This is a genomic window from Rhodococcus sp. NPDC059969 (assembly GCF_042738325.1).
Lineage (GTDB): Bacteria > Actinomycetota > Actinomycetes > Mycobacteriales > Mycobacteriaceae > Rhodococcus_F.
Genome location: NZ_JBHWUF010000008.1, coordinates 113162 through 170832 on the forward strand (window position 1 = coordinate 113162; position 57671 = coordinate 170832).

Below are 57671 nucleotides of genomic sequence, written 5' to 3' on the forward strand. Positions count from 1 at the left end.
GCCAGTTCACTTGCTGCACGCCGAAATCGGCAATGGACCATGGACAGGTTGCATCCGCCGATCGAGGTCTAGGTCTAGGTCTAGGTCGAGCTCTCGGGCCAAGGCTCCACGGTCAACGCAGGCCATTCCCCGCGCCACCGTGCCGCCTTGGCCTCGTACACCTCTCTCGGCGCCAGCACCGGGTTGGGGCGGACGATCATGTCGAAGAGATCTTCGTATCCATGCGGGGCATAGACGTCCACAGTGCCGCCCGCGGCCTTGGTGATCCCGAAACAGCAAGTTGTGGAAGCGAAGTGGTCGATAGCGTCGCGGCAACTGGTGAATGGAACGCCGGGAATCCCGAAATGCTGCTCGTACCACAGGTGCACGCGGGCTTCATTGCGCACTTCGACGTCGGCATCCACATCGGCGAACAGTTCTGCGGCCGAACGAATCACGCGATCTTCCGCGTCGTAGCTCAGATCGTCGGCATCGAAATAGAAGAGGTCGTAGTCCTTGATTCCGGCGCCGAGGTCACGGCCGTCGATGTGATTCCAGACGGTTTGGAAAAGCCCACCTGCGGTCAGGTACCACTCAGCCAACTCCAATTGCGGTGCCCGATCCACGATCGTAGCGACCACCGGATTTGCCAGGGCGATCTCGAGAAATCGTTCACGCATGCCGTCAGCTTTCCATATGACAAGCAAACTTGACATCATGTGACAAGTATTCTTTACTTCTCCCATGACTGGAAAGGTTGGCGACAACAACGTGCGGGAACACCGACGCCTCGCCGGCCTCACCCAGGCACAACTGGCCACGGCAGGCCAGGTGAGCAGACAGAGCATCGTCTCCGTCGAACGCGGCGACTACGCACCGAGCGTCTACCTGGCACTTCGCCTGGCATTGGCACTGGGGACCACCGTCGAAACGCTCTTTCCCCTACCCGAATCGGCACTCACCGCAGAAATTCCAGAGGAGACGGCATGAGCACCATGATGAAGGCAATGCGGTTCGTCGGAGATCTGGACGACGACTTCTACAAGGACGAGCGTCAGCGCGACGTCTGGAACGAAGCCTCGGCGGTGGGACTCCAGAGTGTCTTCTGGGCAATATTCGTCAGCTCGGCGATTCTGCCCTGGGTCGCCGGCCGAACAGGGGCGTGGATCTCGCTCGCGCTGCTGATCGTCGCACTGTTCGGCTCAGTGATCACGATTATCTATGCACTTCGGTGCGACGTCGATGTCTACGTGTTGTCCAACTACAACCGCCCCCGGGTCGTGATCAGCATCGCGCTGTACCTCGTCGCCGCAGTCGGCATCATGGCCCGTCTCGAATTCGATTCCTACGAAGAATCGTCTACCTGGGTCGGCGCTCTCGTCGGCGGAATTGTCGGTGGCGGCATCGCAATCGCGGCAGTCAAGCTTCACCAGCAGCGAGCCAAGCGACGCGAAGCGGCCGAAGAACTTCTCTGAATTCCGGAAGTCTGCCCAGCACAACAGAATCCATAGAGTTGGTAAAATCGTGCCAGGTCAACCGATCGCGAGTAACGTCGAATCGGTGAGCACTCGCCTCGGATACCAGATGCCCAACTTCAGCTACGGCGGTCCGGTCAAGGACCTCTTCCCCACCGTCATAGCGCAGGCCCGCGAAGCCGAAGCCGCAGGCTTCGACACTGCATTCGTGATGGATCACTTCTACCAACTCCCCGGAATCGGAGCGCCGGACGCCCCGATGCTCGAGGCCTACTCGGCGCTCTCCGCGCTGGCGACGGCCACCGAGACCATCCAGTTGTCTGCACTGGTCACGGGAAACACCTACCGCAATCCACCCATGCTCGCCAAGACCGTCACCACCCTCGACGTGGTGAGCGGCGGTCGGGCCATCCTGGGCATCGGCGCCGGTTGGTTCGAACTCGAACACAATTCGTTCGGATACGAGTTCGGAACTTTCACCGAACGGTTCCAGAAACTCGACGAAGCACTGCAGATCATCGCGCCGATGCTCCGCGGTGAGCGTCCCACCTTCGACGGAAAGTGGTACCACGTCAAGGACGCCATCAACGAGCCCCGCGTCCGCGACGACCTGCCGATCCTGCTCGGCGGCGGCGGCGAGAAGAAGACGTTCGGACTCGCCGCTCGCTTCGCGGATCACCTCAACATCATCTGTGACCCGTCCGAACTGCCGCGCAAGATGGAAGCACTTGCTGCACGCTGCGACGAAGCCGACCGCGACCCCGCTACCCTCGAGACCAGCTTCCTGACGTTCATGATGATCGACGAGGACGGCGACAAGGCTCGCGCGCATCAGCGAACGTTCCTCGCAGAGCGTGGTCTCGACATCACCACGGCGCCGGAAGACGTGGTCGCCAAGGCCACCGAACGTCATTTCGTCGGCAGCCCGGACGACGTCGCCGAGCAGGTTCAGACGCGCATCCTCGACCACGGCATCGACGGCGTCGTGATCAACCTGATCACCAACGGCGAAGAGCCAGGCATCGTCGACCTCGCGGGCCGCACTCTCGGCCCACTCGTCGGCAAGTAGTCCCCTACTCGCACTTCACGATCGGCACCGGGTCGTACTTGACGGTCCGGGTGTTCGAGGAAATCTCGGCGCCACTCGCGTGGTCGGTGATCACGCGAGTGTCGCTGACCGTGAATCCGGGCGCACCGCTCGAAGCCACACAACCAGGCCCCTCCGGCAACGTCACGGTGTTCGGTGACGTCGGCGACGTACGCGGGCCGGTCGTCGAAGCGACATCGACGGTTTTTGTTCCCCAGATCCGAACGGTGATGTTCGACGACGTCGCAATCGTCTCGATCATCACGCCGGTCTTCGCCGGATTACGGAACTGCAAGTCGATCGCTCCATCGAAGATGGTCGCCTCACGCGCCTCGGGGTACCGCGAGATGTAGTAACTGTGCTCGGTGTGCGCGACGTCGTCCATGCCGGCGAAGTACGTCGCGTTGTAAAGCGTCGTCGCAAGCTGACTGATACCGCCGCCGACAGCCTTGTCCGGGCGACCGTTGTTGATGATCCCCGACTCGACGTATCCCTGAGCGGCACCACGCGGACCGGTGTATTCGTTGAGCGAGAACGTATCTCCGGGCTTGATGACCGCACCGTCGATCTCCGACGCCGCCAGGCCGATGTTGACGCCAGACGCGTATTCGAAACCACCGGTGGTGAATTCGCCGATCACCTCGTTGATGCCGAGTGCGTTCGCGGCTTCGGTGGTCAGCGCCGGCGGAACCGGTCCGTACACGGCAGGGGTTGCCCGAGAAGCCGTGCTGCCCAGCAGAACCGGGAGTTCCTTGACCGTGTCCGGCCAGTTGATCAGATCTCCGACAACACCAGGCACAACCGTCGGCTTGCCACCGGCGAAGGTGAACGACGCGTCCTTGGGTTGGACTTCCGTCGACACCAACTGCGGAGTCAGAATCTTGATCGCGGCATCCGTGTTGTACTGCGGAGTCAGCCCACCCGAGCCGTCGGGTGTGAAAGTCAGCACCTCGCCGATCTGATCGACGCCGAGCGTCGCGACCTTGCCGTCACGGCCGTTGACCACGACGTCACCCGAGACAGCTGGAATGGCGATCTCCTGCAGTGCGCGATCGACACCAGCCTGAGTGACCGTCACCGGAACCTCGTCGACAGGAAGATCGACGACGCCACCATCGGACCATTCGGCGGCGAAGGTGGCGCCCGCCTGCTGCGTTTCGAGGGCCTGGCCGGCGGCGGGTGAAACACCCGTCGCCTTCCCCCTCTCGAACACAACTGCGCCTTCGACGGGCGCACGATCACTGTTTGCCGCAAGCTGCGACATCGAGGCGTCCAACGCCCCCTGGTCGACGGTCGACACGACGGGAACCTCGCGGGATCCGAAGAACGACGTGATGCGGGTGATCGGGTTGATGGGCTGAGCGTTAACACCGGACAACGTGGCCGACCAGTCGACGTCTACACCCGCAGATGCGGGAACGATCTCGGAGTCGACGCCGCCGGCATGTACGGCTACGGGTTCGACAAGCCTGGGGCCGAGTTCGGAGCGCAGCGTGGCCTCCGCGTCGGCGGGCGTGAGATCACCGATGTCCACCCCGGCGACCTGCGTGCCTCGGGGTGTTTTCCCGGACGAGGTGAAGATGTCCACTCCGTAGGCAATCACTGCGACGGCAAAGATGGCGCCGACTGCTATCGCCGGTTTGACCCACTTGCGGGAAGACGCCGGAGCGGGCGCCACTGGTTGCTGCGGTGGCGGGGGTGCAATTACCTCTGGTTCGCGAACAACAGGCTCGTACTGCTGCTGGATGGGTTCGAATTGCTGCGTGTCGTACTGCTGCACGAACTCGGGGCGCGGCGGCTTCGGGGGAACCACCACTGCTGGAGGCTCGAACTGCTGTGTCTGCTCGTCGATGGCTTCTGTCGCCGGAGCCGAGTCGACTACTTCCGTCGGCGGTGCGTCCTCCGCTGGGACGACAGGGATGACGGTGGTGACCTCGTTTGCCGATTCGTCGACTGTCGGTTCCGTGGAATCGATTGCGTCTTCGTCGACAGGGTTTGGCGCTTCGACTGCTTCAGGCTCTACTGCTTCAGGCTCTCCTGCTTCAGCCTCGGAGACTGGCTCGGTGTCCTCTGAGGTATCGGGTTCCTCGACCGACTCGGTCTCTTCGACCGCCTGAGGTTCCTCGACCGACTCGAGTTCCTGCTCTGGGAGGGACGAGTCCTCGCTGTTCGTCTTCTCGACGGACGGACCCTCTTCGTCACTCACCTGTTGGCTCCTCGCTGCATCAACCGTCGCTGCGGCGCTCACCGACAACTCAACACAGGATATCCGGACATACGAGAGCCCCGCGCTGCTGCCAGGTCGGGGGTCAGGCAGCAACACGGGGCTGTCATGAATATCGGTAGCTATTCTGCAGCGTTACACGCCTTCGCGAAAAAGTTTGCAAAGAGTTCGGGGATCCGGCCACCCCTCGTGGCCGGATCCCCGATTACGCATCCCCTCGCGCCGATCACTGCAGGTGAGCGCAGTTTTCACTCGCGTGGGGAGATTGTGGAGCGGTTACCGCTCGATAATCGCCGTGACGCCCTGGCCGCCGGCGGCACAGATCGAGATCAGGCCGCGGCCCGAACCCTTTTCGGCGAGCATCTTGGCGAGGGAAGCGACGATACGTCCACCGGTTGCCGCGAACGGGTGACCTGCAGCCAAGGACGATCCGTTGACATTGAGCTTGCTTCGGTCGATCGACCCCAGTGCGCCGTCGAGGCCGAGGCGTTCCTTGCAGTACTCGTCGGATTCGAAAGCCTGCAGGGTTGCGAGAACCACTGAAGCGAAGGCTTCGTGGATCTCGTAGTAATCGAAGTCCTGCAAGGTGAGGCCGTTGCGGGCCAGCAAACGCGGGATCGCGTACGTGGGAGCCATGAGCAGCCCGTCCTTGCCGTGGACGTAGTCGACGGCAGCGGTTTCGGAATCGACGAGGTGCGCCAGAACCGGAAGATTGCGCTCGGCTGCCCACTCGTCGGTGGAGAGGAGCACTGCCGAAGCACCGTCGGTGAGCGGCGTCGAGTTGCCTGCCGTCATCGTCGCGTCGCCGAGCTTGGTACCGAATACGGGCTTGAGCGTGGACAGCTTCTCGACGGTCGAACCGGGACGGAGGTTGTCGTCGCGGGTCAGGCCGAGGAACGGGGTGACGAGGTCGTCGAAGAAGCCGCGGTCGTAGGCCGCTGCCATGTTCTTGTGGCTGGCCGCTGCAAGTTCGTCCTGGTCCTCGCGCTTCACGCCGAATTCCTTGGCGGTGATCGCGGCGTGGTCACCCATCGACTTGCCGGTGCGAGGCTCGCCGTTGCGCGGAATTTCGAGGCCGAGCATGCCCGCCCGCACGTTGCCGAGCAGCTTGATGCGGTCGCCCGTGGACTTCGCGCGGTTGAGGGAGAGCAGGAACTCGCGTGCCTGATCGTTGACGCCGATCGGAGCATCGGACGTGGTGTCCGTGCCGCCACCGATGCCGGAATCGATGCGGCCGGCCGAAATGGCGTCGCCGACGGCGATGATCGACTGCAGTCCGGTGCCACACGCTTGCTGAAGGTCGTACGCCGACGTGTACGGGCTCAGCGCGCTGCCGAGAACGGACTCGCGAATGAGATTGAAATCACGACTGTGCTTGAGTACGGCGCCGCCGACGACCATGCCGAGCGTCTCGCCCTGCAGATTGAACCGACTCACGAGACCGTCGAGCGTCGCAGTGAACATGTCCTGGTTGGACGCCTGTGCGTACGCCTTGTCCGAGCGTGCGAACGGAATGCGATTTCCGCCGACGATCGCAACCGGACGGCGCTGACCTGCGGACTTCGCAGCGGCTGCGGCCGGTGCAGTGTGCGGTGCGGCGGGCTTTGCATTTGAACGGGCTTTGCTTGTCACTTGCGTCTCCAAGGATGGTGCGATTACCTGTTGAAGACTATTCTTACTCAGTAGTAAGTTACTTGTCTATCGCCGCATTCTTCAGATTGCCCGGTGAGAGACAACCCGAAACACAACAGAAGGTAGGACCGTGGCAGCCAGCAAGGGAGCTCCCGACCTCTATTCACAGTTCCTCTCGTCCGCCCCCGGCGCATTCATCGCGTCGAAGGCCGGCCTGCCCAGGCCCGAGAACCTGCGTCGCTACAAAGCAGGGGAACCCGCACTCGCCGGACCTGTCCTCATCGGCGGCAAGGGCCGGCTCGCGGAACCACTGCGCGTACTGCTTTCCGATTACCCGGCAGCTCAGGCGCACGACAGCAGCTTCGGCGGACTCGTGTTCGACGCAACCGGAATCACTCAGGTCAGCGAGCTCGAGCAGCTGTTCGAGTTCTTCCAGCCCGTGATCCGAAACCTCGCACCGTCGGCTCGCGTCGTCGTTCTCGGCACGACGCCGGAAGAAACGTCCAGCGTCGACGAGCATGTCGCTCAGCGCGCCCTCGAAGGCTTCACCCGTAGCGTCGGCAAGGAGATCAAGCGCGGCTCCACCGCTCAGCTGGTCTACGTCTCCCCCAAGGCGTCCACCGGACTCTCCGGCGTGGAATCGACTCTGCGTTTTCTTCTTTCGGCCAAGTCCGCCTTCGTCGACGGCCAGGTCATCGTCGTCGGTGCTGAAGATTCCGTCGCACCCGCAAGCTGGGACAAGCCGCTCGAAGGCAAGGTTGCCGTCGTTACCGGTGCAGCCCGCGGCATCGGTGCCACCATCGCTGAGGTGCTTGCCCGCGACGGCGCGCACGTTGTCTGCGCTGACATCCCGGCCGCCGGCGAAGCGCTGTCCGAGACCGCGAACAAGGTCGGCGGCACGTCCCTCGCTCTCGACGTCACGGCAGCCGACGCAGCCGAGGTCCTCGCAGCTCATCTCCTCGAGCGTCACGGCGGCGCGGACATAATCGTCCACAACGCCGGCATCACCCGCGACAAGACCCTCGCCAACATGGACGAGGGCCGCTGGAACATGGTCATGAACGTCAATCTTCTTGCACCACAGAAGATCACCGAGCACCTCGTCGAGAAGGGCGCCCTCAAGGAAGGCGGCCGCGTCGTCGACGTCTCCTCCATCGCCGGCATCGCGGGCAACCGCGGCCAGACCAACTACGGCACCTCCAAGGCCGGCGTCATCGGCCTCGTTCACGCCGAAGCTCCCGTCCTGGCCAAGAAGAACATCACCATCAACGCCGTCGCACCGGGCTTCATCGAGACTGCCATGACCGCAGCCATCCCCTTCGCCACCCGCGAAGCCGGCCGCCGCATGAGCTCCCTCCTGCAGGGCGGCGAGACCGTCGACGTCGCCGAGACCGTCGCATACTTCGCGAGCCCGGCCTCCAATGCCGTTACGGGACAGGTCGTTCGCGTCTGCGGCCAGAGCCTTCTGGGCGCATGATGGCAGCAAAGACCGTCGCGCTCACCGAGCAGCCGAAGACCCTCGACATCTACTCCCGCGCGGTACTGGGATTGTTGCCGTGGAACAAGTCCAACTCGCGCTCGGTGCCACAGCAGACTTTCACCCTCACCGGATTGAAGGTCGACACCGACAATCTGGCGGCGTACTGCCGTGTGACGGGACTGCGGTTCGGCGACACTCTGCCGATCACCTATCCCTTCACCTTGGCTTTCCCGACCGTGATGAAGCTGATGGTGTCGAAGGACTTCCCCTTCGCCGCCGTCGGTTCCGTTCACGCCGAGAACGTCATCGAATCGCTGCGGCCCATCTCCGTCAGCGAACCGCTGGACCTCTCGGTACACGCCGAGAACTTGCGTGAGCACCGCAAGGGTCTGCTGATCGACGTGGTCACCGAAATTCGGGTGGGACGGGAACTGGTCTGGCGACAGACCTCGAGCTTCCTGAACCAGCAGAAGACCTCGCTGTCCGGCCAGCCCGGACCGGAGCCAAAGGCCGACGAGGTTCCGCCGATGCCGATGAGCACCATCCGCGTCGACCAGACCACGATCAGCAAGTACGCCGCAGTCTCCGGCGACCGCAATCCGATCCACGTCTCCTCCCTGGGCGCCAAGGCTTTCGGTTTTCCGAAGACCATTGCTCACGGAATGTGGAGTGCCGCGGCAGTTCTGCGGACCGTCGAGGGGTCCGTCGCGGACAAGGTCACCTACAGCGTGCGTTTCGGCAAGCCGATCCTGCTACCGGCGTCGCTGAATGCCTACGCTGATCGCACCGATGACGGCTGGGATCTGTCACTGCGTCACCCGAAGAAGGGTTACCCGCACGTCACGGCGACGCTGCGCTGACCCAGGACTGAACTGGTTGGGCTGGTGCGTTTCCGACCCCGCCCCGACAGTGTGAACGTATCGCTCCCCTTGTTCAACAAGGGGAGCGATACGTTCACGCGATGTGGTTTGGTTTGAGAGCTACTCGGACTTCTTCTTGCCCGACAGACCGCGCCACGCGAGGGATTCGAGTAGGTCCGCTGCGGCATCCACTTCGATTTCCCCACCCGCGACCCGGTCGGCTACCGCCTCACCGGCGCCGACGAGCGCGATGGCGATGATCCCGTAATCGTGCGCGGCATCCGGATCCTTGGTGCTGGACTCGAGCAGATGCGCGGTCAACTCGATCAATCGATCGCGACTGGACTGCACGGTTCCCGCAAAAGCCTGCTGCCCGACGGCCTGACGGTAGAGCACCATCCACGACTTGCGGTTTGCGCCCACGAACCCGAGGAACCCCTCGAGAGCGGCGCGCAATTGTTCACGCGGAGTCAGGTTGGGCGCGCCGGCCGGGGCGAGGGCCTCGAGGAAGCGAAGTCCTTCACGATGAATGCACGCCGCGAACAGCTCTTCCTTCGAGCCGTAGTACAGGTACAGCATCGGCTTCGAGATCTCGGCTTTTGCCGCGATGGTGTCCATCGAAGTTTCGTGAAACCCCCTGTCGGAGAACACGTCCACAGCTGCGTCGAGCATCTGCTGCTCACGCACTGCGCGTGGCAGTCGCTTGGTACCGCCGGCCATGCTTCCTCCAACCACAGGGTAAATGTCGATCTTACTCTACGGTAAGATTGTGCGTCGAATCGCAACTTCGACTCAGCAGGTCACGGCACCTTTGGCCGCGGCAACCGTGACGACGGCCTGATCGACTCGGGCCTGCGGAAGCGCACCCGACGCGACGGCCCGCTCGAGATGGTCGAGAACCCGCGGTACGTCATCGGTGGTCAGCCACAATGCCTGATCGACTCCTGCCGCGAGTGCAGCCTGAACTGCGTCGGCAATATCGTATCGGTCGGTGATCGCCTGCATACCGCTGAGGTCGTCGGTGAATACCGGACCGGTGAACGGCGCTGCGCCGTAACCCACTCCGTCGCGAAGCAAGGCAACGGCGGCGGGGCTGATGCTGGCAGGGGTACCGGGCTCGGTCAGACCGGGAACCTCGAGGTGACCCATCATGACGCCGACTCCGGTTCCCGACAGTTCGCGGAAGGGAATCAGGTCCGACGCGATCAGATCCTGCAGCGGCGGCGTGGTCACCTCACCGCGGTGCGAGTCACCCGACGCGCTGCCATGACCGGGAAAGTGCTTGATCACCGGGAAGATTCCGGCGTCGCGCATACCCTGCGCGTACGCACCGGCGTAGGCAACCACGGTCTGGGGGTCGTCGGAGTACGAGCGGTCCCCGATCACGGAGTCGTCGGGTTGGCTGCTGACGTCGACGTCGGGGGCATAGTTGACGGTGATCCCGAGATCCTTCAACCCACGTCCACGCTCGAGTGCCATCTGGTACGTCTGTTCCACTGTCATGGTCTGCGCCGTTTCCCTGGCCGACGGATCGGGTCCGAGGATGTCCGCGACGCGGGAGACCCGTCCACCTTCCTCGTCGATCGTCACCATCAGGGGCAACTTCGACGCCGAAGCAACCTGCGGCACTTCGCGATTGGTGAGCATCGACTGATCGGTCCAACTTCCGACGAAGATGCCGCCGATCTCCTCGTTCTGCACTATCGACAACGCGTCGTCGGTCCCGGTGACGCCGACGTTGAGCAGCTGGGCAAGTTTCTGACGCAGGGAGAGCGAAGCCAGAAGGTCGCTACCGCACGACGCGGCGACGGGTGCGGAGCTCGATGCCGCAGGCGTCGACGTGATCTCGGTACTGGTGCTGGTCGGGGCGCTCGAAACAGGATCAGCGGTCCCGTTTTCGCCTGAGCATCCCGCAACCAACCCTCCGCACAAAGCAATGGTCGTCGCAGCCTTCAGAAACTTGATCCGCATACCTCGACCGTAACGGACCCAGTACCCATACACTCCCTCACGGGCACATCGGGACGGTAGCCTGGAAGAGAACCGATTCCCCCCGCTGACGAGGAGGTCGTGATGCCACAAGGTCTGATGCTCATCGCGTACGACGGTTCCGACAACGCCAAGCGCGCCGTCAACTATGCGGGGCGTTTCCTCTCCGCCAATCGTGCTGTTCTCGTCACCGCCTGGGAGCCGATGGTCCGCCAAGCCGCTCGCATGTCCGGCCTGTCCGGGGTGATGCAACCGGAGTGGGTTCCCGACGACGACGTCGAGGACATCGCGTACACCGACGCCAAAGTCACCCTCGCCGAGGGCGTCGCGCTGGCTGAAGCCGCGGGCCTGACCGTCGAAGGTAGAAGCGCCGAGTGCCGCTCCGCGATCTGGTCTGCAATCGTCGAAACCGCAGACGAATTGGACGTCGACATCATCGTGACCGGCACCCGCGGTACGACGGGTTTGCGGTCGCTACTGCAGAGCAGCGTCGCGGATCATGTTCTGCGTCACAGTCATCGGCCGGTGTTGATCGTCCCTCCAGGTAAGTGACCTTCGCGCATTCCTGATCCGCGGCCGACTAGTGTCGAATGCACCATGGACGGTTTTGTTCTCTCGCGCCCCGATCACAGCGTTGTCACCCGCGGCGTACGACGCAGCTTCGACAGCTCCGACGCGGCCGCCAACGCTCTGTCGGCAGGTTCGGCGAAGCTGATCGTCGGTGCTCTCCCTTTCGACCCGGCTGCCGCAACGGCGTTGTACGAGCCTGCCGAGGCAACGATCACGCCCAGGCAATGGCAACCGGTTGATCCCCAGCCGCTGCCCACGACCCGGGTGGGCCGAGAGATCCCGTCGTCGTCGGAGCATCTTCGTCGGGTGGAAAAGTTGATCGGACGCCTCCGCAGTGGAGAGGTCGACAAAGTTGTCGCGGCTCGCACTGTGGAGCTTCGGACGCAGACCCCGATCTCCCCGGCTGCGCTCGCCGCACGCATGGCGGCGCTCAATCCCGTCGCCAACACCTTTGCCGTCGATCTCTCTGCGGCGGGAGCCGAATTCGAGGGCCACAGCCTGGTCGGCGCAACGCCCGAGGTGTTGGTCAGTCGACGCGGGCGCGTCGTGACGTGTCGCCCGTTGGCCGGGACCGCAAAGCGGTCCACCGACGCCGATCGAGACCGCGAGGCAGGCGAGAGCCTTCTGCATTCGACGAAGAACCTGGCCGAGCACGCCTTCGTGACCTCATGGATCCGCGAGATCCTGCAACCGATGTGCAGTGATTTGTCGGTACCGGCGATACCCGAGCTGACCAATACCCACGAGGTCTGGCACTTGGCCAGCCCGATCCGCGGCACGCTGCGAAACGACACAACTGCGCTCGATCTCGCCATCGCCCTGCATCCGACGCCGGCACTGTGCGGAACACCCACTGACGCGGCACTGAAAGTCATCCGCGAGACCGAGGAGCCACGCCGTTTCTACGGCGGCGCCGTCGGCTGGTGCGACGATGCCGGCGACGGAGATTGGGTGGTTGCCATCCGCTGCGCCGAGATCGGTGCAGACGGCCTCAGTGCCTGGGCCAGCGCGGGTGGCGGAATTGTCGCCGAATCGGACCCGCAGGACGAACTCGACGAGACATCCACGAAACTGCGCACTCTGTTGACCGCGCTTGGCGCCGAAACCCTCGACTGACCAGCACTTCACGAGGGTAATCGTCCGGATTCTCGAGTGCGGGTGATACCTTGACCCGAGCAGTTCGTACGGGCCGGTAAGTCCGTCCGACCGCGAACGACCGACTAACGACCAATTGGGAGATCCGCGATGACGAAGTTCCTTGTCCCCGGTGTGGCCAGCGCTGTCATCGGTGCCGTTCTGGGTGCCGGCGTCATCTTCGGTGTCACGGCCGCCGCGTCGGACAACACTCGTCCCGAGATCGACCGCAGCGGAAACGCAGATTCTTCCGTGCTGAACCAGGTTGAGTACGGCAGCCGCTGAGAGCGCAGGCCTCGCGAGTTCCCGTTCTTCCGCCGACGCAGCGGTGTCTTCGGTAGACACCGCCCCGTCGGCAGAGCCCCTGTCGAAGCGGTGGCTGTTCGGCGCCTCCGTCGTAGCGTTTCTTCTCACTTTTCTGCAATCGCCGGGTCTGATCACCGCTGACACCAAGTACGACCTGACGCAGAATCCGTTCGGTTTCCTCGAACGCGCGTCGCATCAATGGAGTAGTCAGGCCCCGCTCGGCCAGGTTCAGAACCAGGCCTACGGATATTTCTTTCCGCACGGGCCGTTCTTCGCGCTCGGCGAGTTGGCGAACGTTCCGCCGTGGATCACCCAGCGCATCTGGTGGGCTCTGCTCCTGATCGCGGGTTTCTGGGGCATCATCCGAGTTGCCGAGGCTCTCGGAATCGGCAGCCGTAGTTCGCGCGTCATCGCAGCGGTTGCCTTCGTTCTATCTCCCCGCGTACTGACCACGCTCGGCTCGATTTCCTCGGAAACCCTGCCGATGATGTTGGCGCCCTGGGTGTTGTTGCCGGTGGTTTTGGCCTTCGGCCCTGTGCGTGGAAAAGGAGTCCCTGGACTCCCTGACCGCTCACGGGGGTTGAGGCGGTTGGCCGCACAATCCGCCCTCGCCGTCGCGCTCATGGGTTCGATCAATGCCGTCGCCACCGCCGCGGCCTGCCTTGTCGCGATCATCTGGTGGCTCTCGCACAAACCCAACCGAACATGGCTGACGTTCACCGCCTGGTGGGCCCTGTTCGTCGCTCTCGGCACCCTGTGGTGGATCGTTCCGCTCCTGCTGCTCGGCAAGATCAGCCCACCGTTTCTCGACTACATCGAGTCCGCCGGTGTCACCACTCAGTGGGCATCGCTCGCCGAGATACTTCGCGGCACGGACAGTTGGACCCCGTTCGTCTCCCCCGAACGCATTGCCGGCGCCGTACTGGTCACCCAGCCCGCAGCAGTCGTCGCCACCGGTCTGGTTGCCGCCGCCGGTCTCGCCGGGCTCTGCATGCGGTCCATGCCTGCTCGCGGCAGGCTGACGCTCATCCTGTTCGTCGGTATCACCGGCCTGGCCGCGGGATACGTGGGTGAACTCAGCTCGCCGGTGTCGGAGTCCGTGCGCCTGTTCCTCGACTCGGCGGGCGCTCCGCTGCGCAACGTCCACAAGCTCGAGCCGTTGGTCCGTCTGCCGCTGGTGCTCGGACTCGCACATCTACTCGCCAAAGTGCCGCTGCCGGGATCGGTTCCGCTCACCCGATGGCGACGCGCGTTCGCCCATCCCGAGCGCGAACCGATGGTCGCACTGACCAGCCTGATCCTTGTCGCCCTCACCCTCTCCACCGCCTTGGCCTGGACTGGAAAGCTCGCTCCCCGCGGTGCGTATCCTGACGTCCCCTCGTACTGGAACGAAGCAGCGCAGTGGCTCGAGGACAACACCTCACCCGGATCGGAAGCAGAACGTGCCCTGGTCGTCCCCGGAGCGCCATTCGGCAGCCAGGTCTGGGGTCTGACGCGTGACGAGCCGCTTCAGGCATTGGCGAGTACGCCGTGGGCAGTGCGTGATTCGGTCCCGCTGACCCCGCCCGGCGCCATTCGCGCGCTCGATTCGGTGCAACGTCTGATCGCCGACGGACGCCCGTCGGACGGACTCGCGCAGACCTTGCTCGGGCAGGGCATCCACTACCTGGTCATGCGCAACGACCTCGACGGCGAAACGTCGCGCTCAGCCAGGCCGATTCTCGTGCATCAAGCGGTCGAAGGCTCTCCTGGAATCGAACGAGTCGCGCACTTCGGTGAGGACAACAGCCCCGAACCGATCGAAGGTCTGGTCGCGGACAGCGATCTGCGCCCCGGTTACCCGGCCATCGAGATCTTCGAGGTCACCCTGCCGGACGGCACCGCGGCGGTCAGTGGACCGTACTCCGTAGCCCTGAACCAGGTTCCGCGCGTACAAGGCGGGCCGGAATCGACTGTGCGCCTTCACGAAAGCGGACTGGTTCCGGGGACCGGGCCGATGATCCTGGCGGCCGACGCCGAAGCTGCGGGACTGCCGGTCGATTCGGTCACCGTCACAGACACCCCACGCGATCGAGAAACCGATTTCGGTCAGGTCGACAACCACAGTTCCGCGCTACGTACCCCCGACGACGCTCGTCGCACCTACAACTTGGTTCCCGACTATCCGGTTGCGAACACGCCTCTCGTGGAAGGCCGTTGGAGCGGCGCTTCGATCACCGTCTCCAGCGCCGCCTCCGACGCCACCCAGTTGGGAGGCACCTCGCCGTCGAGTAGCCCCGCATCGACGGTCGACGGCGATCCGGCCACCGGTTGGTTCAGCAACGGCATCGAACGAGCACTGGGTCAGTGGTTGCAGATCGACTTCGACGCACCGATTTCCAGTGGCCTGCTCCACCTGACCACCAGTGCCGCGGCAATCGGCGCCCCTGTCAAATGGCTCGAGGTCTCCACACCGAACGGCAGCACGGCGGTGAAGGTGGAGCGTCCGGGCGAGCCCATCACCGTCTCGATTCCGGGCGGAAATACGCCGTGGGTGCGCGTCACGGCGACTCACACCGAAAACGGTTCACCCGGAACACAGTTCGGCATCAGTGAACTCTCCGTCGAGGATTTCTCCGACCGCAATGCGCCGAAGACCGTACCGATCCGTTTCGACACGGTCCTGCCGAGTACGCCGTCAGGCACATCCGTGAACGCCTGGAATTTGAGCCAGGAGTTCCCCGGCCGCAATGCGTGCGCGGACTCGACGGACCGCGTGCGATGCAGCAATGCGTTCATGGCGATACCCGAAGAGCCCAGCCGTTTCCAGCGCACGCTCTCGGTTCCCGAAAACACCGTGGTTACACCGGAACTGACTGTCCGAGCGCGTCAAGGAAACGCCCTCGAGGACCTCCTTTCCGTCCCCGGCCGAATCACGGCTTCGGGTTCGAGCGACATCGGCGACACCCGCGGATCTGCCTTCGCTGCCACGGACGGCGACGCACGCACCACGTGGTCGGCGCCGCAGCGCACCACCGAACCCGGCGGCCCGAAACCGACTCTGACACTTACTCTCCCCGAGCCGACACTGGTCACCGGTCTGGACATCACGCGAGGGCTCGGCACCCTCCCGTCGCTGCCGACCAGCGTCGCAGTGAACCTCGGCAACGGCCCGCAGGTCCGAGACCTCGAAACACCTCAGACCAGTCGAGTTCTCCTCTCCCCCTACGTCACCGACAAGATCGTCCTGAGTGTCACCGATTGGGAACCCGTCCTCGATCAAACGGCACTCGGCTTCGCCCAGGCGCAGCCCACCGGCCTCGCCGAGGTCGGTGTCATCGGCGCCGACGGAACCCCGATCGCCGATTCCGGAGTGCAGGACACGGACGCACTCGACAACCGCACCGTCACCGTCCCGTGTGGCGACGGCCCGACCATTTCGGTTGCCGGACAGCAGTTCCCCACCTCGATTACCGCGACGGCGGCGCAGCTACGCACCGGCGCACCGATCGAGGCGCTCGCGTGCGGCCCGAACGCGTCGGCGCCCCTGCCCGCGGGACAGCCCGAGGTGGTCGTCGAACCCGGCGCGGCGTTCTCGGTCGACAACCTCGATCTGACGACTGTCGATCCATCACCCGCACAACGGAATACACCGCTCGAATCGACCGCGTGGACGGCGAATCACCGGGAACTCACCGTCACGAACTCGTCCACCGATCAGCTGATCGTCAATCCCGAGAGCACCAGCATCGGCTGGATCGCCGCGGCGCCGGACGGTTCCGAACTGACGCCGGTGGTCGTGAACGGATGGCAGCAGGGCTGGATCGTGCCGGCAGGCACCGCGGGAACCGTCACCATCGACTTCCCCAGTGACCGTTGGTACCGCCTCGGCATCTTCGGCGGACTCGTGTTGCTGATCCCGCTGCTGTTCGCAGCTTTTGTCCCCGCTCGCCGAGAGTCCAAGCCCCTCACACCGCCCCGACCGTGGCGCAGCGTCGCGGCGGGATGGGTGGGCGTGCTCGCGGCGGCCACCGTCATCGGCGGCGGAGTGGGAGCGGCGATCGCGGTTGTCTGCTCGATCCTCGGGCTCGCCGCGCTGCGATTCTTCGGCCCGGCTCGAACCGCACGAATCCTGGTCGGCAATGCCGGCGTGGCGGCGATGATCGGCATCACGCTGCTCTCGACGGGACCGTGGCGGGCACCGGGCGGCTACGTGGGTGACTCGTTCGCGATTCAGTTCTCGATGTTGGTCGCCTTGGTCGTGACCGGGTTGGCCGCGCTGCCCTTTGCCGGTTCACCGATGTGGCGACGCTTCTCCCACCGCGTCACCGCAACGCGCGCCGGTTCCTCCACCAACGCGTAACTGGCCGAGGCCACAGCGACGCTCAGGACGACCGTAAGGGCCAGGACGTAGAAGAAGCTGCCCGAGAACGGAACTATGCCGAACACGGGGAACACAGCGTTCAGTACGGCCAGGTGCCAGATGAACAGGCCGTAGGACCAACGTCCAATTGCCAGCGCCAGCGGGCTCGCCAGGAATCGATGCTGCGATTGATCGCGCAACACCAATGGCGCGATCAACGAAAAACTGATGATCGCGCCGAGAGCAATCTTGATCGCGTACTGCCACGGCTCCGGCCGCACCAGACCTTCGGGCCCGGCCAGATCGGTGCACGAGAGAACGAAGGCGACCAAGGCAAAAAAGGTCAGGAGTACCCGACGGTGCGCGAGGCGATGCACCCACGTCGACGGGCCAACTGCCAGCTCGGCCAGGATCATGCCGGCGCCGAACCACGGCAGGTAGCCGGGCAGCCAGTTGTCGTGGTGGATGGCGTCCGGCGTCGGAATCGGAATGAATGCCCACGTCAAGGCCAAGACAGACACCCCGAGCAGAAGCGGCAGCCGGAACCGGGCCGAGTCGCCACGGAGTCGCACCATCAGGAAGGCGAACAACGGCAGCAGGAGGTAGAACGCCACCTCGACCGACAGGCTCCACATCTGTGTGAGCCCCTCGGTGAGTGTCAACGGCACGAATACCTGCGCCAACCCGAGATTCGCCAGCCACACTTGGTAGCCCCCGCCCGCGCCGGGCAGGAACAGCAGGATCAGGACCACTGCCACCCAGTACGCCGGCAGAATGCGCGTCGCGCGGGAGATCCAGTACCGGACGGTCGACTGTGGCTGCCCGATTCCGCGAGCCTTTGCCGCGTGGGGGCGCCACAGCAGAAATCCGGACAAAGCAAAGAACACCGCTACGGCGAGATCGAGTCGGCCGAACGCGCGCCCGATCGCACCCGACTGAGCTTCACCCGTCTGGAACGCGACATGGGTGACGAGGACGCCGAGCGCGGCCAATCCACGCATACCGTCCAAAGCTGGAACGAAGCCCCGAGCCTGTGGCGGGACCGTCTGAGAGGAATTCGTGGAACTGATCATCACGGATAAGTGTGCACCCCAGGCCGATTGAGGGAAACCACCAGGGACTCGCAACAAAATGCCTGGCCAATTCATGCCCTCATGCGACAAACCGGGCCGGTGGACTGTTAGTGTTCTGCCACACATGGTGTCCATCGGGGGCCCCATGCGATCTGCGCAGCTCATATTGTGCCGGTTGGGGAACCTCGAAAGACTTAACGGGTTAGGAGTCACAGCATGGCGGAACGCTCAGGGCCGAGCCGGATACTTCCTTGCATTCTGGTGGGCCTCGGTGCCTTCCTTTTGGCCATCGCCATCCTCATTCCTACCTACACGGTAGGCAAGCTGGAGAAGACGCCACTCGACCTCGAGGTGACCACCGTCGCCACGGGCACCGGTAGCGTCCTCAACTCGGCGGCCCTCCTCGGCGGTAAGGCACAGGTCGACACCAACGTGCCGATCGTCGCTCAGCGCTACGTCACCACGCAGGACCCGTCCGACGCCGACATCATCACCGTCGAAGCCGGCCAGACGGTCCGTCGTACCGACAAGCAGGGCGACACCGGGCTGCTGACCGCAACCCTGGACCGCGTCACGCTCGATCGCGTCAGCTCGATGCCGACCAACGATCCGGTCGGAACCGTCCAGACCTCCAGCGACCAGCCCGCCGAAGAAGTTTCCCGCGACGGTCTGCAGTACAAGTTCCCGTTCAACACGGAACAGAAGAGCTACCCCTACTTCGACCTGAACGCTCGCGCCACGAAGGACATCGACTTCGTCGAAGAGACCGAGATCAACGGTCTGAAGGTGTACCACTTCCAGCAGACGATCGATCCCGTCGACCTGTCGAAGGTCGTCAACTCCCCCACCAACAAGCTGAGCCTGCCCGCCGACACCTGGGGCGTTCCCGGTGGCGCTACTCCGATCACGATGACGCGTTGGTACACCAACGTCCGTGACCTGTGGGTCGAGCCCAAGACCGGCGTTGTCGTCAAGGGCCAGGAGCAGTTGCACCAGTACTACGGACGCAACAAGGATGCCGTCGACGTCGAGGTTCTCAAGGTCACCCTGCCCTTCGACGAAGCGACCATCGAGTACCAGGTCCAGCAGGCACGTGACGGCATGGACAAGCTCTCGCTCTTCGGCCGCACCGTCCCGATCGTGGCAGGTGTCCTCGGCGTCATCGCACTGATCGCCGGTATCTTCCTCGGCCTCCGCGGCGGCAAGGGCGGAACTCCGGCCCGCGCTGCACACGGCGGAACGAACCAGAATCCCAGCGGCCAGGGTTCGCCAGAGCCGGCTCCGGGTGAGCACGACTGGACCTCGGACGACACTCAGGTGATCCCGCGTCCGGATCTGCGCAAGGACTGATTCAGACAGTAAGTAGAGCGCCCCTTCCACACGGAAGGGGCGCTCTACTGCGTTTCGGGATGTTGTTGCCGGATCGGCGTACGGATTGGCGCGACGGATGGTTCCCTCCGCACGGTCACGGGCTTAGCGTTTTCTGGAAGTCCGGATCACCCCGAGCACGAGGAGCCACATGCCCGCATCAACAGTTCTGGGGTCACACATCTGTGTCAGCGATCTGACGCGGCGGAGATTCGTGGTCGGCACGGCAGCATTCTCCGGGCTGTTCGCCGCCGGTTGCGCAAGGTCCGCCGGGACCGAGAGCGATGCGTCCGGGATGCGCACGGTCACGACCTCTCTCGGAACCTACGACATTCCGCTCACCCCGAAGCGCGTCGTCGCCATCGACTCCCGACTCGACCTCGAACCGGCCGTCGCGATGGGCCTACCGGTCATCGCCTACAGCTTCGACGCCGCCGAGCCGTGGGTTCCTGCTGATCCCACGGCGCAGGTGTTCGAGGCACCGGTCAACGTCGAGGCAATTCTCGCGCTGGAACCAGACCTGATCATCTGCACCGACATCGGTGAGGCCTCCGACATGTGGCCGCTGCAGCAGTTGAGCCAGACAGCGCCGGTGCTTCCGATGGACTTCACGCGCCCTTGGCGCGAGAACATCGATCAGTTGGCGAGTTGGCTGGGGCGCACCGAGAACCCCGACGTCCGTCAGGTCATCGGAGCGTACGAGGACAAAGCAGCCGGATTGAAGGAACGCCATGCCCAGAGCTTGGCGAGCAAGCAGATCGTGCTGCTGAACTACGTGAACCAGAAGGTCAACGGCGTCAACCGCAAGGGCATCTCCACGCAGGTTGCCGAAGACCTCGGCGTGCAACTCCAGTGGCCGGTCGAGGGACAGAAGGAGATCTCCACCGAAAATCTGGTGACTGCTCTCGACTCGGCCGACGGAATGATCGTCACCACCGCGCCCGGCGTGGATCCCGTCAGCGACGACCGCGCGATGTGGAACCGTATCCGCGCAGTTCAAGGCGACAACGTCGTCTACACGGGTGGGAACATCAACTACGGATCCGTCTACACCGCGATGCGCACGCTCGACTACTTCGACGATCTGTTCACGCGTCTGGAGAACTGACGCCGCTGCGAGGGGCCGGCCCGGCGCGGTCGGCACTTCGCACCGCGGCGACGGACACCGCCAACGCCGTCGTCGACGCAACCACGACGGCGACACCGATCAACTCTCCCGGCGTCTTCGCCCACACCAGCATGACCGTCGCCTCCACAGCCAGCCCTGCCCATGCCAGAAGGGCCACTCGTGTGCGTTCTGACGCGATTGCGGACAGCAAAGCGCCCTGGAGTACCGCCAGCGCTGCACCGTGCAGAGCGAAGGCCCACAGCATCGGAGCGACGGCGGCGTACGCGTCGCCCACGAGCATCGGCACCAGCGGGCCGGCAACCGCCGCCCCCAGAACCAAGACGGCGCCGATACCGACCAGCACCGCCAGAGCCGAGCGAACCGCCTGCGCCGAGTGCGCCGGGTTCGCCATCTTCGGGTACAGCACGACGCCCACTGCCTGCGGCAGCCAGAACGCGACCTTCGTCGCGACGGCGCCCAGTGCGTAGACACCGGCGTCGTATTCACTGAGGACGACGCGGACGATCAGCAGGTCCAGCGAGGACAACGCGATAAGCGCGAGCTGAACCTGCGACGCCGCGAGCACGGAGACGACGCCGATACGCACCGGCCGGTCCTCGCTCACCGAGACGGTTCGGTCGACCACGCGCACTATCGCCACCAGCACCGCGGTTCCGGCCGCGCCCGCGACCAATGCCGCACCTGCTCCGCCGCCGAATGCCAGAACGATCACTGCCGGAAGGACTTTCATCACCCCGGCGCCGGCGAGTACCGCACTGAGAGTGCCGAATCGACCGTGCCCCTGCAACAACCCCTGCTCCGTGGCCAACAGAACCAACATGGGCGCGGTCACCAACGCCGAGAACGCCGCCACGATTCCGGTGTCGAGCAGCCACGCCATCGCCGGAGCCAGCGCCACCGCGAGGACGGCGACGATCGCCGTGCATCGATACCCCAACGACCGCAACGCATCTGTACTCTTGCCACGCACCGCCTCGCGGGCCACCACCGTCTGCAACGCCAACGCCGGAACCGCAAGTACCAACTGGGCGGCAAGCAGACTCGCGAACTCGCCGTAGCCGACCGGCCCCAACCATCTACTGGCCAACCACGCCAACAGGTACGACGCGACATTGGCCGTCATCGATCCCACCAAAACCATGCCGACCCCGGCCGCGGCGGCGCGATCGAGTGGTTGGCGAGGCATGGCAGTAATGATGCACCACGTATCGTGCGCGTCATGACAGTGCAAGCCGGATACCGCCGTTACCTGCCTGCGGCGTACAGCCTGGCGCTGGCACTGTTGATCCTCGGACCGCTGCTCGGCCCCGGCTACCTCCTGCTGCGCGACGCCGTCAGCACGCCGCGCTCGTACCTGACCGACTCGGCCCTCGGACTCACCGACGCCGCAGCCCGCGCTGTTCCCCAGGACGCGCTGATCGCAGCATTGAGCACCGTGATCGACGGCGGACTGGTGGTCAAGTTCATCCTGCTCGCGGCGCTCTGGCTCGCCGGTTGGGGTGCGGCGCGCATGGTCGCCGTTCTGCTGCCGACTGCCGGTCTCGGTCCACAACTCGTCGCGTCGACGGTGATGCTCTGGAACCCGTATGTGGCCGAGCGCCTGCTGCAAGGACATTGGAGTCTGCTGACCGGATATGCCGCACTGCCGTGGATCGTGTGTGCCGGAATCGGAGTTCGCCGAGCAACGCCCGGATCGTGGTGGGCGTTGGCCGCGTCACTGGCATTCGCGGGCCTGACACCTACCGGCGCTCTGCTCGCTCTGGCGGCTGCCTTGGTGGTGGTTGCCTCCCCAGGAGGGCGCACCTCCGCTCCGAGGCGTATCTGCGGCACTGTCGGGCTCTTCCTCGTCACGGCCTCGCCGTGGTTGGTCGCCACCTTCGTATCCGGAGCAGCAGGCGACGGTTCCGATCCAGCAGGAGTCGCGGCCTTTGCCGCCCGAGCGGAACCCGGACTCGCGACGCTCGGCAGCCTCGCCGGTCTCGGCGGTATCTGGAACTCGGCAGCGATACCGTCTACGCGCACAACACTCTTCGCATTGATCGGAACACTTCTTCTGCTAGTCGTGGTGTTCGCCGGTGTGCCCGCTCTGTGGCGACGACGCCGAAACCCTGTCGTCTCCGGACTCGGCGCGCTGGCACTGTTTGCGGTGCTGGCTCCGACCCTGGGCGCCACCCCGTGGGGACTCGACGTCGGCCGATGGTCGGTCGAGGTGTTCACCGGCGCCGGTCTGCTGCGTGACGCGCAGAAGTGGGTCGCGCTGGCCGTACCGTTCTACGCACTCGCTGCCGCCGCCGCGGTGATGTGGGCAGGCAATCGGTTCACCGTTCCCCGCCCGACATTCTCGATCGTCGCCGTCGTGGTGACGATCGTGGCACTGCCGGATCTCGTGTGGGGCGTCGGCGGCGCGTTGAAACCCGTGCACTATCCCGGGTCCTGGACCGTGGTGGTCGAGCAACTGCAAGACGAAACCGGTGACGTTGCAGTGCTTCCCGCCGGAATGTTCCGTGCCTTCCCCTACAGCGGCGATGCGCCGGTGCTCGATCCCGCACCACGCTTCCTGCCTCTCGACGTTCTGCAGACCGGCCAACTGGTGGTTGCCGGTGGTGCGGTCGGCGGCGAGGGAACCCGAGCCACCCAGGTCGAGGACCTACTGCTGGCCGGCGGAAGTCCTACGCAGTTGGCCGCTCTCGGAGTCGGATGGGTGCTGATCGAGCGCGGGACACCGGGTCAACTCGGCAACTCGGCAACTGCGCTCGACGGATTGGAGCAGGTCTTCGCCGACGACGATCTCGAGCTCTACCGAGTACGGGGAGACGTTGCCACACAGGAAGCCTCGACCGGCGCCCGAACTGCCGTCATAGTCGCGCATCTCGCGTGGATACTGATGGGCGTGATCGCGCTGATCTCAGTCGGACTGAACCAGAACCGAATTCGACTCGCGCGGCGCGGCCAGTCCTGAGACCCACCGGCCGTCCTTGTGTGCAGACAGCACCTCCAGGACTCCGGTGCCGGTCTGTTCCCAGGAGAACTCGCCGGACCACACGCGAGCTTTCTCACCGAGCACCGTGCGGAGTTCGTGGTCGCGGAGCAGGGTGCCGGCAGCCTGCGTCAGATCAGCGATGTCACCGTCGCCGGCATGCTCGCCACCGACCAGAAGCCCGGTCACTCCGTCGACGATCGAATCGGTCAGGCCTTTGGAACTGCGGTAGCCGATCGTCGGAACACCGTGCTGCGCAGCCTCGATGACTGCAAGACCCCATCCTTCTTTTCGCGAAGGCATGAGATGAATCCACGACTGCGCCAGTAGTTCATGTTTACGAGCCTCGTCGACGTGACCGTAGAACGAGACGGCGTCACCGATCCCCAACTCGGCGGCACGATCACGCAGGTTCTGCTCCCACCAACCACCACCGATGACGTCGAGATGGATGCTTGGAAGCGTCGGCCGCAGCGCCGCGACAGCTTCGAGTGCGTCCTCGATCTGCTTGTGCGGCACCAGCCGTGAGAGAACCGAAATGGTGGGACGCTCGGCCCTGGTGATCGAACCACCCGCGTCGACGCCGACGGGAAGCCGATCGGCACCGTTGCGCACCACGGCAATTCGTTCGCGCTCGACACCGAGGTCTACCAATTCTTCCGCCGAGGGAAGCGACACCGTCAGATACTGACTACGTCGATGGGTGCGCGGTGACAATCGCGATTCGACCCACCAGCCGATCCGACCGACGAGCTTGCCTGCCACCGGCCACTGTTCACGATGGCAGTGATGGACCAGAAGCGTGACCGGCGCACCCGCCACGGTCTTGGAGAAGAAGGGGATGCCGTTCTGGGTGTCGATCACCGCGTCGGGGCGAATGCCCTTCAGCGATCCGAAACCCAGACGCCCAGCGGCAATGGCAGCCAGAGCGCGGGGATACACACTGAAACGTCCACCCGCTCGGCTGATGGTGATGCCGTCACGAACCTCCGACGCGGGCGCTCCGGGATACGACGCCGTCCGCAGCGTCACCTTGATGCCGCGCTCGGCCAACTGGGATCCGACCTGCTCGAGGTAACGCTCGCTTCCACCGCCCTGGGGATGCCCGGTATCGCGCCAGCAGAGCAACAGAACCTCGCGCACGTGCGTTACTCCCTGAGTTGGTCGGTGGCCACCACGATTCGGGCGATCCTGCGGGATGCCCCGCCTGACCGGCCGGTAACCCTGCCGAACACCCTAACTGTTCGAGCGTCCGTATTGCCGCGCTCCTGACGGTGTTCGTGGACCGGGCGCCCCAGTGGCTAAAGTTGCTACCCGTGACCAAGCCCGCAGTGACCCGCATTTTCGGCCGACGGGCAACCCTGAAACGCTCGTTCGGCCTGCTCAGCGACTTCCGCCACGAGCAGACCGCACCCGACATCTTCTACGGTGCGCTCGCACGCGACTCCGTCGAATTGATCTCGGACCTGCACGAAGGTCACACCGGGCGATCCCTCGACGGCCTCACCGTCCTCGACGTGGGCGGCGGGCCGGGCTATTTCGCGGAGGTCTTTCAGGCCGCCGGTGCCCGCTACATTCCCGTCGAACCCGATCCCTCGGAGATGCATGCGGCAGGTCTGACGGTAGGAGGGGCGGTGCGTGGATCCGGTTTGGCGCTGCCGTTCCTGGACTCGTCGGTGGACATCTGCTTCTCCTCCAACGTGGCCGAACACGTCAGTGAGCCGTGGCTGATGGCGGAGGAAATGCTGCGCGTGACCAAGCCCGGCGGCTTGATGGTTCTCTCGTACACCTTGTGGTGGGGTCCGTTCGGCGGCCACGAAACCGGGCCGTGGCATGCGCTGGGCGGCGAGTACGCGGCCAAGCGGTACCTCCGCAAGACCGGACGCGAACCGAAGAACAGATTCGGGGTGTCGTTGTTCAAAGTCGGCGCCACCGACGGCCTACGCTGGGCCCGTGGAACCAGCCAGGGAACATTGCTCGCCGCGATCCCGCGCTACCACCCGTCGTGGGCGTGGTGGATGGTCCGAGTCCCCGGCCTGCGGGAGTTCCTGGTGAGCAACCTCGTCGTGGTTCTCGAAAAGCGATAGCGGCATGCGCCTCGCACTCGACATCGGTGGCACCAAGATGGCTGCCGGCGTCGTGTCCGAGGATGGCCGTGTTCCCGTGTTCGACAGCGTGCCGACGCCGCAGACCGACCCGTGGGGAGCGTGCGCAGCGCTACTCGAGCGAGTCGCCGACGGCCGAGGCGTCGACGGTGTGGGCATCGCCTGCGCCGGGCCGGTGGACACCGTCTCCGGCGTCGTCGCTCCCATCAACATCACCGAGTGGGCACAGGGATTCGAGCTGGTCGCGGGCGTCCGTAACCTCTTTCCCGACGCCGGAACCGCCCTCGCCATGGACGGGGCGGCAGCGGCGCTGGCGGAGTTCCACCACGGCGCCGGACGCGGAAACCCGAACCTCCTGAGCCTGGTCGTCTCTACGGGAATCGGCGGCGGAATTGTTCTCGGCGGAGAGATCACGCAAGGTCGAACCGGCAACGCGGGCCACATCGGTCACCTCGTCGTTCCAGGCTCTGCCGAACCGTGCAGCTGTGGGGGCGTCGGCTGCCTCGAGACGGTGGCCAGTGGACCGTCCGCGGTGCGATGGGCTCGTAGCCAGGGCTGGTCGGGGAACACCGGCCGTGAACTAGCCGAGGGTGCACGCAGCGGCGACGCGATCGCCGTGGACGCGCTTCACCGCGCAGGCACGGCGCTCGGTGGTGCCATCGCCTCTGCGGCTGCCCTCCTGGACGTGGACCTCGCGGTGATCGGTGGCGGTTTCGCACAGTCGGGTGCACCGCTGTGGGAACCGATGCTCGACGCGGCTGCCCGACATGCCCGTTTGTCGTTCATCGCCGGGCTCCGGATCGTTCCCGCCGAGCTGGGCGGCGCCGGAACTCTGACCGGTGCGGGCTTGCTCGCGCTCACCGCCGTTATCTGACACGCGTTCTTCCCCGATAAATCCGCAGGGAGTCCCACTAAACGGGTGCCACCTGTTCCCAATTTCTGTAACGTGTTTTAGTGTTCTGACTCACACCGTTACGGGCATTGCACGTGACGCCTACGGGAAGGAGGTGACCGTGAGCCCAGACGCTTCCTCATCTGACGTTGCCTCGACTGCTTCTTCGACCGATGAAACCGAGCATCACGCCCAGGTCGCCCGACCGAGCGATTCCCTCCGCGACACCGAAGATCTCCGTGAGCGCCTGGAACGGTGGATGGCCGGCAAGGTGCCGAGCGAATCCACTGTGACCGTCGCCGACGTCACCTTGCCCGCAGCCAACGGCATGTCCAGCGAAACCATCCTCTTCGACGCCACCTGGGACGGCGAACATCATCCCTTGGTCGCTCGGGTGGCACCGACGGAATCGACCATGCCGGTCTTTCCTGCCTACGACCTCGAATCCCAGTTCCGCACCATGGCTCAGGTGCGCGAGCACTCGGCGGTGCCCGTACCTGCCGTGTACTGGTCCGAATCCGACCCGGACGCGTTGGGTGCGCCGTTCTTCGTGATGGAACGCATCTCCGGCGACGTGCCACCTGACGTCATGCCGTACAACTTCGGATCGTGGGTCACCGAAGCGTCCCCCGAGCAGCGAAAGACCCTCCAGCGCAGCTCGGTCGACGTCCTGGCTCAGTTGCATGACATCGACAAGCCGTGTGAGCGTTTCGACTTCCTCCGGCTCCCCAATTCGGGAACGACTGCACGAGAGGCATTCACGGCACACATCGCCGAGCAGCGCGCGTACTACGAGTGGGTGGTCTCCGACGGGATCAGATCACCGCTCATCGAACGTGCCCTCGACTGGATCGAGGAGAACAATCCCGCGGACGATTCGCCGGCCGTGCTCTGTTGGGGCGACTCGCGCATCGGCAACGTCATGTACCAGGACTTCGCGCCGGTAGCCGTACTCGACTGGGAAATGGCAACTCTCGGCCCGCGAGAGATGGATCTGGGCTGGATGGCATTCCTGCACAGGTTCTTCGAGGACATCGCCGGCCTGGCGAACCTACCCGGCCTTCCCGACTTCCTGAGACTGCCGGATCTCGCGCAGACCTACGCCGAGATCACCGGCCACGCCCCACACGATCTGGAGTTCTACGTTACCTATGCCGCACTGCGTCAGGCGGTCATCATGTGGCGAATCCAGGCCCGCGCCATAGCTTTCGGCCAGTCACAGCGACCCGAAGACCCCGACGACATGATCATGCACCGCGCTTCGCTCGCCGCGATGCTCGACGGTACCTACTGGGAGAGGTTGGCCTGACATGCTCTCACCGATGGACGACTATCCCGTTCACCAGATCGCCGAACCGATCCGTCACGTAGCCACCTCGGATCGAAACTTCTACGACCGCTACTACTTCAACTGCTACCCCACCGAATCCCCCGACGTGTTCCTCATCGTCGGACTCGGCCAGTACCCCAACCTCGGCGTCATGGACGCCTTCGCGGTACTGCGCCGCGGTGACGACCACATCGTTGCGCGTATGTCGAAGGCTCTGAGCGCCGACCGTACCGACACCACCGTCGGACCTTTGCGCATCGAAGTGCTGGAAGGACTGCAGAAGCTCCGCGTCGTACTCGAGCCGGGCAGCGAATACGATCTCTCCTTCGACATCACCTTCGACGCCACCATCCCGGCGGCGCTCGAGCCCAAGCACTTTCGTCGCCAACTCGAACGGGTCACGTTCGATACCTCGCGCTTCCTGCAAACCGGAACCTGGACCGGATCGCTCACCGTCGACGGGGAGGAGTTCGCGATCGACCCGAAGACGTGGCGGGGAAACCGCGACCGCTCGTGGGGTGTGCGTCCGGTCGGAGAAGCCGAACCGCAAGGCAGACGCGCCGTCGACGGAATCCAGAACTTCTTCTGGATCTACGCGGTCATGCAGTTCGACGAGTTCACCATCTCGGTGATCATGCAGGAAGACGAACAGGGCAGGCGCATAGTCGAAGAGGCCATGCGGGTGTGGCCGGACGAAACCAGGGACAACGAATGGCTCGGCCGGCCCGAACACGAACTGACGTTCTGCCCCGACACCCGCGACGTCACCGGAGCCACCATCACCTTCCACCGGCCAGGCGGTGAAGTCCTCACCGTCACCTGCGAACTGTTGCTGGCCAACTACATCGGAATCGGCACCGGCTACGGACTCGAACAGGACTGGCGTCACGGAATGTGGCAAGGCGAACTCGTCGTACAGGGACTGCGCCACAAGGTCCACGAGATCGAACCGTTCCAACGCATGTTCTCCCCCGTCGACAATCTTGCGTCCTTCACGCTCACGGAAGGCGCGAACACCCACACCGGCACCGGCCTTTTCGAGGTAGCCGCCATCGGACCGCACGAGAAATACGGATTCACCAGTTTCACCGACACCGCACAGGCAGACGACGCGTATGCCCTCGCGGCGACCGACAACACCGAGGAATGAATTGATGACTGACTACGACAAGCTCTACATCGGTGGAGCATGGGTGGCCCCGGCCACCGACCAGGTACTCGAAGTGTTCTCTCCCGCAACGGAGGAGCGCGTCGGCAGCTGTCCCATCGCAGCACCGGCAGACATCGACGCGGCCGTGTCCGCAGCCCGCGCGGCGTTCGAGGGACCGTGGTCACGCACCACCCCCGCCGAGCGCGGCGCGATCCTCGCCAAGGCCGCCAAGCTGATCGAAGAGCGCAGCGCGGAAATCAACCAGCTCATCTCCAACGAGATGGGCCAGCCGCCCGCCATGGTCGGCATGATGCAGCAGACCCCGTCGATGGCGACGCTGGGCTACTACGCCGAACTGGCCGACAAGTTCGCGTGGGAAGAGAAGCGCACCGGCGCATTCGGGCAGACCAAGGTGACCCGTGAGCCCGTCGGCGTCGTCGCCGCCGTGCTGGCCTGGAACGTCCCGCTGTTCCTGGCGATCAACAAGCTGGCACCCGCCCTGCTCGCCGGCTGCACGGTTCTGCTCAAGCCCGCACCCGAATCCCCACTGTCCGTCCACGTGATTGCCGAGATCTTTACCGAGGCGGGCGTTCCCGAAGGCGTCATCTCCGTGCTCCCCGGCGGAGCCGAGACCGGCGAATACCTGGTCTCGCACGCGGGCATCGACAAGATCACCTTCACCGGATCCAGTGCCGTCGGCCGCAAGATCGGTGCCATCGCCGCGCAGAACCTCAAGCGCTGCTCCCTCGAACTGGGTGGCAAGTCCGCCGCGATCATCCTCGAGGACGCCGACATCGCCGCCGGAATGCCGATGCTCGTCATGTCCGGCCTGATGAACACCGGCCAGGCCTGCGTCGCTCAGACCCGAATCCTCGCCCCCCGTTCGCGTTACGACGAGGTCATCGAGGGAATGAAGACCGCCGCAGGCTTCATGACCGTCGGCGATCCGTCCGATCCTGCAGCACAACTCGGCCCCCTGATCTCCGAGAAGCAGCGCGAGCGCGTCGAGGGATACATCGCCAAGGGCAAGGAAGAAGGCGCACGCGTCGTACTCGGTGGTGGACGCCCCGCCGGTCTGGACAAGGGCTGGTACGTCGAGCCGACGATCTTCGCCGACGTCGACAACTCGATGACCATCGCACGTGAGGAGATCTTCGGACCCGTTCTCTCGGTGATTCCGTACGACTCCGAGGACGAGGCCATCAAGATCGCCAACGATTCGGATTACGGCCTCGCCGGATCAGTCTGGACCACCGACATCGACCACGGCCTCGAAGTTGCCGCGCAGATTCGCACAGGTACCTACGCGATCAACTGGTACGCCTTCGATCCCGGATCACCGTTCGGCGGGTACAAGAACTCCGGTATCGGCCGCGAGAACGGACCCGAGGGCCTCGAAGCCTTCTGCGAGACCAAGTCCGTACTCATGCCGCCCGGCTACGTGGGCTGACCCACCCGGGAGTTGGCACCCTTTGCTGACAGTTGGCACCCGTTCCGACCTGCCGGAACGGGTGCCAGCCCCGTGAAAAGGGTGTCAACTCCCAGCGAATCCACAGATCCACCCGGTACCGTCGAAAACGAATCAGTCATCTCACAAAGGACATTCATATGCTCACCAACGCCATCAACGCTTTCCTCGCACTCTGGGGCAGCGCCTCCGTCGGCAGCAGTGGATACCAGATCCCGCCGGGAACCCTTCCCTTCGGTTCCTGAGACAGGACAACAGAACCCGCTGAGCGCACTTCGCGCCCAGCGGGTTCTCTGCTTTTACCGACCCGGCATCTACCGGTCCAGAATGTGATCCACCAATTGATCCTCGAGACCGGACACCAACGCGTCGGCGTCTCCGGCGTCCACGTGACCGAACCAGGTACCGCCGGGGTTCGCGATCACCAACGGCCCCAGGTTGCACGGGCTCAGGCAACCGGTCCCCGTCACCTTTGCCGAAGTGCCTTTGGCCGCCGCGCTCATCGCCCGGTGGAGAGGTCCTGCTCCGTACGCCATACAGCGGGGCCCCTTGCACACCAACAGATGCCTCTCGTGCTGCTCGATCACCGACCACGCCGGACTGCGGTACGACGCCGGACTCGCTGTAATCGGCTTTCCCGCCGAGTCGAGTTCGTCGATCACCTGCCCGGCCACCGCACCTTCGAGCGATTCCGATTCGTGGAGCGTCACTTCCAGTTCGGCGTCGATTCGGGTTTCGCGCCAGTTCGCAACCGCCTTGCTTGTCCACGTGAGCAGGTACCGATCCCTCGGCACCGCAACTGGAATCAACACGACGTTGCCCACGCCATCGGCATGGGCTCGATCGAGTTCCTCGTGAAGGCTCGGCGAAGCGACATCGAGATACGCAACGCGAACGTCGACGTCGGTGCCCGCTTGAACAGCGTCAAGCAGCCGGCGTGCAGCCGCCTCGTCGAGGCCGCTCACCGTCGGCCGCACTACAACGATCACCCGACGCGAACCACTGTCGACACTCATGCCGACGGCGCGGTTGTCCAGTCGATGCTGCTCGACGGAGCCAGCCCGAACTCTTCGATCTTCGCGCGCAACTGTTCCGCGCCGTAGATGTTGGGGAATCCGCTGGTGAACATGGCGAGAGGAAGTACGACGAAGCGGTTCTGCTTGACTGCGTCGAGGTCACGTAGGCCTTCTCGGCTCTTGATCGCGTCGATCTTGCCCTGTACTTCGTCGGCACTCTTCTTGTAGTCCATGATCACGATGACGTCGGGTTCGGACTTCGCGACGGTCTCCCAGCTCGCCTTGAACCAGGTGTTGTCGACGTCGGCGAACACATTGGTTCCCCCGGCCGCATCGATGATTCCGTTGGGGGCTCCATTACCTCCGCTGGTGTACAGATCTTCTTCACCGCTGTCGTAGATCAGCACCTTCGGCTTGTCGCCCGCATCCGGTGCCGACTCCAGACGTGCCAAACGCGAATCCAATTCGGTCTGCGCCTTTGCGGCAGTGTCCTCGGTTCCGAACAGCTTTCCGTAATTCGTCACGTCTGCACGGAGGGCATCCCACGGACCCATCGTTCCGAGCGCGGAATCCGCGGCGGCACTCTGCCGACAGCTGTCGGAGATCACATATGAGTCGATATTGTTGCCCTGCAGCGATTCCGGCGTCACACCGGAGGCTCCCTTGAACAAGCCGCTGTACGAGCCGACCACCAGGTCCGCCTGCTTACCCAGAATCGTCTCCATCGTGATCGTTCCGTCCAGGTGTGGAACGTCGGCGATTCCAGGACCGAACATCGAATCCATGACCGCGTCGTTGTTGGTGTTCAACACGACTGCAGCGAGACGATCCAGTCCGCCGACTCGGAGAATGGTGCCGATATTGGCCGCATTGCTTGTGGCAACAACTTTTTCGATCGGAAGTTGGAAAGTGCTTTCCGTTCCGCAGTTCTCCAGCGTGACCGAAGTCTTGTCTGCGGCTTCGTCGAGGGGTGCGGTCGCTGTGCAGCCGGAAACGGCCAACAACGCTGTCGCGGCTGCGACCGCACCGAACGACGCGCGGGTCTTGACGTGTATCAAAGTGCACTCTCCGAAAATGTGTGTTGTGGTTGAGAATTTCGTGATTCGAATACGAGGTGTGAACGGCCTGTCGCAGGGTTCACGAGCTCGAAAGTCTCGACGCCGAAAACAGTTGCGACCACCGAGGTGGTGAGTACGTCGGAGGGATGACCGAAGGCTTTGGCAACTCCGTCCGCGAGCACGAGTACCCGATCGCACACTGCTGCAGCCAAATCGAGGTCGTGCAGTGCCATGATCACCGTCCGGTCCAACGACCGGACCAGATCGAGCAGTTCGAGTTGATGCCGGATGTCGAGATGATTGGTCGGCTCGTCGAGGATGAGTACGCCGGCGTCCTGCGCGAGTCCCCGGGCAAGAAATACCCGCCGACGCTCTCCACCGGAAAGCGTGTCCATCGAAGAGAATCGGTGCTCGATCATTCCGACCTCGCCCAGAGCACGATCGACGACGGCATTCTCGTGCTTTCCGCCGACGCTCCAGGGCTTTGCGTGTGGGGTGCGCCCCAAAGTCACGTATTCGTGAACCAACAGGTCGGCGGGACTTTGCTCTTCCTGCGCCACAAAAGAAATGGCTTTGGCCCGCGAACGCGCCGACATCGCGTGCACGGACTCGCCGCCGACGCGAACGTCACCGCCGGCGATCGGTCCGAGACCGGCGAGAGCACGCAAGAAAGTCGACTTGCCTGAACCGTTCGGACCGACCACACCCACCACTGCACCGGCGTCAGCGACGATGTCGACGCCCTTGACGATGGTTCGACGGTCGATGCGAACAACTACTCCGGACGCAGTCAGAGGCAGTGCACGGGCGCTCACGAACTACCACCGAAACGGTAGCGCCGACGGCCGAGAAGCAGGAGAAACAGCGGGGCACCGATCACCCCGGTCACCACGCTCAGCGGGATCTCTGTCGGCCGCAACGACGTCCGCGCCACGACGTCGACCCACACCAGGAACGACGCCCCGATCAGCGCTGCCGCCGGCAACACCACTCGATGTCTGGCTCCGACGATCATGCGTGTCACGTGCGGTATGACCAAGCCTACGAAGGCGATCGCACCGGACACCGCAACCATCGTGCCGACCAACGCCGCCAGCACTCCGAACAACACGTTTCGAAGGGTTCGGATGGGAATACCCAGGGAAGCCGCGACGTCCGGCCCAGCCGCCAGTGCGTCCAACCAACCGTGCAGCGCGAACACCGCTGCCGTCAGCAGGACCACAACGATGACCGGCGCCCACAACTTGTCCCAGGAGGCACCGGCCAAACTTCCCAGGAGCCAGAACAATACGGACTGCGCAGCCTGGGAGTCGTTGGTGCGCAGGACCAAAAAGCTCGCGATCGCCGACAGCGCGGACGCGGTAACAGTCCCGGTCAGAACCAATCGCAGTGGAGTGATGCCGCCTTGCAGCGTCGCGATGGTGAAGACGAGAATCGCAGCTCCCAGAGCTCCGATCATCGCACCGAGGCTGAGCGCCCATACTCCGGCACCGGCGAACAGTCCGGTGGTGATAACGGCGGTGGCACCGACACTCGCGCCGGACGACACTCCGAGCAGGTGGGGATCGGCGAGAGCGTTACGGACGAGGGTTTGCACCACCGTACCGGCGACGGCAAGACCAGCGCCGACTGCCAGACCGAGCAGCACCCGAGGTGCCCTGATCCCCCACACGATCGCAAGATCCGAGCGTGTGACGGCCGGGCCTCCGAAGCGCGAGTGCACCACGTCCACCACGGTGGACACGGGGAGCATCTCGGATCCGAAGGCCAACGCGCACACAGCCGAGACCGCGGTGACGACCAGCAGAATGGGCAGCACGATACCCGGACTGAGTCGTCCTCGAGGTGCACCAGCCTTCGGCGAAGGCAGGTGGGTAGGTGGAGACAGAGCTCCGCCAACAGCATTCATGGTGTGACCGATCCATCCTCGTGGCATGACACAACGTCAACGAGGGTGGTATCTGGCTACGGTCGACGCGTGGACGACCTCACAGTGGCGGGACCGCGCCGGAATTGCACCGACTTCCCATTACCTCGATGATGACGTCAGAACCATAACGGACTGTGGTCACCATTCCGCACACCGGATCAGGATTCCGACGCGATCATCGATCTCGCCTGCCGCACGACGGCTTCCGTTCGCACTCGAAGTTCTTCGGGTGAATCCGATTCCAGCACAACCCGATGCACCTGGCTGTCCACGGCAGTCACAGTCAGCCGCGACGTCAGCAACGCATCCTCCGCACTGAAACCGCGGCTCTGCAAGTACTCCGAAAAACCCAGTACCAGTTGCCGATTCATTCCTTCGACCTGCTCGATGAGCTCACGCGTACGCGGAACCTGATCGTAGAGCAGGTGAAAGAACTCTCGCGGCTTACTGTTCACTTCGACCGCGCACTCCACCAACATCCGGACGGCCTCGTCCGGGGTGAGCTCACGCTCGACGATGTCGGCAAGGCAGAGCGCAAAACTCTCCCGCGCAGCACTCACGTGACGGTTCGCCAACTCCGAGAGGATCTCGTACTTGTCGCCGAAATACTGGTAGAGCGAGCCCACCGACACCCCTGCTTCGTCAGCGATCCGGTTGGTGGTCGCTGCCATGGCTTCCGAAGCGAAAACGCGAGTAGCTGCCTCCAGGATCGCGTCGTAGGTAGCCCTCGAGCGCTGCTGGGAGGGCCTTTTCCGCCGAGTCGACACGGTCCTCCGATGCGAGTTGTCAGCCGCGACGCCGATACCGAGAATTGTGTAGGTGACCAGCGCCGATTACTCGAAGTTTATGCCCGACCGGTACACCGACCACATGCCGGCGCCGACCCCGACGTGGTGGGAGTGGAACGGCAACACCGTCCACGTCGCACGGGCCGTGGTTCCAGACGCGCCGGTTCGTGTTCTCGGCATCCACGGCGCCGGCGGCTACTCGGGCGCGTTGTGGCCGTTCGCCGGGATCGGCGTGAAACTCGGAGCCGAAGTCCTCTTCCCTGACCTTCCGCTGTACGGCGACACCGTCGTAGCCGATCCCGCCGGCGTCCGGTACGAGCAGTGGGTCGATCTTCTCTGCGATCTCGTCCGAGCAGAGAAGGCAGCCGACGATCGGCCGCTGGTGTTGTTGGGAGCCAGCATCGGCGGTCTGCTGGCCTACGAGGTGGCCGCGCGGACCGGTCTGGCCGACGCCGTCGTCGCTACCTGCCTGCTCGATTCCTCGGATCCATCGGCCAGAGCTGCCGCGGCGCGGTTCGGCCCGATGGGTGTCTACGGCGCTCCCCTGATGCGCCGCACCGAACAACTGGTGGGCCGTATCCGCGTGCCCATCCGTTGGGTCGCCGACGTCGCGAACATGAGCAGCAATCGGGAACTCGCGACGCTGTGTGCGACGGATCCGCGCGGCGGCGGTGTTCGGGTGCCACTCGGATTTCTCAGCAGCTACTTCTCGTTCGAGCACACCGCGCCCGAATCATTTCGCACGACACCCGTCCTGCTCACCCACCCGGCCGACGACCGATGGACACCGCCCGAGCTGAGCCTGGAGTTCCTTCGCCGCATCAACGCACCCACCGAATCCGTGATGTTGGAAGGGTGCGGGCACTTTCCCGTCGAAGAGCCGGGCCTGACGCAGTTCTACGACGCCGTCGCCACACTGCTGCGCTCCGTCGCCGAGCGTCACCGCACGAAACCGTCGTCACCCGCCTAGCCTGAGAATCGTGAGCACCGAAACGGAAGCATCGGCCGACGAGAGCACCACGACGGTCGTACTGGCGTTTGCGGCGAACGCACTGATCGCCGGGGCCAAGACCGCGGCCGCGATCGTCACCGGATCTGCCTCGATGGTCGCCGAGGCCACCCATTCCTGGGCCGATACCGGCAACGAAGTGCTGCTGCTGATCGCGAACCGCCGCTCGAAACGGGTTCCCGACCGAGACCAGCCACTCGGCTACGGTCGGGAGGCCTACATCTGGTCGATGTTCGCTGCTCTCGGACTGTTTGCACTCGGCGCGGGTGTCTCGATCACCCATGGCATCCAGGAACTGTTCCATTCCGAACCGGCGTCCGACTTCGGTGTCGCCTACGCCGTCCTCGGCGTCTCGTTCATCCTCGAAGGCATCTCGTTCCGGCAGGCGTACAAACAACTCCGAAACGAAGCGTCCGCCGTGAACCGCGACGTCATGACCCAGGCACTCAACACATCCGACCCGACGACTCGGGCCGTGTTCGCCGAAGATGCTGCGGCACTTATCGGTTTGGTCATCGCGTTCGTCGGTGTCCTGTTGCACCAGATCACCGGTTCACCGATCCCCGACGCCCTCGGCTCCATCTTCGTCGGCATACTTCTCGGAGTCATCGCGATCATCCTGATCGATCGCAACCGCCGATTCCTGGTGGGCGAAGAGGCCTCACCGACGCTGCGGGCAGCAGCCGTCGAAGCCCTCTCCCAACTACCAGAGATCAACCGAATCACGTTCTTGCGCATGGAATACCTCGGGCCGCGGCAGGTGTATCTGGTGGCAAGCGTCGATCTGGTCGGTGACTACGTGGAATCGCGAGTGGCTCACACGTTGCGCGAACTCGAACGCTCACTCGAGCAGAGCCCACGTGTCGTGCGGGCGATCCTGACCCTCTCGACCCCCGAAGAACCGTCGATCACAGTCTGAACTTCCGGCCGGGCGATAGGCTCGGGCGATGCGCACACTGATCGCGATTCTGGCGGTTCTGGGATTTGTCGTCGGGGGAATTCCCCTGGTGGGCAGTCTGATCGACGTGATGACCAGCCCTGACGAGACCATCGTCTATCAGGGTTCCTACGTACCGTTCCGGGACGTGCAGATGGCTCGGGACTACGAGTCGACAATAGCCACCGCCTACGAACCCTTAGACGGACCGCGCTGGCTCGTCCTGGCCTGCTATCCCTTGATCGGAGCAGCATTGGGCGCTGCGACGGCCGTCGTACTGGGACGTCGCGGATGGCACCTGACGCGAGCCTGAACAGACGCCGATGGCCACCCGCCGTCTACACGAGGGTGGCCATCGAAGAAGGAGTGCTTCAGATGTACATCGCTGGATCGATGTAGCTGTTCGGGTCCACCAATTTCTCCTTGGTGGTCCGTGGCCGCGCCACCGCCGGGATACCCGTCGCGATGGATTCGGCCGGAACATCCCTGGTCACAACGGCGTTGGCGCCGATAGCGCTACCTTCGCCGATGACGACGGGCCCGAGGATCTTGGCACCCGCACCGACCGTGACCCGGTCACCCAGCGTCGGGTGGCGCTTGACCTGCTCGAGTGAGCGGCCACCGAGAGTGACGCCGTGATAAAGCATCACATCGTTGCCGACCTCGGCCGTCTCCCCGATCACGACGCCCATGCCGTGGTCGATGAAGAACCGTCGACCGATGGTGGCACCGGGATGAATCTCGATGCCGGTGACGAAGCGTGTCATCTGCGAGAGCACTCGCGCCGGGCCGCGTAGCGCAGGGACGGCCCACATGCGATGCGCAACCCGATGTGCCCAAATGGCATGCAGCCCTGAATAAACGAGCGCGTTCTCCACATTGCTGCGCGCGGCAGGATCCTGACCGCGCGCAGCCTGCAGGTCCTCGCGAATTGTCCCGAGGATACTCACAAGTCTCAGTCCCGGATGTGTTCGAACAGCGGGGTGGAGATGTAACGCTCGCCGAAGTCGCACACGACAGCCACGATCAGCTTGCCGGCGTTTTCCGGACGCTTCGCCAACTCGAGTGCTGCCCAGACGATGGCGCCGGACGAGATGCCGCCCAGGATGCCTTCCTTGGTACCGAGTGCGCGAGCGACCTCGATGGAATCGGGGAACGAGACGTCGATGATCTCGTCGTAGATCTCGCGATCGAGGACGTCGGGCACGAAGTTCGCGCCGATTCCCTGGATCTTGTGGGGGCCGGGCTGGCCACCGTTGAGGATCGGCGAGTCGATGGGCTCGACGCCCACGATCTTGACCTCGGGCTTGTACTTGCGAAGGGTGCGTCCGACGCCGGTGATAGTGCCGCCGGTGCCGATGCCGGACACGAAGATGTCGACGGCGCCGTCGGTGTCGGCCCAGACCTCTTCGCCCGTCGTTGCCTCGTGGATGGCCGGGTTGGCCGGGTTCGCGAACTGGCTGGCCGAGACAGCGTTCTCGGTCTGCTCGACGATTTCCTTGGCCTTGGCAACTGCACCGGCCATGCCCTCGGAGCCCGGGGTCAGCACGATCTCGGCGCCGTATGCACGAAGCATCACTCGACGCTCGGTGGACATGGTCTCGGGCATGGTCAGGATGACCTTGTAGCCGCGAGCAGCACCGACCATGGCAAGGGCGATACCGGTGTTACCACTGGTGCCCTCGACGATGGTGCCACCGGGCTTGAGTGCACCGGACTTCTCGGCGGCATCGATGATTGCCACACCGATCCGGTCCTTGACGCTGTTGGCCGGGTTGTAGAACTCGAGCTTGACGGCAACCTGTGCGTCCAGGCCCTCGGTCAGACGGTTGAGTCGCACGATCGGGGTGCGCCCGACCAATTCGGTCACGTTGTTATAGATCCCGCTCATATCTGGTCCTCCTGAGGATCGAGTGTGTCGACCCGCTCGATTCGCTGATCACTGCTTAACGGCTGAACTGCATAACGGCTACAGGCAAGGGGCATACAGACGACCGATGCCGCATCGGTTCATCAAATTGAACCAATGCGGCATCAGGCCACTACATACGGGGGCGGTTTATCAGGCCAACCGCTGCTTCAGAGCTTCGAACTCGTCACGAATGCCGGTTGGAAGCTTCTCGCCGACGAAGTCGAACCACTCTTCGATGAGCGGGATCTCCGCCTTCCACTCGTCGATGTTCACCGCGAGAGCCTCGGTGATGTCGGCGTCCGACACGTCAAGGCCTTCGATGTCGAGTGCCGATCCGGTGGGAACGACGCCGATCGGGGTGTCGATGCCCGCAGCCTTGTGCTCGATACGCTCGACGATCCACTTCAGGACGCGAGAGTTCTCGCCGAAGCCTGGCCACAGGAAGCGTCCGTCGTCGCCGCGGCGGAACCAGTTGACGTAGAAGACCTTGGGGAGCTTGGACGCGTCCGCGGACTTGCCTAGGTCGATCCAGTGCTGGAAGTAGTCACCGACGTTGTAGCCGAGGAACGGCAGCATCGCCATCGGATCGCGGCGAACCGTACCGACCTGGCCTTCGGCTGCTGCGGTCTGCTCGGAGCCGACCGTTGCACCCATGAAGACGCCGTGCTGCCAGTCGCGAGCCTCGGTGACCAGCGGAACCGTCGTCTTGCGACGTCCACCGAACAGGATTGCCGAGATCGGCACGCCCTCCGGGTCGTCCCACTCGGGAGCCATGATCGGGCACTGCGACATCGGGGTGCAGTAACGCGAGTTGGGATGAGCCGCATGGGTGCCCGACTCGGGCGTCCACTCGTTGCCCTTCCAGTCGATCAGGTGCTGCGGGTCGCCTTCGAGGCCCTCCCACCAGACGTCACCGTCGTCGGTCAGAGCGACGTTGGTGAAGACCGTGTTGCCCTGGTCGATGGTGCGCATGGCGTTGGGGTTCGAGGACCAGTTGGTGCCGGGAGCCACGCCGAAGAAACCGAACTCCGGGTTGACGGCGTACAGCTGTCCGTCCTCACCGAAACGCATCCAGGCGATGTCGTCACCGAGAGTCTCGGCGCGCCATCCCGGGATGGTCGGCTGGATCATCGCGAGGTTGGTCTTGCCACAAGCGGAGGGGAATGCCGCCGCGATGTAGTAGGCCTTGTCCTCGGGCGAGATCAGCTTGAGGATGAGCATGTGCTCGGCCAGCCAGCCCTCGTCGTGCGCCATTGCCGAAGCGATACGCAGCGAGTAGCACTTCTTGCCCAGGAGAGCGTTTCCGCCGTAGCCGGAACCGAAGCTCCAGATCTCACGATCCTCGGGGAAGTGAGTGATGTACTTGGTGTCGTTGCACGGCCACGCCACGTCTTCCTGGCCCTCGGCCAGCGGAGCGCCGAGCGAGTGCAGAGCCTTGACGAAGAATCCGTCGGTGCCGAGCTTGTCGAGAACCTTGCCGCCCATGCGGGTCATGACGCGCATCGAGACGACGACGTACTCGGAATCGGTGAGCTCGACGCCCAGCTTCGGATCCTCGGCGTCGAGTGGGCCCATGCAGAACGGAACGACGTACATGGTGCGTCCACGCATGCAACCGCGGTACAGGTCACCCATGAGGGTGCGCATCTCCGCCGGGTCCATCCAGTTGTTGGTGGGACCTGCGTCGATTTCTTCCTTCGAGCAGATGTACGTACGCGATTCGACTCGCGCCACATCGGAAGGATCGGAGTTGCCGAGGAAAGAGTTCGGCTTCTTCTCGTCGTTGAGGCGGGTGAAGGTTCCTGCCTCGACCAACTTCGTGGTCAGTCGGTCCCATTCTTCGTCCGAGCCGTCTGCGAAGACGACGCGGTCAGGCTGGGTGAGTTCGGCAACCTCTTGCACCCATGCAAGCAGTTCCTTGTGCTCCGTGGGGGGCGTGCCGTCAGTTCCATTGAGACCGGGAATGGTCGCTGAGGTCATCAAACTCTCCTGGGGTGAGCCGGAACCGGGTTCTCGTGACACCGGATGCGAACTGCAGCGCCCCGATACCAGTCGATCCCGGTGTCCCCCTCTCGACGGGGTCCAGCCGCGTCATCCACTCACGTGGATTTCACGGACGCCGGGTGTCCTATGTATTGAGGTTAACGCTGGCTGTTCACCTGCAGGTAATCGGGTGCGGTCAGAAATGTCACAGAAACGATTCAGTTGGTGTGTTCAGGTGCCTACCCGGCGCTCAGAGCACATAAACGGAAGCTTTTCAGAGCGCGCCGGCATCGATTTTCTGCCAGACGAGGGAGCCTGCGTCGTCTCGACGGCATTCCCAGGCCGAGTAGTCGCCGTCCGACTCGATCATCGTGAGGCGATCGGCGCTACCGTCACGATCGAAATCGGACACGATCACGACGGCGTCGTCGGAGTGGACGACGCGGCTGTCGGCCGTCCCGTCACCGTCCAAGTCGAAGGCGTCGAAGTTCATTTCGCCGGCATCGACCGGTCCCGACGCGGGCCCGAAGGTCTCGGGCTCGATACGCCCAGGATCGAGCGCTTCGGATTCGTGCCCGTCGTCGATGTGTCCGGCCGTGATCAGAAATGCATCCATGAATCCCCCAAATGAAAGTGACTGCTGCTTCGGCAACCCCTACCGAAACCGTCCGCTCAGTATTACCAGACTCGGCCGATCACGCGTGGCCGAAATTGCCGCCCTGTGGACAACCGCCCGCCCGAGAATCGTCAGAGGGCAGCGTTCAACGCGGCGAGGTCGCGCTCGCACGACGCGAGCTGACCCGATCTGGCCGCGGCAAGCTCACGAAGTTCACCGTCGATCTCCACGATTCGCGCCTGTGCCGACGCCAATTGTTCGCGACTCTCCGCCATGATCGCCGCTCCCAGATCTGCCTCCGCCTCGAGCAGCACGCTCTGTACCCGCTGCTCCCACTGAGCGCGCACCGTCGACATCGACTCGACGATCCACGATCGCGATTGGGCACGATCCGCCATCAGCCCGCGAGTTCGCGCCAACCACCACGCCGCGACGCCACCCAGTACCAAGGTCACCGGGATGCTCGCGAACTCCAACGCCGGAATCATCTCCAGCGGAGTCACCGCGATCCGGCCGAGCCCGAGGCCCGCGGACGCGCCGACCAGAATCGTCACCCGATCCTCATTTCGCCGTCGACGATGCGGCGGGTCCTCTGGAATCCGTGGGGAAGCCACGTAGCCGGTCGCACCCGCCACCTCGACAGCTGCCGCCATCGCGGCATCGATTACCCGGGTGTGATGGTCGACCTCGTGCTGCAACCGCATCGGTACGCTGCCCAATTCGGCTCGCGAGGCCGTGTCGACCCAGGCACGTGCCCCTGCGACCGTCGCCCGGGTCGCTTCGGCGATCTGCTGTGACAGATCCCCACGCGCTCGTTGCAGTCGGCTTCGCACCTGCACCAGTCGTTCGCCTCGCCGGCCGTCACGATCTGCCAGCAGCTGTGATCGCTCGGCCCGCAGTTCGGCACCCGGAACGCTGTCACGAAGATTCCGGATCTCTACCTCGATCATCCGACGTGTCTGCGCTATGACGCCGGAATTCGAGTCGCCTGCCTGCCTCTCGCGTGCCACCTGGCTCACGACGGCAACGAGCGTCTGCTCCTGACCAGGCGCAATCGGAACGATCGATGCCTGGGCAAAGGCGGTGCAGTGAGAGGAAAGAACCTCGGCATTGCGTCGGTGCACAGCCTGCCAGTCTCGGTAGACGTCAACGCGGTCAACGCCACCACCACCGGCGTTCCGCTTTCTGCTGCGTCGTCGAGCAGAAGAAGATCCTCGCGACCGATCACGCTGGCAGCATCGACGACCAGAAGTACGACGTCCGCGTCCGCTTCGCGCGCCGCTATCGAACACTCGCCTGAAGCACGGAACATCTGCACGATGTCTTCCCGACCACATCTCTGTGGCCCGACAACGTAAATGCGAGTGCCACTGGATGATTCACCACTGACGAGGCGACCCGGATCGGAGGACGGGTTCCATCGTTGCACCACACGCAGAATCGAATCCGGAAGTACCGAAACGCTATTCATCGGTCACCGCCGGAGCGGAGCGATCGCCCCCGAGCTGCGCCCACCGACGCACATACCCGCGGCGAATCAGTGAGATCCTTTGTTGTGGAGCCTCTTCCGACTCGTCGACGAGCTCGCCCCACCACCGACTGCACATGCCCGCCTCGTCAGCAGTACGAGGATCGGGAGGCTCGCCGTGACGCAGGCCTCGAATTTCGGGGCTCATCATCGCCGCCGCGGCGACGAACAACACCGCGGAGTCCGAACTCAGATACAACTCGATCTCGTCCCTGCCCGCAGTGCTGCGCGAGGCAGATCGCGTCAGCACTGGACCGATCTGCTCGACCCGGCCCCACCACTGCGCCTCCAGGACCGGTCCGAGAGCCGCGAACAACTCTTCGACGCCGCGTCCGGTCAGCGTCTCCACCGGAACCGTGTGCACGCCGACGGTCTCCGAGATTTCCGCGGCCCGTCCCAGTGCCTCGTCCCAGCGCGGTCCGAACAGGTCGGCCTTGTTTGCCGCGACCACCGCCCGATCCGAGACTCGGGCGATCACTCGGCGGTCGACGTCGCGGACCGCGTCGACCACCACGTAGACAACACAACGACGACCCAGATCAGGGTTTGACGTTCCAGGGACGTCGAACGCCCGCGACTCGGTCACCACAACCGGTGCACCGACAACTCTGCGCGAGAACCGCTGATCGCGCCCCAGGACCCGGACCAACGACGACCGCCCCACCCCGGCTCGACCCGCGACTACCAACTCGAGCGGTGCGGTCAGCGATCCGAGCACGGAGTGAACCGCCTCTGCGGCTCCCGAATCGATCGACGCCAGCCGGTATGCCAGAGCGCGCAACCGGTCGATCGGCTCCGCGCAGGCGTCGTCGAGCGATTCTGCGGGCAACATTCGTGACCAATTACTGCATGCAAATCCTGTGTTCATCCCCACCCCACGTCCCCATCGTGTCGGTGAGATTCTGTCAGGTTCTCGGCAAGGACGGCAGGTGACACCGCCCTTTCGCCGACTGTCCGAAGTCGGCGGATTCAGGACTTTCCGCGGAAAGTCTCAACTCAAACTTCAGACCCGTCTGCGCTAAACGGGGGTCATGCGTGACAATGGGTTCGTGAACGAAGCCGATCAGCATGCACCGCAGACCCCAGAGACGGGGCAGACGGACCACGCCAAGGGGTCCCGTCTCCATCCGAGAGTGACCAGCTTTCGCTCTCGTCGGGGTGCGCTGACCGACGCACAGCAGCAGGCTTGGGACCGTCAGTGGCCGCTCATCGGCGCCGACGTCTCGGACACACCGCTCGACGCGAACGCCTGGTTCGGACGCGAAGCACCCCTGATCATCGAGATCGGTTCGGGTACCGGTACCGCGACGTCCGCTATGGCCAAGGCAGAACCGCACGTGAACCTGGTCGCGATCGAGGTGTACCGCCCGGGGCTCGCACAGCTTCTGCAGCAAGTCGAACGCGAAGAGATTCCCAACGTCCGCGTACTACGCGGTGACGCGATGGACGTACTCGAAAATATGGTCGCCCCCGAATCCCTGACGGGCGTCCGGGTGTTCTTCCCGGATCCGTGGCCCAAAGCCCGCCACCACAAGCGTCGCCTCCTGCAGGGGCCGACGTTCGCGCTGATCGCCAACCGCCTCAAGCCTGGCGGAGTGCTGCACGTGGCCACCGATCACGCCGAATACGCAGAATGGATCGAAGAAGCCGGTAATGCCGAGCCGCTGCTGACCGCACTCGACTGGGAGTCTCCGATGACCCACGAGCGTCCGGTCACCAAGTTCGAGGACAAAGCCCATAAGGTCGGAAGTGCAATCACCGAGCTTATATGGGGGAAGATCAGAGCATGAGCGTCAGCGAACAGCTATCCGACGACGTGGCGTCGTCGGAATCTCCTCTCGACTTCGGTCGTGACTCCCGCCACCCCAAGCGGGTGCTTCTGGTCTGGGACGCCCCCAACCTCGACATGGGCCTCGGCGCCATCCTCGGTGGCCGGCCTACCGCCGCCTACCGGCCACGATTCGACGCACTGGGCCGCTGGCTGCTCTCCCGCACCGCCGAACTGTCCACACAGAACAGTGGCACGCTCGAGCCCGAAGCGACGGTCTTCACCAACATCGCCTCCGGCAGCGCCGACGTCGTTCGTCCTTGGGTCGAAGCCTTGCGTAACGTGGGTTTCGCGGTGTTCGCCAAGCCGAAGGTCGATGAAGACAGCGATGTCGATTCGGACATGCTCGAGCACATCGCGCTCCGGTACGGCGAGGGCCTCGCCGGAATCATGGTCGCGTCTGCCGACGGCCAAGCGTTCCGCGAACCTCTCGAGGACATCGCAGCAACCGGCATCCCGGTCCAGGTTCTCGGGTTCCGTGAACACGCCAGCTGGGCCGTGTCGTCCGATATCTTGGATTTCGTCGATCTCGAGGACATCCCGGGTGTCTTCCGTGAGCCTCTGCCACGGGTAAGCCTGGACACCCTGCCCGACGAGGGCGCCTGGTTGCAGCCGTTCCGACCGCTTTCTGCCCTGCTCATCGGGCGAAAAAGTGTTGCCGAGTAGGAGTTGATCAGTGTTCGCCAGCTGGGGAAGCATCGTCTATCGAGCCCGCTTCACCGTCATCGCTGTCATGGTGGCGGGGCTCCTCGGGCTCGCTGCGTACGGCCTGAGCCTGCAGGATCATCTCAGCCAGAGCGGCTGGGACGATCCGGGGTCGGAATCGGTAGAGGCTGCAAAACTCGCTGACGGCACGTTCGGACGCAGCACGACGGGTGACGTTCTGGCGCTGTACACGGCGCCGGAGGGCAAGACCGTCGACGACCCCGAGTTCCAAGCGAAGGTCATCGACAATCTGCAGCGACTCGTCGCCGACAACCCCGACCAGATCATGAAGATCAACGGCTCGTACTTCAAGGTCGACAACGGTCTCTCGGTGGCGGCCCTGGCGGACAAGCCCAAGCAACACGCGGTCACCAGCATCGCGATCGCCGGAGACAACGACACCGCGGTGTCCAACAACTTCCGCGACGTCGAGTCGCAGTTCTACATCGACGGCGTCGACGTGCAACTCGCCGGCCTGCAACCTGTCGCGAATTCGCTCAACGACACGATGGCCAACGACATCAAGCGCATGGAAATGCTCGCGATTCCTGCTGTCGGTGTCCTGCTGTTCTTCGTCTTCGGTGGCGTCGTCGCTGCTGCCCTCCCGTTGATCGTCGGCGGTCTGACCGTCATCGGCGCCAACGGCATCATTCGACTGATCACCAACTTCACCGAGGTCAACGCGTTTGTTGCGCCCGTGGTCTCTCTGGTCGGCCTGGGTCTCGCGATCGACTACGGACTGTTCATCGTCAGCCGTTTCCGAGAAGAGATAGCCGAGGGGTACGACACCCCGACCGCTGTACGCCGAACGGTCATGACGGCGGGTAGAACGGTCATGTTCTCGGCGACCATGGTTGCCGTCAGCCTCGGCGGTCTGCTGTTGTTCCCGCAAGGCTTCCTCAAATCGGTGGCTTACGGCGCCATTGCTGCCGTCATGCTTGCCGCGATCTCGTCCATCACGATTCTTCCCGCGATTCTCGGCATTCTCGGCAAGCGGATCGACGCGCTGACCTTCAAGAAGCTGCGCCAGACCAAGACCAACGAGGAAATCGAGAACGGTTTCTGGGGCAAGCTGACCCGCTGGGTCATGCAGCATCCGCTCAAGGTCGCGGTCCCGATCGTCGCGGCTCTGCTGCTGATGATCATTCCGCTGACGGGCATCAAGTTCGGCGGTATCAACGAGACGTACCTGCCCCCCGACAGCCCCACTCGTGTCGCGCAGGCGCAGTTCGACGAACTCTTCCCTGGCAATCGGACCGAGCCCGTTCGACTCGTCATCGAGGGAGCCGACAACACCACTCTCGGTCAGATTTCCAAGACCGCAAATGCTGCGCCGGGTCTGGTCGAGAAGTTCACCCCCGAGGTTGCGACCAAGGACGGTGTCAACGTCCTCAAAGCCGGTCTGACCGAGCGCAACGAGGCGCGTCCCACCATCGACTATCTGCGGTCCGCGGATTGGCCCGAGGGCACAACTGTGCTGGTCGGCGGCACTCCGGCCATCGAGCAGGACAGCGTCGACGCATTGCTCGATCGTCTGCCACTGATGGTCGTATCCGTCATCCTGCTGACGACTCTGCTGATGTTCTTGACGTTCGGTTCGCTCGTCCTGCCGATCAAGGCTGCGTTGATGAGCGCGCTCGGACTGGGTTCGACGCTCGGAATCCTGACCTGGATCTTCATCGACGGGCACGGTTCCGGTCTGTTGAACTTCACACCGGGACCGATCATGTCTCCAGTCCTGGTGTTGATCATCGCGATCGTCTACGGCCTGTCGACCGACTACGAAGTGTTCCTGCTCTCCCGCATGGTCGAAGCGCGAGCGCAGGGCGCGAGTACCACCGAATCCATCCGAATCGGCACGGCACATACCGGCCGAATCATCACCGCTGCCGCACTGATCCTGATCGTGGTCACCGGCGCCTTCGGCCTGTCCGATCTGGTGATGATGAAATACATCTCCTACGGCATGATCTCCGCGCTGATCATCGACGCGACGCTGATCCGAATGTTCCTGGTCCCCGCGACCATGAAACTGCTCGGCGACGACTGCTGGTGGGCTCCGGCCTGGATGAAGCGGATCCAGCAGAAGATCGGGCTGGGTGAGCCGATCCTCGACAACGAGCTGGTACTCGCGAACGTCCCGCAGATCGCGCCTGTCGGTGCGATCGCCGGACCGGGTCAACCGCGCAAGATCGAAGCGGCCTCTCGGGTCATGCCGCCGCCTGCCCCGGCTGTACAGCCGGACAGCGGACCTCGTGTTCCCGATCCACTCACCGAGCCCATTCCGCTCAGCGAAATGGCGATCAAGGCACCGAACACGGAGGCTCCCGCCGCGGAGAAGCCAGCACCGCGACGTCGTCTCGATATCGGGAGTGCAGCAAGCGCGCCCCAGAACTTGATCGAGGCACCGGTCCCCAATCCCTCGTACCGACCGCAACCGAACGCCACCGACAAGCGCAGGAACCCCGCGCCCGCTGCGCCGGCCGAGCGTCCCATCGAAAGCTGGTTGTCGGACTTGCGGGCCCGGGAACAGACTCCCCCGGCCTCACGGCCGCTGCCGGTGGTGCGGACGCCTTCGCGTACAAACGGTTCGGCGACCAACGGTGCCGCCAGCAGCGCTTCAGGCACCAACGGCTCGAGCCGGAACGGCTCTGCAAACGGTGCTGCCACCGGCTCTGCAACAAACGGTTCCGTAACCAACGGCTCAGCCCCGACCTCGGTGGAGGCGACCCCCCAGTCGCCGCCTCCACCGACCGCTCCGGAGCGTCGCAACGGGGTTTTCACGGATGCGCCTTCGCCTACCACCGAGCCCCGAGTTTCGGACGCCACCCCCGACGGCGACGACAACGCCACCGGCAGGCACCGGCCTGACGACGCCGGCGCCATCAGCGTGAGCGAACTCATCGCTCGCCAGAAGCGAAGCTGACCTGCTCCTGCTCCTGCTTGGCAAAGGCTCGTGCATAACGTGTCCCGACCAGCAGGAGCAGCAAGCCGACCACCAGGAAGGCGACGCTGCGCACCAGCCCACTGAGTGTGGCCAGGTCGAAGAGGAACAGCTTTGCCACTGCCGCACTGGTGAGAGCAAGCCCGGCTCCGAGCAAGACGCGAGCGTGCTGGCGGTTGTTCAATCCGAGCACCAGGGCTGACGTGGCGGCAAGCATCCAGACGATGGTTGCGACGCTGTGCCCGACGACGAATCCGGTTGCACTGTCGAAGATTTCGACGCCGGACGAGACGAGCGCGCACGTCACCGCGTAGAGGACACCGAACCCTGCGACTGCCCACAAGACCGCTGCGTTTGAATCGGCGATCAACTTCAGTCGGTGAATCCCCCACACCAGCATCGCCAGGGCGCCTATCGCCGTCAGGCTCGAGAGCGCCGTGATCGCACCAAGTTGCATGGAAGCGGCGCGAGCGGTCGTCAACGCCTCCGGCGGAACCGTCGTGAGGTATCCGATCGATCCGATTGCCACAAAGGCGGTTCCGAGGGCGAAGACGAAGCGCGAACCTGCATACAGCGAGACTCCGAGGAAGATCATGCCGACCGTGAGGATCAGCGGCACGACCAGAGATTCCGTCGCCCCGGAGAGGCAGCAGAGCAACAATGCGAGGGCGCCGGTTGCGCCCAGCCCGAATCGCAGTTGCGTCGGCAAAGGCTTGGCCGCCGCTCCGGCGGAAAGAAGTAGTGCCGCAGTAATTCCGTACAGCACTGCGGATTCGGTGCGCCCGAGCACGGCTCCGACGCTCATCAGCGGAAGGGTCGAGACAACAAAGGTAGCGGTGGACCACGCCCCTGCAACTCCGCCGCGCGAGGGCCAACCCGTCCACTGCATAGCCATCGCGCAGCCGGCGCCCACGATTGCAACCACGCTGGCACTGATCACCAATTGCACTGCACTGTTACCGGATTCGTTGAAGATGGACTCCGACGCGATCGCGATTAGCAGTGCGAGAACCACCGGTACGGTGCGCGCCATACCCAGGTACTTCCAGTCACGACCGAGCTGGGCGGAGAACGTCGCCGATTGGATCGCGAACAGGAAACCGATGAGGGTCAACGATATTCCCGACGTCAGTACGGGAGCGAGCACCGCTGCGCCGAGAACGATCATGAGCGCCAGTGATTCGGAATCCCATTTGACGGCGAGGGCAACGCCGGCGGCGGCAATTCCGAAGGCAATCACCACCGCGAGCGGCGTCGCCACCCAACCGTAGAGAACGGACGCTGCGACGACGTCGAGGTACATCCCTGCGAAACCGGTGGCAGCCAGGGCAATTGCCCCCACCTTGCCCCCTGGGCGTCCGTGCACCCGCACCCCGGCAAATACCAAGGCGCCGGAAAGGAGTGCGCCACCGAGCACCCGCAGCGGCGGTCCGAAGAATCCGGCCTGCGCTGCAAGTACCAGCAGCATCACGACTCCGATCAGTGTGACGGCAACACCTGCCGCGGCCAGGAGTCGACTGATGACGCCGTCGCGTTGCCACCAGGGCTGGCGAGGTGCGGCAACCGGATATGTCGGCGGCTGCCACGAGGGCACGCTCCGCTGAGGGCGGACCTGCTGCATCGGCTGAACCGGGGCTACCTGAACTACGGGAACAGAAGCTACCGGAGCCGGAACTACCGGCGCGGGCGCCGGCACGGCGGTCGAGGCCAGCTGAGTCTGCAGAATCGACAGGTTCTGGCCCATGTGACGCAGTTGCCGGCCGATGCTGTCGCACTCGGCCGAGAGGGCTGTCACCAGTCGCGGATCGACGGCGGGAGAGCTCGGTGTAGTCATGAATATGAGCTTGCTGCTCAGCCGAACAGATTAGATGAGTAGTACTACCCGATCAGCGTGGGGACTTCTCGTATTCGACTGACAGCACCTTCGACTGACAGGGCACTATCGCCGAGCTGCTGCGTTCCGCAATCGTTCGGACAGAAGCCGACCCGAAGTGTGAAGCGGAGCGGGATCCTGACGCGCTCGAGCGAGCACCAGCGCACCCTCGAGTGCGGACAGAGCGAGAATGGCCTCGGACTCTGCGTCCTCGCGGGACCAGCCGTCGGCTTCGAGGCGCTGAGCCAACAGAGCAAGCCAGGAGTTGTAACCGTCCGCGCAAGCACCACGGATGACGTCGGATTCGGTTGCGGCATCCAGCGTTGCCGTAGCCAGAGCACATCCACGTTCGTAGTCCGAATCCGACAACCGAGCAGCCAGCGCGGCGGCGAATGCCGAGATCGCGGTGGCGGCATCGGGTGAGCTCTCCAGCAGATGCCGGATGAAATCGGCCATTGCCTCACCGCGACGCCTCAGAGCCTCGCCTGCGAGTTCTTCCTTGCCGCCCGGAAAGTGAAAGTACAAGGAACCTTTGGTAGTCGCACTAGCCGAGAGAACTTCCGACACACCCGTTCCCGCGTAGCCCTTCCGCTGCAGCAAATCGGCAGCGGCATCGACCAACAAATCCCTCGTAGACATAAGTTCAATATACCGATCAGTACACATATCGCCAACACTTGAAGTGCATAAACTACCAAAACCTTGCATCACTAGACCGATTGGTACATGATTCGGAAATCGACAAACCGGAGCGCGGCCAACGACGCTCACGATGGCAAAGGATCGAATCGATGTCCCCGAATCCCACAAACCGCACCACGCCGACCGTCCTCGGACCGGACGAAGATCTCGCCGCGACTCTCTCGGCCACCGGCGTCCGGATGATGGTTCGAAGCAAACAGACCGAGGGAGGATTCTCGCTTGTCCAACACCGCATCGCTCCGCATTCGATGACCTCGCCGGTCCATCGCCACAACCGGGAAGACGAGTACACGGTGGTTCAAAGTGGCCGCGTCGCAGCGATGGTCGGAGACGAGGTCGTCTACGCGGAGACCGGCGCCATGATCTTCAAACCACGTGGCCAGTGGCACGCCGTGTGGAATCCCGACGACATTCCAGCCCGGATTCTCGAAATCATCACACCAGGAGGGATGGAAGACCTGTTCGAACTGATGCCGAAGCTACTGGCCGAAGCAGGTGCCGCAGCGGAATCGGTTGCAGCGCGGGTAGAAGCAGATTTCGGGATCGAATTCGATCTCGTGGCCACCGCCGAGATCGCACAGACACACGGTGTGGGATTCGGCATCGAAAGTCACTGACCGACTGTCAGCACCTACCGATCGAAGGAAAATTCATGCTTGTACTCACCGGAGCAGAAGACCTCACCGCCAACCTGAACCAAGAGTTGGGTGTCAGCGACTGGCACGAGGTAACGCAGGAGTCCATCGACCAGTTCGCCCGCGTCACCGGCGACGATCAGTGGATTCACGTCGATGTTGATCGTGCGAAGGAGTCACCGTTCGGCGGAACCATCGCGCACGGCAACTACACGCTCTCACTCGGCCCCAAGTTCTCGTACGCGATGTTCTCGCTCGAAGGTTTTGCGTTTGCTCTCAACTGTGGATTCGACAAGGTCAGGTTGCCTGCTCCACTACCGGTGGGCTCTCGTGTCCGCATGCGGGCGACGTTGAGCAAAGTCGAACCGATCAATGGCGGCGTCCAGATCACGGTGACGCAGACGTTCGAACGAGAACACGGTGACAAGCCCGTGTGCGTCGCCGAGATGTTGACTCGCGCGTATCACTGAAAGGTCAGGAGCCGAACATCTTTCGGATCGTGGTACCGAAGGGATGCTTCGCGGTGACACTGCCGAATCGCACCTTGCCGTGAACCACCAGGTGCAGCGGCCCCATCTGTGGACCGGAGCGAACCTTGTTGGACGCGCTTCCCCCGACTGCCTCGACACCGTTCATGTCAACCGTCGCCTCTTCGGGAACGATCAGTGAGATCGAACTGGCGTAGTCGTCGATCGAGATGTTCACGACCTGCGTCTGCATCACTGCTCGCGTGAAATCGATGGTCACACTGGACATTCTGGTGTCGACCACGACGGCTGGAGGAACGATCCATGCGCCGTTCCGCGTCACCGTCGCCATTCGTCCGCGGATCACGGCAGCATTCGCCGCGCCGTAGGCACCGACAACCGGAGCCCCGACCGGAGCGCGGTAGGGCGGGCTCGGGTGAACCGGCGGTGGCTGATGCGGCTGGGGTTGGTAGGTCGGCGCCGGATAGGGCTGGCCTTGGTACATCGGCTGACCCGCATTGGGATACGCGGGCGGATCGTAGTCGGAGATCAGTGTGATGCCCGGAAGATCCGTGAGTACCGAGTTGAGTTCACCTCGCGTCTTCGCGGCCAAGGCCGTGTCCATGCGCTCGGTGAACTCACCGAGCGAGAGCATCCCTTGACCGACAGCTTTCTGCAGCAGCTCGCCGACGTGCTCTCGTTCGGCATCGGACACGCGTAGATTCCTGGCCTCCATGATTTCCAGGATAAACGTTATTCGAGACCTTGTTCTATTGCGTATCGCGTGAGTTCGACGCGATTGGCCAATTGAAGTTTCCGAAGCGTGGCCTGGACGTGGTTTTCGACGGTCCGGTGGCTGAGCGAGAGCCTCGTGGCGATCTGTTTTGCGCTCAGCCCCTTGGCGACAAGACGGAGCACTTCAGTCTCACGGTCGGTGAGCCGAGGCAGCTCTGGTGCACGATCGTCGGCCGGTGCCGTCGACATCCGGCGGTACTCGCCGAGCACCAATCCGGCGAGGCCGGGTGTGAAGACGGCTTGTCCGTCGAAGGTCGCTCGCACGGCCTCAAGCAGTTCCGCCACGGAAGCACTCTTGACCAGGTAGCCCGACGCTCCGGCTTTGACCGCGTCGAGGACGTCGTCACGCTCGGCGGAGGCCGAAAGCACGAGTACCTTGCTCTTCGGCGAAACCTCGAGCACCGCAGTGGTGGCGTCGGCGCCGTTTCCGTCCGGCAGGTTCATGTCCATCAGAACCACGGCGGGTTGCACGGCGGCGGCGCGGCGGCGTGCACTCTCGACACCCTCCGCCGTCGCACTCACCGTGAAACCGGCGGCCTCGAGGTCCCGAGAGACACCGTCGCGCCACATCGGGTGATCGTCAACGACCATCACCGTCACCGGATTCTCGCCTTGTTCGTCAGCCACGCTCACTCTTCCCCTTCGGAACGTTGATCTCCCATTCGGTGCCCTCCCCTGGCCCGGTTTGCAGGACTGCAGTGCCGCCGAGCACCTGCACTCGACCGAGAATGGACTTCGATACTCCCATGCGGCCTTCGGCTTCGGCCTGCGCCAAGCGACCCTCGGGGATTCCGACGCCGTCGTCGCGGACGCTGACGATCACCTCGCCCGGCAAATCTTCGAGCAATACGTATGCCTTCGCCGCGGGCCCGGCGTGCAGCCCGACATTGGACAGAGCATTGTCGACGATGGCTGCCAGTTCGATGGCTCGATCACGCTCGATCACGACGGGGTGCGCGGGCGTCGACACCGACACCGACGTGCTGGCCTGCGTGGTCAACAGCGGACACAGATCCACTGTCTGTCCGCCGACGTCTGCCGCGGCGCCCGAAACCTGCTCGGAGATCAGCATTCTCAAGGCGACCTCCTGCTCACCTGCCAGAGCAGCCAGTTCAGCTGCCTCGCCGCCGAGTGCCGCTCCTCGCCGGCGCACCATCGCCAGCACCTGCAGAACGCCGTCGTGTACTTCGCGTGCCAAGCGTTCGCGCTCTTCGGTGGCCGCCGCCAGACGGACGGCTTGTTCGAGTTGTCGATGCGAGCGCCGAGCGGTGGTGGTGGCCAAGCCCAACGCCAGACCGACCGATACGAGCACGGGAGCGGTCGCATCGCGCCAGAGGTCCAGGTTGACCTGGTCGCGGATGATCGCGCTGGCCGCCGAGATGACAACTCCGGACGCCATACCGAGCCACGGCCCGCCGAGAATTGCCGCGGAGATGACAGCGTTGGTGGCCCACAGCGTGGTGGGGAGCGTCTGGTGATTCTGATACCACTCGTGGTCGGAGACCAGCCTCGTCGACGCCATCAGCAAGATGACGACCACCTGATCGGCAATCACCACCTGGTACCTCGGCAGCGTCTTACCGAACAGAGCACCGGAAGTTCCGAGCAGCAGCGCCGACACCCCGGTCCACACGGCCATCAGAGCGACGAAGAACCAGCTGAGCCGGGAGTTGGTGTAGTCGGAGGCCGAGGCGAACTGGTAGCTGATCGCGTACACCAGCGTGACGAGCCGAAATGCCTGCGCCGCCCGCCACAGCGGGGCGTCCGGGTCGGTGTCGATGCCCGACGCCTCGCGGACGGTCGGCTGATAGTGCAGCCGGCGACGGCGGGTGGGCTCAGTCATCGGGAGGGGTGGGGTTCACGATGCGAGGCTCGGCGCGCGGCTCGTCGGGTTCGGCGGGGAACAGTGGGGTCTCCGGGTCTTCGACGTGCAGTTCGGCGTACGCGATGTCCGGGTCGTCAGCGAGGAGGGAACGAATAGCGGTATTCAGGACCGCGACGATCGGAACAGCCAAGAGCCCGCCGACGATTCCAGCGAGAACGATGCCCGTTGTAATGGCGAGAACGACTGCCAGCGGATGCAGGCGAACAGCGCGACCCAACAACAGCGGTTGCATCACGTGCGCTTCGAGCTGCATGACGCCGATGATGATGGCGAGGACGATCAGTGCCGTCAGGAAACCCTTCGTGACCAGAGCGACAAGCACCGCGAGAAAACCGGTCAGAAATGCACCGACGATCGGAATGAACGCGCCGATGAACACCAACGACGCCAGCGGCAGGGCGAGCGGCACCCCGAGGATCGCCAGGCCGGCACCGATACCGATCGCGTCGGCTGCGGCAACCGCGACCGTGGCGCGCACGTAGCCGATCAGCGACCCGAAACCCGCAGAACCGGCGATCCGCACGCGACGTCGAGCATCGGTGGGAACGATCCGGGTGACGAACTGCCAGATCTGGTCGCCGCCGTAGAGGAAGAAGATGAGAGTGAACAGCGTCAGCAGAGCCCCGGTGAAGATTTCGCCGATGACTGTCGCCGTGGTCAAGGCGCCGCTGGTCAGGGACTCACGATTGGATTGCACCGACTTGACGACCGAATCACCCGCTTGGCGGATCTGATCCTCACTGAAGTGCAACGGTCCGCTGGTGAGCCAGTTCTGAATCTGCGTGACGCTAGCCGTGAACTGGTCGGTGAGCTGCGGCAACCCGTCGATGAACTGCTCGACGACAAACGTCATGATTCCCGCGACCAGCCCGATCGAGCCGAGTAACACGACGATGACGGCTGCCGAGCGAGGAACACCCCACACCTGCAGCCGATCAACCACCGGAATCAACAGAGCCGATGCCAAAAGAGCCAGCCCGACTGGGATGAGCACGGTTTCGAGACGTAGAACGACATACCCGAGAACCAACAGTCCAGCGAAGATCACAATGAGGCGCCACGACCATTCCGCCGCTATGCGTACACCCGGATGCACTGCCCGAGCGTCGGCGGATATGGGTTTGTTCATCCTCGAAGCTCGCTCCGCACGCCCCCTGTTTGCGTTCACATCGCGAGCCTAACCGGACCGGCCGACACAGGTGAGCGGACGAATAATCGGACGCGCGTACCAACACTTCGACCTCTGCCAGCTAAATTGAACCCTGTGCGGGCCTCATACAGAGCAATAGCGGTGACCATCCGCAGCCGGTGGCCCCTCTATATGCTTTCCATGCTCGCGGCCAACCTGATCGGCGCGGTACTGGTCTTCGCCTTCGTCCGGTACGGCGTGCCGATCCAGGAGTCCGACGCGATTGTTGCCGACCGGGTCCGCAACTTCGCGATCTTCGGCGTGTACCTCGCGTTCGCGGGTGCCGTCAGTCTCACTGCAGCGGCCATGATGTTGAAGTCGGTCATCCGTTGGCGGCTGCGCGGGGGTCCGCCGACAAGGTCCGAGCAGATGGCGGCACTCCACGCGCCGCTTCGCCAGGCCATCGTCCACCTGGTGCTGTGGATCTTGGGCGGAATCATCTTCGTGTTCCTCACCATCACCGAGATGCCCGGACTCGCGATCGCGGTGATCGTGACGGTGTGTATGGCCGCGACCACGACCTTCGGGTTCACCTACATGCTCGGTGAGCGCATCTTGCGTCCGGTCGCCGCCCAGGCCTTGAGCGAAGGCGAATTCGATCGGACCATGGCGCCGGGCGTCGGCACCCGGCTGGCGATGACCTGGGGACTCGGCACGCTGATGCCCGTCGCAGGCATCATCTTGCTGTGCTCGACGCAGCTCACGACGAATCTCGAGTTCTCCCCCGACTCACTCGCGTGGGCGATCCTGCTCATCTCGATCATGGCGATCGTGCAGGCGTTTGCGCTGTCGATGCTGACGGCTACTCAGATCTCCGATCCCATCCGCCAACTGCGTCGGGCCATCGAGCGAGTGCAGCGCGGCGCTACCGACGTACGCGTCGAGGTGTTCGACGGCAGTGAGATCGGCCGGCTGCAGGTCGGCTTCAACCGCATGATGAAAGAGTCCGACGAGCGTCGTCTGCTGCGTGAGCTGTTCGGTCAGCACGTCGGCGAGGACGTGGCCCGGCGCGCGCTGAAGTTCGGTACCGAACTGGGCGGCGAAACTCGATTCGTGGCAGTTCTGTTCGTCGACATGGTCGGATCCACCGGCGCCGCGGCCGAGCGCCCGCCGGGTGAAGTGGTCGAGCTGCTCAACGAGTTCTTCCGTGTGGTCGTCGACGTCATCGATCGTCACCACGGTTTTGTCAACAAGTTCATGGGTGATGCGGCGCTCGCCATCTTCGGTGCACCACTCGATCGACCCGACGCTCCGACGGCAGCCCTCGCTGCGGCTCGCGAGCTGCGGTTCAAGCTCAACGA

General features: G+C 64.0%; 52 protein-coding genes, 1 pseudogene and 1 riboswitch (2 of these 54 running past the window's edge). Of the genes and pseudogenes, 27 read left to right on the top strand and 26 right to left on the bottom strand.

The window, feature by feature from the left end:
* Positions 1–72, top strand: the end of a protein-coding gene (locus ACFWAD_RS21480; RefSeq protein WP_378547502.1) for a YhgE/Pip family protein. 1941 nt of this gene lie to the left of the window's left edge; only the last 72 of its 2013 coding nucleotides appear in the window; its start codon lies beyond the left edge, outside the window; the stop codon is at positions 70–72.
* A gap of 8 nt (positions 73–80) precedes the next feature.
* On the opposite strand, the gene ACFWAD_RS21485 is transcribed toward ACFWAD_RS21480, so the two are convergent.
* On the bottom strand, positions 81–659 hold the full coding sequence (locus ACFWAD_RS21485; RefSeq protein WP_378547505.1) for a nucleotidyltransferase family protein: 579 nt from the start codon (positions 657–659) through the stop codon (positions 81–83).
* Positions 660–723: 64 nt separating this feature from the next.
* Here ACFWAD_RS21485 and ACFWAD_RS21490 point away from each other — a divergent pair, with 64 nt between their 5' ends.
* From ACFWAD_RS21490 to ACFWAD_RS21500, 3 genes are all read left to right on the top strand, one after another.
* Positions 724–969, top strand: coding sequence for a helix-turn-helix transcriptional regulator (locus ACFWAD_RS21490; RefSeq protein ID WP_378547508.1), 246 nt, complete (start codon positions 724–726; stop codon positions 967–969).
* On the top strand, positions 966–1454 hold the full coding sequence (locus tag ACFWAD_RS21495) for a hypothetical protein (RefSeq protein ID WP_378547511.1): 489 nt from the start codon (positions 966–968) through the stop codon (positions 1452–1454). The genes ACFWAD_RS21490 and ACFWAD_RS21495 overlap by 4 nt, the downstream gene beginning before the upstream one ends.
* A gap of 85 nt (positions 1455–1539) precedes the next feature.
* Entirely contained in the window at positions 1540–2523 is a 984-nt protein-coding gene (locus ACFWAD_RS21500) for an LLM class F420-dependent oxidoreductase (RefSeq protein WP_235171409.1), read from the top strand.
* A 4-nt stretch (positions 2524–2527) separates the two neighbouring features.
* Here the strand turns inward: ACFWAD_RS21500 and ACFWAD_RS21505 are convergent, their stop codons facing one another.
* Both ACFWAD_RS21505 and ACFWAD_RS21510 read right to left on the bottom strand, forming a co-directional pair.
* Positions 2528–4747, bottom strand: a complete 2220-nt coding sequence (locus ACFWAD_RS21505) for a VanW family protein (protein WP_378547514.1) — start codon at positions 4745–4747, stop codon at positions 2528–2530.
* A 294-nt stretch (positions 4748–5041) separates the two neighbouring features.
* Positions 5042–6397: an acetyl-CoA C-acetyltransferase gene (locus tag ACFWAD_RS21510; RefSeq protein ID WP_378547517.1), complete on the bottom strand. Its 1356-nt coding sequence runs from the start codon at positions 6395–6397 to the stop codon at positions 5042–5044.
* A 130-nt stretch (positions 6398–6527) separates the two neighbouring features.
* Here ACFWAD_RS21510 and ACFWAD_RS21515 point away from each other — a divergent pair, with 130 nt between their 5' ends.
* Complete coding sequence (locus ACFWAD_RS21515) at positions 6528–7874, top strand: 3-oxoacyl-ACP reductase (RefSeq protein ID WP_003945596.1); 1347 nt, start codon at positions 6528–6530, stop codon at positions 7872–7874.
* Positions 7874–8737 carry a MaoC/PaaZ C-terminal domain-containing protein gene (locus ACFWAD_RS21520; protein WP_378547821.1) on the top strand — a complete coding sequence of 288 codons (864 nt, stop codon included), beginning with the start codon at positions 7874–7876 and terminating at the stop codon, positions 8735–8737. Before ACFWAD_RS21515 ends, ACFWAD_RS21520 begins: the two co-directional genes overlap by 1 nt.
* Positions 8738–8857: 120 nt before the next feature.
* Here ACFWAD_RS21520 and ACFWAD_RS21525 read toward each other — a convergent pair whose 3' ends face one another.
* Positions 8858–9457 (bottom strand): TetR/AcrR family transcriptional regulator, encoded by a 600-nt coding sequence (locus tag ACFWAD_RS21525; RefSeq protein WP_003945885.1) that lies wholly within the window; start codon positions 9455–9457, stop codon positions 8858–8860.
* A gap of 72 nt (positions 9458–9529) precedes the next feature.
* On the bottom strand, positions 9530–10708 hold the full coding sequence (locus ACFWAD_RS21530; RefSeq protein ID WP_378547521.1) for a glycoside hydrolase family 3 N-terminal domain-containing protein: 1179 nt from the start codon (positions 10706–10708) through the stop codon (positions 9530–9532).
* Positions 10709–10810: 102 nt separating this feature from the next.
* Between ACFWAD_RS21530 and ACFWAD_RS21535 the strand changes: the two genes are divergently transcribed.
* The 4 genes from ACFWAD_RS21535 (at position 10811) to ACFWAD_RS21550 (ending at position 17078) form a co-directional block, all read left to right on the top strand.
* Positions 10811–11278: a universal stress protein gene (locus tag ACFWAD_RS21535; RefSeq protein ID WP_230815001.1), complete on the top strand. Its 468-nt coding sequence runs from the start codon at positions 10811–10813 to the stop codon at positions 11276–11278.
* Between the two features lie 45 nt (positions 11279–11323).
* Positions 11324–12412 (top strand): isochorismate synthase MenF, encoded by a 1089-nt coding sequence (locus ACFWAD_RS21540; RefSeq protein WP_378547524.1) that lies wholly within the window; start codon positions 11324–11326, stop codon positions 12410–12412.
* Positions 12413–12541: 129 nt separating this feature from the next.
* The gene (locus ACFWAD_RS21545; protein ID WP_003945488.1) at positions 12542–12715 is read left to right on the top strand and encodes a DUF2613 domain-containing protein; all 174 of its coding nucleotides are present in this window, start codon (positions 12542–12544) and stop codon (positions 12713–12715) included.
* Positions 12716–12758: 43 nt separating this feature from the next.
* Positions 12759–17078: an alpha-(1->3)-arabinofuranosyltransferase family protein gene (locus ACFWAD_RS21550; protein WP_378547527.1), complete on the top strand. Its 4320-nt coding sequence runs from the start codon at positions 12759–12761 to the stop codon at positions 17076–17078.
* A gap of 23 nt (positions 17079–17101) precedes the next feature.
* Here the strand turns inward: ACFWAD_RS21550 and ACFWAD_RS21555 are convergent.
* Positions 17102–18316, bottom strand: a pseudogene (locus ACFWAD_RS21555) (acyltransferase family protein); the annotation flags it as partial.
* Between the two features lie 51 nt (positions 18317–18367).
* On the opposite strand from ACFWAD_RS21555, the gene ACFWAD_RS21560 reads away from it, so the two are divergent.
* Both ACFWAD_RS21560 and ACFWAD_RS21565 read left to right on the top strand, forming a co-directional pair.
* Positions 18368–19501, top strand: coding sequence for a DUF3068 domain-containing protein (locus ACFWAD_RS21560; RefSeq protein WP_019747133.1), 1134 nt, complete (start codon positions 18368–18370; stop codon positions 19499–19501).
* A gap of 169 nt (positions 19502–19670) precedes the next feature.
* A complete protein-coding gene (locus tag ACFWAD_RS21565) occupies positions 19671–20627 on the top strand; it encodes an ABC transporter substrate-binding protein (RefSeq protein ID WP_378547532.1) in 957 nt (318 codons plus the stop codon).
* Here ACFWAD_RS21565 and ACFWAD_RS21570 read toward each other — a convergent pair.
* Positions 20608–21834 (bottom strand): lipopolysaccharide biosynthesis protein, encoded by a 1227-nt coding sequence (locus ACFWAD_RS21570; RefSeq protein WP_378448790.1) that lies wholly within the window; start codon positions 21832–21834, stop codon positions 20608–20610. The two genes, ACFWAD_RS21565 and ACFWAD_RS21570, sit on opposite strands and share 20 nt — an antisense overlap.
* Before the next feature lie 33 nt (positions 21835–21867).
* Between ACFWAD_RS21570 and ACFWAD_RS21575 the strand changes: the two genes are divergently transcribed.
* The gene (locus tag ACFWAD_RS21575; RefSeq protein WP_378547535.1) at positions 21868–23607 is read left to right on the top strand and encodes a hypothetical protein; all 1740 of its coding nucleotides are present in this window, start codon (positions 21868–21870) and stop codon (positions 23605–23607) included.
* On the opposite strand, the gene ACFWAD_RS21580 is transcribed toward ACFWAD_RS21575, so the two are convergent.
* Complete coding sequence (locus ACFWAD_RS21580) at positions 23554–24768, bottom strand: glycosyltransferase family 4 protein (RefSeq protein ID WP_378535469.1); 1215 nt, start codon at positions 24766–24768, stop codon at positions 23554–23556. The two genes, ACFWAD_RS21575 and ACFWAD_RS21580, sit on opposite strands and share 54 nt — an antisense overlap.
* A gap of 173 nt (positions 24769–24941) precedes the next feature.
* On the opposite strand from ACFWAD_RS21580, the gene ACFWAD_RS21585 reads away from it, so the two are divergent.
* From ACFWAD_RS21585 to ACFWAD_RS21605, 5 genes are all read left to right on the top strand, one after another.
* Positions 24942–25712 carry a class I SAM-dependent methyltransferase gene (locus ACFWAD_RS21585; protein WP_378448792.1) on the top strand — a complete coding sequence of 257 codons (771 nt, stop codon included), beginning with the start codon at positions 24942–24944 and terminating at the stop codon, positions 25710–25712.
* Positions 25713–25716: 4 nt separating this feature from the next.
* Positions 25717–26604, top strand: a complete 888-nt coding sequence (locus ACFWAD_RS21590) for an ROK family protein (protein WP_378535467.1) — start codon at positions 25717–25719, stop codon at positions 26602–26604.
* A 139-nt stretch (positions 26605–26743) separates the two neighbouring features.
* A complete protein-coding gene (locus ACFWAD_RS21595) occupies positions 26744–27931 on the top strand; it encodes a phosphotransferase family protein (protein WP_378547538.1) in 1188 nt (395 codons plus the stop codon).
* 1 nt (position 27932) lies between these two features.
* Positions 27933–29102 (top strand): hypothetical protein, encoded by a 1170-nt coding sequence (locus ACFWAD_RS21600; protein WP_378547541.1) that lies wholly within the window; start codon positions 27933–27935, stop codon positions 29100–29102.
* A gap of 4 nt (positions 29103–29106) precedes the next feature.
* Positions 29107–30552, top strand: coding sequence for an aldehyde dehydrogenase (locus ACFWAD_RS21605; RefSeq protein WP_003945530.1), 1446 nt, complete (start codon positions 29107–29109; stop codon positions 30550–30552).
* A 332-nt stretch (positions 30553–30884) separates the two neighbouring features.
* On the opposite strand, the gene ACFWAD_RS21610 is transcribed toward ACFWAD_RS21605, so the two are convergent.
* From ACFWAD_RS21610 to ACFWAD_RS21630, 5 genes are all read right to left on the bottom strand, one after another.
* Positions 30885–31586 (bottom strand): CbiX/SirB N-terminal domain-containing protein, encoded by a 702-nt coding sequence (locus tag ACFWAD_RS21610; protein WP_378547544.1) that lies wholly within the window; start codon positions 31584–31586, stop codon positions 30885–30887.
* Positions 31583–32644, bottom strand: coding sequence for an ABC transporter substrate-binding protein (locus ACFWAD_RS21615; protein WP_378547547.1), 1062 nt, complete (start codon positions 32642–32644; stop codon positions 31583–31585). The genes ACFWAD_RS21610 and ACFWAD_RS21615 overlap by 4 nt, the downstream gene beginning before the upstream one ends.
* Complete coding sequence (locus tag ACFWAD_RS21620) at positions 32641–33459, bottom strand: ABC transporter ATP-binding protein (protein ID WP_378547550.1); 819 nt, start codon at positions 33457–33459, stop codon at positions 32641–32643. The genes ACFWAD_RS21615 and ACFWAD_RS21620 overlap by 4 nt, the downstream gene beginning before the upstream one ends.
* Positions 33456–34463 carry a FecCD family ABC transporter permease gene (locus tag ACFWAD_RS21625; RefSeq protein ID WP_378547824.1) on the bottom strand — a complete coding sequence of 336 codons (1008 nt, stop codon included), beginning with the start codon at positions 34461–34463 and terminating at the stop codon, positions 33456–33458. The genes ACFWAD_RS21620 and ACFWAD_RS21625 overlap by 4 nt, the downstream gene beginning before the upstream one ends.
* A gap of 115 nt (positions 34464–34578) precedes the next feature.
* Positions 34579–34716: riboswitch (cobalamin riboswitch) on the bottom strand.
* Positions 34717–34732: 16 nt separating this feature from the next.
* Entirely contained in the window at positions 34733–35245 is a 513-nt protein-coding gene (locus ACFWAD_RS21630) for a TetR/AcrR family transcriptional regulator (protein ID WP_378547552.1), read from the bottom strand.
* A 148-nt stretch (positions 35246–35393) separates the two neighbouring features.
* Between ACFWAD_RS21630 and ACFWAD_RS21635 the strand changes: the two genes are divergently transcribed.
* Genes ACFWAD_RS21635 through ACFWAD_RS21645 form a run of 3 tightly spaced genes read left to right on the top strand, consistent with a single transcriptional unit; the run spans position 35394 to position 37621 of the window.
* Positions 35394–36332, top strand: coding sequence for an alpha/beta hydrolase (locus ACFWAD_RS21635; protein ID WP_378547555.1), 939 nt, complete (start codon positions 35394–35396; stop codon positions 36330–36332).
* A gap of 10 nt (positions 36333–36342) precedes the next feature.
* Positions 36343–37290, top strand: coding sequence for a cation diffusion facilitator family transporter (locus ACFWAD_RS21640; protein ID WP_378535450.1), 948 nt, complete (start codon positions 36343–36345; stop codon positions 37288–37290).
* Positions 37291–37318: 28 nt separating this feature from the next.
* On the top strand, positions 37319–37621 hold the full coding sequence (locus tag ACFWAD_RS21645; protein ID WP_378547558.1) for a hypothetical protein: 303 nt from the start codon (positions 37319–37321) through the stop codon (positions 37619–37621).
* A gap of 58 nt (positions 37622–37679) precedes the next feature.
* Here ACFWAD_RS21645 and epsC read toward each other — a convergent pair whose 3' ends face one another.
* The 7 genes from epsC to ACFWAD_RS21680 all read right to left on the bottom strand — a co-directional run bounded on the left by epsC (position 37680) and on the right by ACFWAD_RS21680 (position 44215).
* On the bottom strand, positions 37680–38258 hold the full coding sequence (gene epsC / locus ACFWAD_RS21650; RefSeq protein ID WP_378547561.1) for a serine O-acetyltransferase EpsC: 579 nt from the start codon (positions 38256–38258) through the stop codon (positions 37680–37682).
* A 5-nt stretch (positions 38259–38263) separates the two neighbouring features.
* Positions 38264–39199, bottom strand: a complete 936-nt coding sequence (cysK, locus tag ACFWAD_RS21655; RefSeq protein WP_003945916.1) for a cysteine synthase A — start codon at positions 39197–39199, stop codon at positions 38264–38266.
* Between the two features lie 171 nt (positions 39200–39370).
* The gene (locus ACFWAD_RS21660; protein WP_378547564.1) at positions 39371–41200 is read right to left on the bottom strand and encodes a phosphoenolpyruvate carboxykinase (GTP); all 1830 of its coding nucleotides are present in this window, start codon (positions 41198–41200) and stop codon (positions 39371–39373) included.
* 277 nt (positions 41201–41477) lie between these two features.
* Positions 41478–41819, bottom strand: a complete 342-nt coding sequence (locus tag ACFWAD_RS21665) for a DUF6802 family protein (RefSeq protein ID WP_378547567.1) — start codon at positions 41817–41819, stop codon at positions 41478–41480.
* Between the two features lie 131 nt (positions 41820–41950).
* Entirely contained in the window at positions 41951–42769 is an 819-nt protein-coding gene (locus ACFWAD_RS21670) for a hypothetical protein (protein ID WP_378547570.1), read from the bottom strand.
* Positions 42770–42834: 65 nt separating this feature from the next.
* Positions 42835–43290, bottom strand: coding sequence for a hypothetical protein (locus ACFWAD_RS21675; RefSeq protein WP_378547573.1), 456 nt, complete (start codon positions 43288–43290; stop codon positions 42835–42837).
* Positions 43283–44215, bottom strand: a complete 933-nt coding sequence (locus ACFWAD_RS21680) for a Rab family GTPase (protein WP_378547575.1) — start codon at positions 44213–44215, stop codon at positions 43283–43285. The genes ACFWAD_RS21675 and ACFWAD_RS21680 overlap by 8 nt, the downstream gene beginning before the upstream one ends.
* 163 nt (positions 44216–44378) lie before the next feature.
* Here ACFWAD_RS21680 and trmB point away from each other — a divergent pair, with 163 nt between their 5' ends.
* Genes trmB through ACFWAD_RS21695 form a run of 3 tightly spaced genes read left to right on the top strand, consistent with a single transcriptional unit; the run spans position 44379 to position 48806 of the window.
* A complete protein-coding gene (gene trmB / locus ACFWAD_RS21685) occupies positions 44379–45137 on the top strand; it encodes a tRNA (guanosine(46)-N7)-methyltransferase TrmB (protein ID WP_378448806.1) in 759 nt (252 codons plus the stop codon).
* The gene (locus ACFWAD_RS21690) at positions 45134–45841 is read left to right on the top strand and encodes an NYN domain-containing protein (RefSeq protein WP_378547578.1); all 708 of its coding nucleotides are present in this window, start codon (positions 45134–45136) and stop codon (positions 45839–45841) included. Before trmB ends, ACFWAD_RS21690 begins: the two co-directional genes overlap by 4 nt.
* 10 nt (positions 45842–45851) lie before the next feature.
* Positions 45852–48806 carry an MMPL family transporter gene (locus ACFWAD_RS21695; RefSeq protein ID WP_378547581.1) on the top strand — a complete coding sequence of 985 codons (2955 nt, stop codon included), beginning with the start codon at positions 45852–45854 and terminating at the stop codon, positions 48804–48806.
* Here the strand turns inward: ACFWAD_RS21695 and ACFWAD_RS21700 are convergent.
* Positions 48781–50658, bottom strand: a complete 1878-nt coding sequence (locus ACFWAD_RS21700) for a DUF2339 domain-containing protein (RefSeq protein WP_378547585.1) — start codon at positions 50656–50658, stop codon at positions 48781–48783. The genes ACFWAD_RS21695 and ACFWAD_RS21700 overlap by 26 nt on opposite strands.
* A gap of 105 nt (positions 50659–50763) precedes the next feature.
* Positions 50764–51336 carry a TetR family transcriptional regulator gene (locus ACFWAD_RS21705; RefSeq protein ID WP_378535436.1) on the bottom strand — a complete coding sequence of 191 codons (573 nt, stop codon included), beginning with the start codon at positions 51334–51336 and terminating at the stop codon, positions 50764–50766.
* 152 nt (positions 51337–51488) lie between these two features.
* Between ACFWAD_RS21705 and ACFWAD_RS21710 the strand changes: the two genes are divergently transcribed.
* Together ACFWAD_RS21710 and ACFWAD_RS21715 are read left to right on the top strand one after the other, a co-directional pair.
* Entirely contained in the window at positions 51489–52016 is a 528-nt protein-coding gene (locus ACFWAD_RS21710) for a cupin domain-containing protein (protein ID WP_378547588.1), read from the top strand.
* A 35-nt stretch (positions 52017–52051) separates the two neighbouring features.
* Complete coding sequence (locus ACFWAD_RS21715) at positions 52052–52504, top strand: MaoC family dehydratase (RefSeq protein ID WP_378547591.1); 453 nt, start codon at positions 52052–52054, stop codon at positions 52502–52504.
* Positions 52505–52508: 4 nt separating this feature from the next.
* On the opposite strand, the gene ACFWAD_RS21720 is transcribed toward ACFWAD_RS21715, so the two are convergent.
* From ACFWAD_RS21720 to ACFWAD_RS21735, 4 genes are read right to left on the bottom strand one after another with little or no spacing between them, the layout of a single operon-like run.
* A complete protein-coding gene (locus ACFWAD_RS21720) occupies positions 52509–53237 on the bottom strand; it encodes a DUF1707 domain-containing protein (protein WP_378448809.1) in 729 nt (242 codons plus the stop codon).
* Between the two features lie 17 nt (positions 53238–53254).
* The gene (locus ACFWAD_RS21725; protein WP_047269712.1) at positions 53255–53887 is read right to left on the bottom strand and encodes a response regulator transcription factor; all 633 of its coding nucleotides are present in this window, start codon (positions 53885–53887) and stop codon (positions 53255–53257) included.
* A 28-nt stretch (positions 53888–53915) separates the two neighbouring features.
* Positions 53916–55139 (bottom strand): MacS family sensor histidine kinase, encoded by a 1224-nt coding sequence (macS, locus tag ACFWAD_RS21730; protein ID WP_378547594.1) that lies wholly within the window; start codon positions 55137–55139, stop codon positions 53916–53918.
* On the bottom strand, positions 55132–56310 hold the full coding sequence (locus ACFWAD_RS21735) for an AI-2E family transporter (protein WP_378547597.1): 1179 nt from the start codon (positions 56308–56310) through the stop codon (positions 55132–55134). Before ACFWAD_RS21735 ends, macS begins: the two co-directional genes overlap by 8 nt.
* 192 nt (positions 56311–56502) lie before the next feature.
* Between ACFWAD_RS21735 and ACFWAD_RS21740 the strand changes: the two genes are divergently transcribed.
* On the top strand, positions 56503–57671 hold the 5' portion of the coding sequence (locus tag ACFWAD_RS21740) for an adenylate/guanylate cyclase domain-containing protein (protein ID WP_021343017.1). Its footprint extends 310 nt past the window's final position; the window shows 1169 of its 1479 coding nt (coding positions 1–1169); it begins with the start codon at positions 56503–56505; its stop codon lies off the right edge, out of view.

Coding starts and splice junctions, on each gene's coding strand:
- ACFWAD_RS21485 (WP_378547505.1), bottom strand. CDS start 659: ATGCGTGAACGATTTCTCGAGATCGCCCTGGCAAATCCGGTGGTCGCT.
- ACFWAD_RS21490 (WP_378547508.1), top strand. CDS start 724: ATGACTGGAAAGGTTGGCGACAACAACGTGCGGGAACACCGACGCCTC.
- ACFWAD_RS21495 (WP_378547511.1), top strand. CDS start 966: ATGAGCACCATGATGAAGGCAATGCGGTTCGTCGGAGATCTGGACGAC.
- ACFWAD_RS21520 (WP_378547821.1), top strand. CDS start 7,874: ATGGCAGCAAAGACCGTCGCGCTCACCGAGCAGCCGAAGACCCTCGAC.
- ACFWAD_RS21525 (WP_003945885.1), bottom strand. CDS start 9,457: ATGGCCGGCGGTACCAAGCGACTGCCACGCGCAGTGCGTGAGCAGCAG.
- ACFWAD_RS21530 (WP_378547521.1), bottom strand. CDS start 10,708: ATGCGGATCAAGTTTCTGAAGGCTGCGACGACCATTGCTTTGTGCGGA.
- ACFWAD_RS21535 (WP_230815001.1), top strand. CDS start 10,811: ATGCCACAAGGTCTGATGCTCATCGCGTACGACGGTTCCGACAACGCC.
- ACFWAD_RS21540 (WP_378547524.1), top strand. CDS start 11,324: ATGGACGGTTTTGTTCTCTCGCGCCCCGATCACAGCGTTGTCACCCGC.
- ACFWAD_RS21545 (WP_003945488.1), top strand. CDS start 12,542: ATGACGAAGTTCCTTGTCCCCGGTGTGGCCAGCGCTGTCATCGGTGCC.
- ACFWAD_RS21560 (WP_019747133.1), top strand. CDS start 18,368: ATGGCGGAACGCTCAGGGCCGAGCCGGATACTTCCTTGCATTCTGGTG.
- ACFWAD_RS21565 (WP_378547532.1), top strand. CDS start 19,671: ATGCCCGCATCAACAGTTCTGGGGTCACACATCTGTGTCAGCGATCTG.
- ACFWAD_RS21570 (WP_378448790.1), bottom strand. CDS start 21,834: ATGCCTCGCCAACCACTCGATCGCGCCGCCGCGGCCGGGGTCGGCATG.
- ACFWAD_RS21575 (WP_378547535.1), top strand. CDS start 21,868: ATGACAGTGCAAGCCGGATACCGCCGTTACCTGCCTGCGGCGTACAGC.
- ACFWAD_RS21590 (WP_378535467.1), top strand. CDS start 25,717: ATGCGCCTCGCACTCGACATCGGTGGCACCAAGATGGCTGCCGGCGTC.
- ACFWAD_RS21600 (WP_378547541.1), top strand. CDS start 27,933: ATGCTCTCACCGATGGACGACTATCCCGTTCACCAGATCGCCGAACCG.
- ACFWAD_RS21605 (WP_003945530.1), top strand. CDS start 29,107: ATGACTGACTACGACAAGCTCTACATCGGTGGAGCATGGGTGGCCCCG.
- ACFWAD_RS21610 (WP_378547544.1), bottom strand. CDS start 31,586: ATGAGTGTCGACAGTGGTTCGCGTCGGGTGATCGTTGTAGTGCGGCCG.
- ACFWAD_RS21630 (WP_378547552.1), bottom strand. CDS start 35,245: ATGGCAGCGACCACCAACCGGATCGCTGACGAAGCAGGGGTGTCGGTG.
- ACFWAD_RS21645 (WP_378547558.1), top strand. CDS start 37,319: ATGCGCACACTGATCGCGATTCTGGCGGTTCTGGGATTTGTCGTCGGG.
- cysK (WP_003945916.1), bottom strand. CDS start 39,199: ATGAGCGGGATCTATAACAACGTGACCGAATTGGTCGGGCGCACCCCG.
- ACFWAD_RS21660 (WP_378547564.1), bottom strand. CDS start 41,200: ATGACCTCAGCGACCATTCCCGGTCTCAATGGAACTGACGGCACGCCC.
- ACFWAD_RS21665 (WP_378547567.1), bottom strand. CDS start 41,819: ATGGATGCATTTCTGATCACGGCCGGACACATCGACGACGGGCACGAA.
- ACFWAD_RS21670 (WP_378547570.1), bottom strand. CDS start 42,769: ATGATCGAGGTAGAGATCCGGAATCTTCGTGACAGCGTTCCGGGTGCC.
- ACFWAD_RS21675 (WP_378547573.1), bottom strand. CDS start 43,290: ATGAATAGCGTTTCGGTACTTCCGGATTCGATTCTGCGTGTGGTGCAA.
- ACFWAD_RS21680 (WP_378547575.1), bottom strand. CDS start 44,215: ATGAACACAGGATTTGCATGCAGTAATTGGTCACGAATGTTGCCCGCA.
- trmB (WP_378448806.1), top strand. CDS start 44,379: ATGCGTGACAATGGGTTCGTGAACGAAGCCGATCAGCATGCACCGCAG.
- ACFWAD_RS21690 (WP_378547578.1), top strand. CDS start 45,134: ATGAGCGTCAGCGAACAGCTATCCGACGACGTGGCGTCGTCGGAATCT.
- ACFWAD_RS21700 (WP_378547585.1), bottom strand. CDS start 50,658: ATGACTACACCGAGCTCTCCCGCCGTCGATCCGCGACTGGTGACAGCC.
- ACFWAD_RS21705 (WP_378535436.1), bottom strand. CDS start 51,336: ATGTCTACGAGGGATTTGTTGGTCGATGCCGCTGCCGATTTGCTGCAG.
- ACFWAD_RS21710 (WP_378547588.1), top strand. CDS start 51,489: ATGTCCCCGAATCCCACAAACCGCACCACGCCGACCGTCCTCGGACCG.
- ACFWAD_RS21715 (WP_378547591.1), top strand. CDS start 52,052: ATGCTTGTACTCACCGGAGCAGAAGACCTCACCGCCAACCTGAACCAA.
- ACFWAD_RS21720 (WP_378448809.1), bottom strand. CDS start 53,237: ATGGAGGCCAGGAATCTACGCGTGTCCGATGCCGAACGAGAGCACGTC.
- ACFWAD_RS21725 (WP_047269712.1), bottom strand. CDS start 53,887: ATGGTCGTTGACGATCACCCGATGTGGCGCGACGGTGTCTCTCGGGAC.
- macS (WP_378547594.1), bottom strand. CDS start 55,139: ATGACTGAGCCCACCCGCCGTCGCCGGCTGCACTATCAGCCGACCGTC.
- ACFWAD_RS21735 (WP_378547597.1), bottom strand. CDS start 56,310: ATGAACAAACCCATATCCGCCGACGCTCGGGCAGTGCATCCGGGTGTA.